General features: G+C 48.3%; 51 protein-coding genes and 2 pseudogenes (1 of these 53 running past the window's edge). 17 read left to right on the plus strand and 36 right to left on the minus strand.

All coding sequences use genetic code 11. From position 1 onward, the window contains the following. Both CVU71_16160 and CVU71_16165 read right to left on the minus strand, forming a co-directional pair. A partial coding sequence (locus CVU71_16160) for a hypothetical protein (protein PKN17420.1) occupies positions 1-1,732 on the minus strand: 1,732 nt, incomplete at its 3' end. 1,838 nt (positions 1,733-3,570) lie between these two features. After that, positions 3,571-4,080 (minus strand): hypothetical protein, encoded by a 510-nt coding sequence (locus CVU71_16165; GenBank protein PKN17317.1) that lies wholly within the window; start codon positions 4,078-4,080, stop codon positions 3,571-3,573. Positions 4,081-4,220: 140 nt separating this feature from the next. On the opposite strand from CVU71_16165, the pseudogene CVU71_16170 reads away from it, so the two are divergent. Beyond that, a pseudogene (locus CVU71_16170) lies at positions 4,221-4,424 on the plus strand (tellurium resistance protein TerA). A 330-nt stretch (positions 4,425-4,754) separates the two neighbouring features. On the opposite strand, the gene CVU71_16175 reads toward CVU71_16170, so the two are convergent. The 17 genes from CVU71_16175 to CVU71_16255 form a co-directional block, all read right to left on the minus strand. After that, the gene (locus tag CVU71_16175) at positions 4,755-7,952 is read right to left on the minus strand and encodes a hypothetical protein (GenBank protein PKN17318.1); all 3,198 of its coding nucleotides are present in this window, start codon (positions 7,950-7,952) and stop codon (positions 4,755-4,757) included. Next, positions 7,949-8,899: a hypothetical protein gene (locus CVU71_16180; protein PKN17319.1), complete on the minus strand. Its 951-nt coding sequence runs from the start codon at positions 8,897-8,899 to the stop codon at positions 7,949-7,951. Before CVU71_16180 ends, CVU71_16175 begins: the two co-directional genes overlap by 4 nt. A gap of 150 nt (positions 8,900-9,049) precedes the next feature. Next, complete coding sequence (locus CVU71_16185; GenBank protein ID PKN17320.1) at positions 9,050-11,074, minus strand: hypothetical protein; 2,025 nt, start codon at positions 11,072-11,074, stop codon at positions 9,050-9,052. Between the two features lie 113 nt (positions 11,075-11,187). Continuing rightward, complete coding sequence (locus CVU71_16190; protein PKN17321.1) at positions 11,188-11,817, minus strand: hypothetical protein; 630 nt, start codon at positions 11,815-11,817, stop codon at positions 11,188-11,190. An 18-nt stretch (positions 11,818-11,835) separates the two neighbouring features. Then, on the minus strand, positions 11,836-13,203 hold the full coding sequence (locus CVU71_16195; protein PKN17322.1) for a sugar transferase: 1,368 nt from the start codon (positions 13,201-13,203) through the stop codon (positions 11,836-11,838). Between the two features lie 90 nt (positions 13,204-13,293). Beyond that, positions 13,294-14,286, minus strand: coding sequence for a GDP-mannose 4,6-dehydratase (locus CVU71_16200; GenBank protein PKN17323.1), 993 nt, complete (start codon positions 14,284-14,286; stop codon positions 13,294-13,296). 112 nt (positions 14,287-14,398) lie between these two features. Further along, complete coding sequence (locus CVU71_16205) at positions 14,399-15,565, minus strand: hypothetical protein (GenBank protein ID PKN17324.1); 1,167 nt, start codon at positions 15,563-15,565, stop codon at positions 14,399-14,401. Beyond that, a complete protein-coding gene (locus CVU71_16210) occupies positions 15,566-16,714 on the minus strand; it encodes a hypothetical protein (GenBank protein ID PKN17325.1) in 1,149 nt (382 codons plus the stop codon). Beyond that, positions 16,711-17,541, minus strand: coding sequence for a hypothetical protein (locus CVU71_16215; protein ID PKN17326.1), 831 nt, complete (start codon positions 17,539-17,541; stop codon positions 16,711-16,713). Before CVU71_16215 ends, CVU71_16210 begins: the two co-directional genes overlap by 4 nt. Before the next feature lie 7 nt (positions 17,542-17,548). Further along, the gene (locus CVU71_16220; GenBank protein PKN17327.1) at positions 17,549-18,823 is read right to left on the minus strand and encodes a hypothetical protein; all 1,275 of its coding nucleotides are present in this window, start codon (positions 18,821-18,823) and stop codon (positions 17,549-17,551) included. A 148-nt stretch (positions 18,824-18,971) separates the two neighbouring features. Continuing rightward, the gene (locus tag CVU71_16225) at positions 18,972-19,847 is read right to left on the minus strand and encodes a class I SAM-dependent methyltransferase (GenBank protein ID PKN17328.1); all 876 of its coding nucleotides are present in this window, start codon (positions 19,845-19,847) and stop codon (positions 18,972-18,974) included. A 250-nt stretch (positions 19,848-20,097) separates the two neighbouring features. Next, complete coding sequence (locus CVU71_16230; GenBank protein PKN17329.1) at positions 20,098-21,021, minus strand: hypothetical protein; 924 nt, start codon at positions 21,019-21,021, stop codon at positions 20,098-20,100. Between the two features lie 41 nt (positions 21,022-21,062). Then, entirely contained in the window at positions 21,063-22,211 is a 1,149-nt protein-coding gene (locus tag CVU71_16235; protein ID PKN17330.1) for a hypothetical protein, read from the minus strand. 46 nt (positions 22,212-22,257) lie between these two features. Then, a complete protein-coding gene (locus CVU71_16240) occupies positions 22,258-22,983 on the minus strand; it encodes a hypothetical protein (protein ID PKN17331.1) in 726 nt (241 codons plus the stop codon). Positions 22,984-23,021: 38 nt separating this feature from the next. Next, a complete protein-coding gene (locus CVU71_16245) occupies positions 23,022-23,792 on the minus strand; it encodes a class I SAM-dependent methyltransferase (GenBank protein PKN17332.1) in 771 nt (256 codons plus the stop codon). Between the two features lie 18 nt (positions 23,793-23,810). After that, on the minus strand, positions 23,811-25,166 hold the full coding sequence (locus CVU71_16250) for a hypothetical protein (protein ID PKN17333.1): 1,356 nt from the start codon (positions 25,164-25,166) through the stop codon (positions 23,811-23,813). Between the two features lie 252 nt (positions 25,167-25,418). Further along, positions 25,419-26,285, minus strand: coding sequence for a hypothetical protein (locus tag CVU71_16255; protein ID PKN17334.1), 867 nt, complete (start codon positions 26,283-26,285; stop codon positions 25,419-25,421). Positions 26,286-26,975: 690 nt separating this feature from the next. On the opposite strand from CVU71_16255, the gene CVU71_16260 reads away from it, so the two are divergent. From CVU71_16260 to CVU71_16280, 5 genes are all read left to right on the plus strand, one after another. Beyond that, positions 26,976-27,344: a hypothetical protein gene (locus tag CVU71_16260; protein ID PKN17335.1), complete on the plus strand. Its 369-nt coding sequence runs from the start codon at positions 26,976-26,978 to the stop codon at positions 27,342-27,344. Between the two features lie 300 nt (positions 27,345-27,644). Beyond that, positions 27,645-29,168 carry a type II secretion system protein GspE gene (gspE, locus tag CVU71_16265; protein PKN17336.1) on the plus strand — a complete coding sequence of 508 codons (1,524 nt, stop codon included), beginning with the start codon at positions 27,645-27,647 and terminating at the stop codon, positions 29,166-29,168. Continuing rightward, positions 29,169-30,365, plus strand: a complete 1,197-nt coding sequence (locus CVU71_16270) for a type II secretion system protein GspF (protein ID PKN17337.1) — start codon at positions 29,169-29,171, stop codon at positions 30,363-30,365. It abuts the gene before it with no gap. After that, positions 30,365-30,853, plus strand: coding sequence for a hypothetical protein (locus CVU71_16275; protein ID PKN17338.1), 489 nt, complete (start codon positions 30,365-30,367; stop codon positions 30,851-30,853). Before CVU71_16270 ends, CVU71_16275 begins: the two co-directional genes overlap by 1 nt. A 275-nt stretch (positions 30,854-31,128) precedes the next feature. Beyond that, positions 31,129-31,779 carry a DNA-binding response regulator gene (locus tag CVU71_16280; GenBank protein ID PKN17421.1) on the plus strand — a complete coding sequence of 217 codons (651 nt, stop codon included), beginning with the start codon at positions 31,129-31,131 and terminating at the stop codon, positions 31,777-31,779. 63 nt (positions 31,780-31,842) lie between these two features. Here the strand turns inward: CVU71_16280 and CVU71_16285 are convergent, their stop codons facing one another. Genes CVU71_16285 through CVU71_16300 form a run of 4 tightly spaced genes read right to left on the minus strand, consistent with a single transcriptional unit; the run spans position 31,843 to position 37,900 of the window. Further along, the gene (locus tag CVU71_16285) at positions 31,843-35,013 is read right to left on the minus strand and encodes a CusA/CzcA family heavy metal efflux RND transporter (protein ID PKN17339.1); all 3,171 of its coding nucleotides are present in this window, start codon (positions 35,011-35,013) and stop codon (positions 31,843-31,845) included. A gap of 10 nt (positions 35,014-35,023) precedes the next feature. Next, positions 35,024-36,250: an efflux RND transporter periplasmic adaptor subunit gene (locus tag CVU71_16290; protein PKN17340.1), complete on the minus strand. Its 1,227-nt coding sequence runs from the start codon at positions 36,248-36,250 to the stop codon at positions 35,024-35,026. Next, positions 36,247-37,521: a hypothetical protein gene (locus tag CVU71_16295; GenBank protein ID PKN17341.1), complete on the minus strand. Its 1,275-nt coding sequence runs from the start codon at positions 37,519-37,521 to the stop codon at positions 36,247-36,249. The genes CVU71_16290 and CVU71_16295 overlap by 4 nt, the downstream gene beginning before the upstream one ends. Continuing rightward, on the minus strand, positions 37,505-37,900 hold the full coding sequence (locus tag CVU71_16300) for a hypothetical protein (protein ID PKN17342.1): 396 nt from the start codon (positions 37,898-37,900) through the stop codon (positions 37,505-37,507). The genes CVU71_16295 and CVU71_16300 overlap by 17 nt, the downstream gene beginning before the upstream one ends. Before the next feature lie 636 nt (positions 37,901-38,536). Here CVU71_16300 and CVU71_16305 point away from each other — a divergent pair. The 4 genes from CVU71_16305 (at position 38,537) to CVU71_16320 (ending at position 40,605) form a co-directional block, all read left to right on the plus strand. Further along, positions 38,537-38,821 carry a hypothetical protein gene (locus CVU71_16305; GenBank protein PKN17343.1) on the plus strand — a complete coding sequence of 95 codons (285 nt, stop codon included), beginning with the start codon at positions 38,537-38,539 and terminating at the stop codon, positions 38,819-38,821. Positions 38,822-38,848: 27 nt separating this feature from the next. Further along, positions 38,849-39,151, plus strand: coding sequence for a hypothetical protein (locus CVU71_16310; GenBank protein ID PKN17344.1), 303 nt, complete (start codon positions 38,849-38,851; stop codon positions 39,149-39,151). A gap of 131 nt (positions 39,152-39,282) precedes the next feature. Further along, entirely contained in the window at positions 39,283-39,645 is a 363-nt protein-coding gene (locus tag CVU71_16315) for a hypothetical protein (protein ID PKN17345.1), read from the plus strand. Between the two features lie 153 nt (positions 39,646-39,798). Further along, positions 39,799-40,605: a hypothetical protein gene (locus CVU71_16320; GenBank protein ID PKN17346.1), complete on the plus strand. Its 807-nt coding sequence runs from the start codon at positions 39,799-39,801 to the stop codon at positions 40,603-40,605. A 337-nt stretch (positions 40,606-40,942) separates the two neighbouring features. Here the strand turns inward: CVU71_16320 and CVU71_16325 are convergent, their stop codons facing one another. Then, the gene (locus tag CVU71_16325) at positions 40,943-41,416 is read right to left on the minus strand and encodes an Hsp20/alpha crystallin family protein (protein ID PKN17422.1); all 474 of its coding nucleotides are present in this window, start codon (positions 41,414-41,416) and stop codon (positions 40,943-40,945) included. A gap of 381 nt (positions 41,417-41,797) precedes the next feature. On the opposite strand from CVU71_16325, the gene CVU71_16330 reads away from it, so the two are divergent. Then, positions 41,798-42,130, plus strand: coding sequence for a hypothetical protein (locus tag CVU71_16330; GenBank protein ID PKN17347.1), 333 nt, complete (start codon positions 41,798-41,800; stop codon positions 42,128-42,130). Positions 42,131-42,164: 34 nt separating this feature from the next. After that, entirely contained in the window at positions 42,165-43,502 is a 1,338-nt protein-coding gene (locus CVU71_16335) for an acyl-CoA dehydrogenase (GenBank protein ID PKN17423.1), read from the plus strand. Between the two features lie 108 nt (positions 43,503-43,610). On the opposite strand, the gene CVU71_16340 is transcribed toward CVU71_16335, so the two are convergent. The 9 genes and pseudogenes from CVU71_16340 to CVU71_16380 all read right to left on the minus strand — a co-directional run bounded on the left by CVU71_16340 (position 43,611) and on the right by CVU71_16380 (position 49,914). Continuing rightward, complete coding sequence (locus CVU71_16340) at positions 43,611-44,306, minus strand: hydrolase (protein PKN17424.1); 696 nt, start codon at positions 44,304-44,306, stop codon at positions 43,611-43,613. A 17-nt stretch (positions 44,307-44,323) separates the two neighbouring features. After that, positions 44,324-44,992: pseudogene (locus CVU71_16345) on the minus strand (phosphoribosyl transferase). A gap of 33 nt (positions 44,993-45,025) precedes the next feature. Continuing rightward, positions 45,026-45,541 (minus strand): protease, encoded by a 516-nt coding sequence (locus tag CVU71_16350; GenBank protein ID PKN17348.1) that lies wholly within the window; start codon positions 45,539-45,541, stop codon positions 45,026-45,028. Positions 45,542-45,652: 111 nt separating this feature from the next. Beyond that, positions 45,653-46,663 carry an AmmeMemoRadiSam system radical SAM enzyme gene (gene amrS, locus CVU71_16355; protein PKN17349.1) on the minus strand — a complete coding sequence of 337 codons (1,011 nt, stop codon included), beginning with the start codon at positions 46,661-46,663 and terminating at the stop codon, positions 45,653-45,655. A 144-nt stretch (positions 46,664-46,807) separates the two neighbouring features. Continuing rightward, the gene (locus CVU71_16360) at positions 46,808-47,428 is read right to left on the minus strand and encodes a cation-binding protein (GenBank protein PKN17350.1); all 621 of its coding nucleotides are present in this window, start codon (positions 47,426-47,428) and stop codon (positions 46,808-46,810) included. Between the two features lie 152 nt (positions 47,429-47,580). After that, positions 47,581-48,081, minus strand: a complete 501-nt coding sequence (locus CVU71_16365) for a hypothetical protein (GenBank protein ID PKN17351.1) — start codon at positions 48,079-48,081, stop codon at positions 47,581-47,583. 54 nt (positions 48,082-48,135) lie between these two features. After that, complete coding sequence (locus CVU71_16370) at positions 48,136-48,621, minus strand: hypothetical protein (protein PKN17352.1); 486 nt, start codon at positions 48,619-48,621, stop codon at positions 48,136-48,138. A 99-nt stretch (positions 48,622-48,720) separates the two neighbouring features. Further along, positions 48,721-48,966 (minus strand): hypothetical protein, encoded by a 246-nt coding sequence (locus CVU71_16375; protein ID PKN17353.1) that lies wholly within the window; start codon positions 48,964-48,966, stop codon positions 48,721-48,723. Next, positions 48,967-49,914: an acyl-CoA desaturase gene (locus CVU71_16380; protein PKN17425.1), complete on the minus strand. Its 948-nt coding sequence runs from the start codon at positions 49,912-49,914 to the stop codon at positions 48,967-48,969. A 430-nt stretch (positions 49,915-50,344) separates the two neighbouring features. On the opposite strand from CVU71_16380, the gene CVU71_16385 reads away from it, so the two are divergent. From CVU71_16385 to CVU71_16405, 5 genes are all read left to right on the plus strand, one after another. Beyond that, a complete protein-coding gene (locus CVU71_16385; GenBank protein PKN17354.1) occupies positions 50,345-51,115 on the plus strand; it encodes a Ku protein in 771 nt (256 codons plus the stop codon). Between the two features lie 13 nt (positions 51,116-51,128). Next, positions 51,129-51,911 carry a Ku protein gene (locus tag CVU71_16390; protein ID PKN17355.1) on the plus strand — a complete coding sequence of 261 codons (783 nt, stop codon included), beginning with the start codon at positions 51,129-51,131 and terminating at the stop codon, positions 51,909-51,911. Next, positions 51,908-52,813, plus strand: coding sequence for an ATP-dependent DNA ligase (locus CVU71_16395; GenBank protein PKN17356.1), 906 nt, complete (start codon positions 51,908-51,910; stop codon positions 52,811-52,813). The genes CVU71_16390 and CVU71_16395 overlap by 4 nt, the downstream gene beginning before the upstream one ends. A gap of 95 nt (positions 52,814-52,908) precedes the next feature. Continuing rightward, positions 52,909-54,510, plus strand: a complete 1,602-nt coding sequence (locus CVU71_16400) for a hypothetical protein (protein PKN17357.1) — start codon at positions 52,909-52,911, stop codon at positions 54,508-54,510. Between the two features lie 27 nt (positions 54,511-54,537). Beyond that, positions 54,538-55,248, plus strand: coding sequence for a DUF72 domain-containing protein (locus tag CVU71_16405; GenBank protein PKN17358.1), 711 nt, complete (start codon positions 54,538-54,540; stop codon positions 55,246-55,248). Between the two features lie 135 nt (positions 55,249-55,383). Here the strand turns inward: CVU71_16405 and CVU71_16410 are convergent, their stop codons facing one another. The 3 genes from CVU71_16410 to CVU71_16420 all read right to left on the minus strand — a co-directional run. Then, on the minus strand, positions 55,384-55,983 hold the full coding sequence (locus CVU71_16410; GenBank protein ID PKN17359.1) for a hypothetical protein: 600 nt from the start codon (positions 55,981-55,983) through the stop codon (positions 55,384-55,386). Between the two features lie 118 nt (positions 55,984-56,101). Beyond that, positions 56,102-56,296, minus strand: coding sequence for a hypothetical protein (locus tag CVU71_16415; GenBank protein PKN17360.1), 195 nt, complete (start codon positions 56,294-56,296; stop codon positions 56,102-56,104). Between the two features lies 1 nt (position 56,297). Next, positions 56,298-57,671: the 3' portion of an NAD synthetase gene (locus CVU71_16420; GenBank protein PKN17361.1), read on the minus strand. It continues 15 nt past the right edge of the window; 1,374 of the gene's 1,389 nt are visible here — the last part of the coding sequence; its start codon lies beyond the right edge, outside the window; its stop codon occupies positions 56,298-56,300.

Below are 57,671 nucleotides of genomic sequence, written 5' to 3' on the forward strand. Positions count from 1 at the left end.
CATTAATCTGAGTCCAGCTGCCCATATCCCACTGCCAGAGGCTGGATCCCAAGACTGCATAAAGCAGCTGATCAACATTCAATACTATCGGACGCATCATGTCGTTTTCTTCATGGCTTAAAATATGACAGTGCCATGTATACTCATGACCGAAGTTGACCATCTGGTTGGTTTGAGGCGTGGCCCATTGATCTCCGGTTGCCGGATCCATTGACGAGAAGCCTTCCGTCGAACCCAGCGGCATCGCCGGATGCAGCGGCCTGATACTATTGGGAAGCGTAAAAGGAACCTGGGGTTGAACCGGTCTCAAAGCGACAATCGTATCTTCGAGAGGATTCATCCGGACCGTGTCTTTCCAGCCCAGTTCATTGTCATCAGGCAGGCGAATGAAGCCGTCCCAGCCGACACGGTTCAGCACCTGCACGTCGAAGAGATGGAAGTGAATGGGGTGCGTGTCCACGCCGTTATGCGTAATCCTCCAAATTTGAATCTCACCCGGTTTTACTTTTTCCGTTGCGGGATCGACAAAATTCTGGAGTATGAAGTTGGCGATCGCGGCATTGGTGAATGGCAATTCCAATCCCAGTTTGGCGCTCATGCGTCCGTAATCGTCAAAAGTGGCGCCCATTTCATCATGAATGGCTTTCGCTTTCATGACAAAGTTGCTCATAACCGTCCCATCCACCTTCTGGAAGCTTATCGAACCATCGGAAATCCGCGATAAACCCCAATTGGGCCACGTTGCCGGGAATGTTGTTGCATAGGTCGTGTTATAAGCCGTCTGACCCACGATGATTGGATCTTGAGACTTCTGGAAAATACCGGTCGATCCGGCAAATGCCGTTTCCAGAGCAGACAAGGTACCGGCGTTGTAACCGTCGGGAACCACCGTCGTCGGAGTTCCCGATACGACAATCTGCATCACCGTTCGGATATTGGGGCCAACACCGGGCGGAATGGGCTTGTAACCGCCGATATCTCTGCGGTCGGGCGCGCCGGTGTAGTAATCATAGTGAGGATCCAGCGCCGGAAATGCCGTCGGAGCATCATTGTAAAGAATGAGCGTCCGGCCGGCAAAACTGGTCAGGTCAACAATAACATCGGCTCTTTCCGCGGGACCCAGAATCAGCGTTCCACCGCCGTCTCTCTGCGGGAGGACGTTGCCGACATTAAACATTGTCGGATCGAGATTCCACTGTACAGGTTGATTATTCAGCACGGTGGGCTTTGGCAAAAACCCGCCTTCGGTGCCGATTTGCAGGAATGCAGGTCCGCGCATTGCCGGATCGGGAACGCCGCCTTCCCGGCCGTCTTTAGGCCAGGTATCCGGAAAGCCGGGAGACTGAGCAGCCGGAACCATGCCGACTTCTGTCGGGGCCGCGGTGTAAACAACTGCAGTTGCCGTCGCCTGTACGCCTGATGCGGGGGGAGCGATGGTTATGTTAGCCGTTGTATACCCGCTGCCGACTGTGGTTATCGTGATATCGTTTACCGCTCCACCCAAAATTGTGGCCACTGCCGTAGCGCCCGTACCGTCGCCGGTAATGGTCACTGCGGGAGCCGAAGTATAGCCGCTGCCGCCGGAAAGACCGGAAAATCCGGAAACGATCCCCGTCGTCGCTCGGTAAAGCTGCAGGTTCAGGAACCGGTCATGAGAGGCATTCAAAATACGGAAACGGTACTGACCCGGTGCCAGGGTAATGGTTGGATAAGCTGTCCCGTTAACCAGCATGGTATCCAGGAAAGCTTCCGCGCCCCAGGACGGGTTAGGTGTTCCGGGCATTTGCGGAGGCTGCGTGGTACCGTTGGCATACGGATTGGTTACCGGCCCATTGGTGATACACCAGGGCGGTGTGGCATCGGGCGTCGATCCGCAAGTCGGGGTTGACGGGAAAAACCACGGACCATAGTGCCAGCGTCCCATGTCATTAACACCGCTCAGGTTCGGATTGAAAGGGTTCTGGGCAGGCATGTAAACATGCGGCCACCAGAGGTCGCCTGTTGTGGCTGTTCCGGTCGGCTGCCCCGGTACGGAGCCCCATGCCCAGGTCGGATCGGTTGCCATCGTATAGACGGTTGCGTCGCCGCCCAGCGAGGCATTGACAAAGGTTTTATCCTGAATGACCAGAGGGATTCCATAACGATATGCACATTCAGCTGCACCGCCGCCGGGGCAGATATTGGGAAGGAGCCCCGCCGTGATGGCCGCTTCTTCCGTCGGATCCGTAATCAGATAACCGGCGGCTTCTCCGGCATAGACATTGAGGCGCGTAATGCCCCAGGCATGGTCATGATAAAACATCAGCCGCGAGCTTTGCTGGTTGGTATAATAATACGTCAGTTTTCCCGCGCCCGGATTGTTGGTGGCATTGGCTACCTGGCAAGTCGTCTGGAGTTTGCAGGCATCAATCGTCGCGCCTGTTGTTGCGTCAAACCACATATCGGGCACATAGCCCACGCTGACACCCTTGGGGTATGTTGTAGCCGCGCCTACCGGAGCCGTCCACTGGTGAGCGGTTCCGTCGCTGATCCAAGGCGTTCTACCGCCATGAAGATGGAGAGAACCGCGCTTCTGGGAAAAATTACCGGAAAGGGGCACTTCCAGAAGAGCCTTGGTGTCCGGGTTATAATTGACGTTGAATGCCCCTGACCCCATAATGGTGGTATCGACAGGGAGAAAGAGGTCACCGGCAGGCAGACTGTTGGTGAACTTGATACGCACCGGCCGGCCATTCGTTCCACCGCCGGGCAATGGCGCATCCGGCGCATAGTTGGGATCATACTTCTTGGCAATGATGATCGGACCGAGATAATGGGGTGTCAGCAAGCCTGCACCGCCATTTGTCTGCCGATAACCCTGCAGTTTCGTGCCACCGGCCGTGGCAAGCGTTTTGTCAAGGTTGTTCACGGCATCAAAGGCCGTATGCATCCGTTCACGGTACTGAACAAGTTCGATTTCATAGTAATCGGATCCGGCATAGGTATCCCTATCGGGGACGGCAATGGGAATGCATTGTCCGATTGTATTCGCTCCGGGGGTTGCCCCGCAAATTCCCGGCAGGCCGTCGACAAATTTTGCCAGCGGCGGACTATTCGCCCAGTTGGGGGTCGTAAAATAATCCGGAATATAATACCCGTTAGCCCCCGTATTGAGCGCCTGAGCATCACGTACGCCAATTCCCCATGGAATTACGGCCATGATCATCAGGATCATCAAAATGTTAAAATCTCTCTTACACATTGTTTTCTCCTTTCTTCCTGAACAATGAATGCTTTACCTGTTTGTTTTCACACACCCCCACCGGGGATTCCCCTCATAAAAAACTCTAATCCATCATGATGATAAAATACTTGATTCCAATATCTTCAACAATCAGGGATTCCCCTATTCACGGCATCGATATTTCTTAAAGACAAACTTCCAAAAGGCTTTCAGACGTTTTGTACTTTGCCGATATTAAAAAAAAAAGAGCTGCCCAAAGCAGCCCCACCATCATTGCATCAAACGTCGCTAAACGCGTCCGGAAGTCTTCGCCAATCTTTACCGGCTTCACGCCGCTTATCGTTTTCTTAAAACAGCAGAAGACTCCGGCCGCCGAACGTTTCGTGCAGTCCGACTTTCCATATTTCATTTTCCCTGAATAATTGAAGGACTGCCGGATGAGGGGACTTTTTAAAATGGATGTTGATTTCGGCTTTATCACGCCCGATCATTCCGATGGTCCATTTGCTGTGTTCCAGCACCAGCCGTGGATCGAAAAACGACAGATATCCATCCCAATAAGCTTTGGATATGGCTCCCCCCTGCCGGAAATCATCTTCGATTGTTTCCCTCGGGGTAGGGCTTCCGGATTTCTTCAGTTCCCGGTATGTGGAATCAATGGTCTTATCTTTGGTCTTTTCCGTAATCTTCGTCCAGACTTTTGGATATTGTTTCTCCTTCATTGCCTGAAACAGGGATTCCGATACGGACAACACGTTATTGATTTCCATGTCCGAAGGCTGGCCGGCATACAATACGGAGGGTGACAAACAGGCCAGAACGATAAATAAAGCTGCGATGACCCTGTAATGTATCAAGGTTCAATACTCATAGAATCAGCATCATCTTTTCAGAAGAAGTGAAAAGATTCTAATGTTGCACAGGTGTTCCTGACGTAGATGAAGAACCGGAACCCGCTGCCACCGCAACTGCTGCTGCCGCTGCTGCTGCAACGGCTGCACCAATTGCCAGCGTTCCTGCTCCGATTCCGGCAATACCCGCTGCTCCTGCTGCTGCCCCTGCCGCACCTGCCCCTGCCGCACCGGCTCCTGCTGCACCAGCGCCTGCTGCACCAGCGCCTGTGCCGGCTCCTGCACCTGCACCTGCTCCTGCACCTGCTCCTGCGCCCTGCGCTGCCCCGGCGCCTGCACCTGCTGCTGCGGGCTGACTATAACTCGCCTGCGGAATCCATGTCACAAAAAAAAGAAACACAATCAAGATAACCAAACGTTTCTTGCATTTTATTTTTTCCATCACTCCCTCCTTCTCGGACAATTAATCACCTGATTCATCTGTTTCCCGTTGAATCGGCCGGACTGGGTTTGCTGCCGATCTTCGGATACAAAATATAGATAACGGATGAGATGTTCAATCAGGGATGTCCTTATTTAGGGTTCCGAAATTTCTTACGATGTGTTCCGAAAAGGTTTAGTGCACAAGCTGTCAGGTTTTTTCAAATCAGGGAAAAACTGAGCATTGGATTTATTCTTGTCTAAAATAATTTTAGAACTACTGCGGTCACAACAGCCGTATTCATAAGAATCTGGGTGAAGTCGCGAAGCTCACGAAGCCAGGCTATCCGCTCGAACTGTTCCGGCACAATGATCACATCGCCGGGTTCAATATCTTTGACTTTCTCACCGAACGCGGTGAATTCCCAGCGGGACCGGGTGCCATTCCATTCCAGGAACCCTCTTCCCAGTTTTCGGGCACTGCCGTCCACTTTGATAACGAAGGTCGATGCTTCATCGGCATAGCGTGAATACCCGCCGGCCATTCCTATGTAATCCTGATAGTTCCATTGATCGCTGTAGATGTAACTGGCTTGGGAAAACACAGCGCCCATGACGGTAACGACATTGTTTCTCTGAGGAATGTGCAGTCTGTCGCCGTCCTCCAGTTCGATATCATACTCGCTTCCTTTCAGCAGGCGAACATTCGCCAGTTGAATGGTCATTCTTCCCTGGGCTTTCAGGGCTTTCAGGGCTTCGATAAACTTCTGTTTCTGCGCCATCTCTACTTCTTTGGCTTTAATTTCCTCCGCGGACAAAGCTTTGGACACCGCCTGTGATCCGGAAACCAGCAGTTCTCTTTCCATTCTCTTGGCGATATCTTCAAGGTTCTGCTGCTGAAGCTCTTTAACGCTTTGCCGGATAAACATTGATCCCCGCAGATACGCATTGGGGGTATAGCCTCCCGCCCGCTCAATCAGCGATGAAAGTTTTTCTCCTTTGTGCACGGCATAACGGCCCGGAAACCTGAATTCTCCGCTAATTGTAACGAATTTCATGGCGCCCCAATCGGGGATTCTCTTCACCAGCAAACGATCATAAGGTTGTAAAACCACGTTACTTACCGGATCGCCCTCCAGGGCTTTTCTTAAATTGATCACCCGCCTGTCCGTCCTGGCCGTTTTTTGTCCTTTTTCAATAACAATAGAAGAGATTTCCGCTTCATCTTCGTAGGCCGATTCCAGTATGTTTCCGCCCTTGAATACCAGATCGCGAACGGTCATCCCTTCCGTATACTGGTAACTTCCGGGCTTGGCAACTTCACCGTCAATCACCGCACTTTTCTTATAGACCTGCTCCCAGATGGAATGGATAACGATGCGGTCTTCGCCCTGCATGACCAGATTGTGCTCGGGATCTCCTTCCATGGCCCGCGCGATATTGAAATACAGCGTTTGATAAACCCTCCCGGGAGACGTTCGAATAATCTCACCTTTTTCCAGATACGAGTCGTTGGTCAGTCCGCCGGCGCTTAAGATGACATCCTTGACGCGCATATTACCCACCAGGCCGAAACTGCAGGTGATTCTCAGCCTGTTTTCCATGCTCTGCAGACGGTCAACCAGATCCGGCCGTCCCATTCGGGCCAGTTCGCCTTTTAAAATCCGTACGCTTTCGGCAGGCGTGCGGCCATTGTTCTGAGTCTCTTCACCGATAGCTTTTGCAGCATTGGCAAGATTATAAAGCCCTTGTTTTCGCAGATCATCCTCCATGCTTTTCAAGTCCTGAAGGACCAGCTCGGCATCGACCTTTTTCTGATCCATAATCATATCCTGTGCAACCTGACAATCGCCCCGGATTTCGCCTTCTATCAAAACAGCAGGTTTGTCTTTGAACTGCCATTGATTAAAAACATACACCTGATCCTGTGGCTGTAATTCGATATTGCTGGCCGGATCCTTCTGAAGCAGTTTTTTCAGATTGAAAGGGATCAGCTCGCTCGTCATTTGCGGTGGTTTGAGTCTTTTCACCAGCGCGTATTCCAGATTGGTTTCCGGCAGTAGTTCACCGGCATCCTTAATGAGATCCGAAAGCCTCATCCCCGCTTTGATTTCATATTTACCCGGCCGCTTCACATTGCCATGAAGCGTGACCACATTGACGTTCGTATCCACAATGGAAAAAATTTTAATCAGATCGGCATCCTGAAGTTTCACGGCAGCCGCCTTCTCCAGATTTTTATCATTGATATCTAAAATAACCTGCCGTTCGCTTTTGATAATCCGTTCCACCTGGATCTGCTGGGTATAGGCGGCAGGCACAATACCTCCGGCCAGTTCGATGATGCTTTCCAGATCATGGCGGCCGCGGAGTTCATAAATGGCCGGACGTCTGACGTTTCCGGCTATGCCCACCATCAGTTCCGTTACCGGAACAAAGACCACATCGCCCGCCATCAGCGTCACGTCTTTCGATTTATCCCCTTTTAATAAAAGGTCATACAGATCGAAGGTCGTGATAAGCTGGCCCTTGCGTTTCAGCTGAACATGCCGCATGGAACCGATTTCCGTAGGTCCCCCGGCCAGCAGCAAAGCGTCGGTGATAGTTGCAAACGAGCCAATGGTATAAGAGCCGGGGCGGCGAACATCGCCCAGTACAAAAACCGGAATCGTCTTTAAGGAGCCCATGGAAATATCGACATTGGTCCCCACCACCTGTTCCGACTGTTTGATGATTTGTTTGGACATCTCTTCAAAAGTCATTCCGGCCACAAAAAGCGGCCCGATCTGCGGGATGGTTATTTTACCGTCGCGGTCCACGGTAAGATCATGCTGGGCATTGATTCGCCCCCAAAGCAGCAGTTTAACTTCATCCCCCGGTCCAATCCTGTATTTCAGAGGAACAGGCCCGTCTTTTCGGTCGCTCACCACCCGGACGGCCGCCTCGGAAAAAAAATCAAATCCGAACGGCTTGAGATCGATTGCAATATCCTGATATTTGCCCGCGCTGCGGGAACGTTCGAAAAATGTTTTTTCCCTGGACATCTCTCCACTGATCTTCAGATCAACGCCCGGCGATGTTCTTTTATTCAGGTCCTTCCGGCTGTCATTCTTTTCTTTCTGTTCTAAAAGCTGCTTCCCTTTGGCCACCTCTTCCGGGGTCAGTTTTTTGAAAGCAGGGTTGGATTTTAAGGCTTCCGCGTTCAACCGTCCGCCTGATTTGACAAGCTCGGTCTGGATCGCTTCTTTCTGCGCCGGCGAAAGCCTCTGATAGGCTTCGGCTTGTTGCGAGCTCATCTGCTGCATATTCTGGCCCTGAGCCAACCCGGGTATGGGCTGTATCGTAATATTGGTCATCGGCGTACTACCCTGCGCAAATATTTCCGGTGCAATGACCGTGAACGTCATGACTGAAATAAATAGTGTGGTAAGACCGAGACTAATGAGTCCTTTTCTCATTTTACAACCTCCCCATTATTCTTTTTTAATTTTTCGTAATATTCCAGAAATAGCGCGATACCGATGCCGCTGAGCAGAGAAATAACAAGCGAAAGTAATGCAATTACGCTTCGTCGCGGTTTGATCTTTTTATCCGGCATCATAGGCGGATCAATGATTTTGAAAGCAAAGTTTTCCTTAACCTCCGCCATCATCCCGTTCTCGATCTGCTGGGCGATCAAGTTATACGTTTTCTGCTTGATAAACGGATCCGTCGTGCTTCCCAACTGCTCTTCGAGGTATTGGCGATTGGTTGCCGCAACACGTTTGACCTCACTACTCATATAATTGGTCAGCGTTACAAGGTAGTAATCCGCAATCAGAGCCGCAAGCTTCGGGTCATGGAAATCGACGGTAACCGTAATGGTATTGTCTTTAATATTCCGGTTGATTTTAACGTTCTCTTCCAGCAGCCGTAAGGCATCCCAGATATCGGGAATCTTGATGAATTTAAAAGGTTTCATTCCCAGAACGCTGTATTCCTGCTTCCAGATCCGCCGTTCTTGATCCCATTGCCCGTAAAACAATAGTGGCATGAGATTGTACTGCTCGATGATCTTCCGTCTGAGAATATTGGAATTAAGCAGGCTTACAATCTCCGAGGCATTCGCTTGTGAGGATGACGGCACACCCGGAAAGCCTCCCAGTTGCTGGGCCAGTGCCGACAACCCTGCAGTATTAGTTCCGCTATCCCTGCCCGTTACGGGACTAATGACCGCTTTGGCCTGGTAGATGTCCGTCATCAAAAAAGACAGGATGATCATCGTAACGACGGCTGCGACCATCATAGAGCCGATCATTTTACGACGCTTCCAGATGACCTGCCCACAGTGGTAAAAGTCTATCCCATCATGATCCGGCTCGTAATCACAGGAACAGTCCCGCATCTGTTTTGTTTTTTCTGACATGATTTATTCTCCAAGATTGATGATTGTTAATACCGATAATAACCGGGCAAACGGATAATCTAATAACCTGATAACCTGAAGGTACTTAAGGTCACTGTAATTACTCCGGTCGCAAAGGTTACGCCAAGTCATTCAAACAGTGCAAAGGATCTATTGAATCATTCCCTTGTCTTTGTCGGTATAGACCCTGGCGTTTCTTCCGATGAAATCGAAAAGATTGCTGAAGTGCCCGATGTCCTGGGCCACATCCCGCGTCCAGGGAGCAACCGACGTTTTATACGATGTTTTGGAATCCTTGCCCAGGAAGGCCCGGAGAGGGATGCTGAGTGCGATTCCTTTATCATGATAACCCATATTAACCGGATCATTGAAAACAGACGTGTCCGTAATACTGTACCAGGCTGAAAGGATGATCCCGTTGAAATTCTTGGAAACCGTTATGACGGTTCCCCGATCACCCGCCAGAAACTGACCGTTTTTCAGATCGACGTTAATTTCCGCTTCAGGGATGTTCAGCCGGATATTGAAAAACCCCGTGGCATAATGATCTTTCCAATCGTCTTTTTTTAATCCGGAAATATTGTTCGGCTCCCGCTTTTTTACGACGCTTCCGGAAAGCCCGATGAAGAATCTCCCGTCAAATAAGGGTTTTGCCACTTCCCAGTCGACGCCCGCATATTGCTCTTCCAGATAGCCGAACGAAGCTCTGCCGTAAATATCACGCGGGAATTTATGAATCTGGTTGAACAGCAATGAGCCCATTTCCAGTGTCTGCTGCTGATAGAGAACAATATCCGTTCTCACCGGCGTTGATGTCGGTGTATTGGACGACGAGATGGTGTTGACAGGATACCATAACAATCCTGCCACCAGAGTCCCCCCCTTCCAGGGTGTAAACAAAACCTCGCCGGACAAGCCCAGCCGATAACTGAAGAAACCCGAAGGGTCATTGACAAACAATTTGAAATCAGGCTTCAACATATAATCAATATACCGCTGGTGCAGCTTTTCAACACCAAGACTTTTTAAATCTTCGGTTTTGATCTCCGACAGATAAAGAAATTCATGGGTGTTCATATTTTCACTGTAATAGGCCCGCACGTCGGCAACATCCGCTTCAAACGCCAGAACCGGGATCCTGTTGTCGGTCAGAACGAGGCGAATTCTTCGGAAGTCAGCCGCGGGGGTTTTCGAAATGATCTGATTGACGGCCGCCAGTGCCACTCCGACGGCCTTCATGTTGTAATAATACTTGTTGTTGCCGGCTTCAATCCGCAATTCGTCGTCATGCTTCTGAATCGCAATATTGCTGAATCCGGATTCATAAAGTGCATTGGCGATGCGATACTCCAATGGACTCTTTACGATTTCTGTTCGCTCACGGTATGGATGATCGTAGATGGGAATAAAAGGATGGCTGAAATCAACCGACATGGAAACATTGATTGCAAACTGTTCACCGCGCTGCCAGCTTAGATCGGCTTCCAGCCAACTCCATGGTTTCAGCCGGATGCCGAAATTGAAAGGGGAAGGCACACCTGCCGGGAAATATTTCTTCTGGGCGGGATCCGTCGTCTGCCGCTCATAGCGTATCGGACTGTATTCCGCCATAAGCATCAACCAGTCCGTGGCGGCAAACTGAATCCCTGCAAAAAATTGTCCGTCTTTCCGCCATGAAGAATTGTCCGTCAGCATCTCCATTTTAAAACTTTCTCCCGATGAGGGCAGCGGTTCTTTCCCATAGCGTCCATTGCCGAAACCAACGGAAACATCAAACGGATAAAACTGCTTACTTGCCGCGATATACTGTGAAGGATAAACCCTGGTTCCAAACGGGTCCATAATGCCCAGAGCGAGTGCCGGCCACCATTTACCTTCGGGAAGAAACTGCCATTTCATGCCCAGACTCTTATCCTTGTAATTTCCATATGCCGGCGTTAGAGACGGTAAATCCATAACTTCTGTAATTTTTCCGTCAAACTCCAACCCTTGAACAGGACTGATAGCGCCGTAATAGTAATTATAGGGTTTGACTGTTGTAAAACCGGCTCTGAACCTGGCTTCCGGCATGACCCGTGCCGACGGAGTCTCCATAAGTCCCGTTCCTCCCCAGTTAGAAGGTCCGGTAAATGGATCGTCACCGGCATAAACAAGACTTACCTGTGTCATCGTCATAAAAAGAAAGAACAGACAGACAGCAGGAGCGATTCTGCGCTTATCTATGGATGTCAGAAGCCGTTCCCCTTTTTGTTTTTAAAACAAGTAGAAAGCAAAGAGTGTTTCGGCCCTTACTTACGTCTGTTGACCGACCGGTGCGCCTGGATGAACCGCTCCAGCAGCACATCCGCGTCTTTCTTGATAAGATGCAGATTACCGATATTGGTCATTCCTGTAATATTGACGGACCAGGTGTTCGCCAGCGTTTTAACTTTCGGATTGACCTCGAGCGATACGATTTGCCGAAACTCACACTTGATATCATAGGCATACCAGTATTTTTCCGTTTCATGCGTATTGATGTTGACATAAAGGACAGGCCTTCCCGCCAATTTTAGCCATTCATCGCGTGAAAGTGTTCTGATCCCCGCCGCAAAGAGTTTTTTTTCGATATTTTTCTTTATCTGTTCCGTGCTCAGTCCCGCTTTTTGAGCATATTTCTGGATATTAGGTTGAATATTCTCTACCAGAACATAAACGCCTTTTAACCCAGTCAATGTGGATCTGCTGATTTCCGAATCGTCAGCCGGAGCATAAGTTGACCAGAATAAGGCTGACAGCAATATAGCGATGACAGTTTTATACGGAGACATTTTTTCACCTTTCATCATTTGCTTTTTATACTCAATCCTTTTCGCAGGTTGATTTTTGCCACCATTTAGTCCGGCATATATCCCGTTTAACACCCACCCATCCGGCATCCCGCTCCGGAAGAAAGTTCATCTTGCACCTTTGCCGAATAACACGGTTCTTACTGTCCTTGCAATGATAATCAAATCCAGGGGCAATATGACGTTCTTGATATAATAGAGATCATATTCCAGCTTGGCCAGCGCGTCTTTGACCGTAGCGCCGTAAGGATAATTGACCTGAGCCCATCCGGTAATGCCCGGCCTGATGGAATGGCGTAAACTGTAAAAAGGAATTTCTTTCTTCAGGCTTTCCACAAACTCCGGTCTTTCGGGCCGGGGGCCGACGAAACTCATGTCGCCTTTTAACACATTCCAAAGCTGAGGAAGTTCATCAATGCGCAACAACCGAATAATCTTCCCTACCCGAGTGACACGAGGGTCATTTTCCTGTGCCCACACGGCGCCGTTTGCTTCCGCATTAATCTTCATGGAGCGAAATTTGATTACCTTGAATATTTTTTCATCCCAACCGACGCGGTTCTGGTAATAAAAGACAGGTCCATCGGATTCCAATTTCACTAACAGTACCGTCAAGAGCATAACAGGGAAGGCGATAACCAGGAGGATAATCGCCATCGCTTTATCAAATAATTTTTTTAGTTTCGTATTATAGATATTTCGTTCGACGCCGGAAATATCGGCAAACCCCAGCCACATATTAGTCGTATGCAGGACAGGAATAACTTCAAAATATTCCTCATAAAAAGTGGGCATTTCATATACATTTACGCCGCTGAATTTCACTTCGACCAGTTTTTGAAAAAATTCAATTGATCTTTTCTTCGTCGCGGCAACTATGACTAAATCAATTTTATGTCTTATGACTAGCTCTTTCAAATCACACGTATTGCCGAGGACGGCGTAATCCCCTATTTGCAAATCACGCTTCTCAGGATCATCATCCACAAAACCTGCCATCTTAAAATCAGACCGCGATTGCAGCACATGACATAGCGATTTTCCGGATTTGCCGGCGCCCAGAATTAATACCTTCAGGGGTTTTCTCGTATCCAGAAAATACATAAAAGCAAAGCGCCAAGTGAGCAGGAAAAGAAAAGCGAAGGAACCGCTGATCGCAAGAATACCACTGCCGTATGGCCGGATATGAAGAATGTAAAAAAGAGAAACATTGATCATATTAATCGTGATGACAGCTAAAGCAAACCGTAAGGTGAAACTGCTTTTGCCCGTTCTCTTTTCCAGGTTATAAAAGTCAAATATATAAAGAATGAGAATATACAATACAATGGTAATAATATCGGAAATATCGATGATTGCCGCTGGGTCAAGCAGTATTCCAAAACGCAGGATGGGCCCCAGATAAACTGAGGCCGCGATCAGGACGATATCGCCTGCCAGCAAAATAAGTCGATTTTGTGAAGCAGTTTTTATCATTTAAGAATCAGAAATCCGGTTAGGGACGATGATATTTTGATTACGCATGAAAGGGTTCATGAAACAGTTTCGTCAAACATATCAGAATACTCAGAGCTTCATGACGAGCGCTTCACCATTGGTATTTTGATGTTCCAATTCTTCCTCAACAAGGCGGCGAACCAGTTCATCAAAAGTCAGATCATACATCCAGCCAAGTTTTGTCTTGGCCTTGGCTGGATTTCCATAAATCGCAGCGATATCGGATGGGCGGAAAAGTTCTTGATCGATTATCGTGTGCTCCTCCCAGTTCAAGCCGAAATATCCGAATGACGCCGCAGCAAATTCTCTGAGACTATGGACCTCGTTGGTTGCGATAACGTATTCGTCGGGTCTATCCTGTTGCAGCATCAGCCACATGGACTTGACATATTCCGGCGCATAACCCCAGTCCCGCTTGACATCAACATTGCCCAGGGATAGTTTCTCCCTGGCCCCTTGTGCAATCCGCACCGCCGTTGAAACAATTTTCTTTGTTACAAAATTCGATGGTCTGAGAAAAGACTCGTGATTGAACAGAATACCGCAGCAGCAAAACAAACCATAGGCCTCGCGGTAATTTATGGCCAGCCAATGACTTGCCGCCTTGGAGATTGCGTATGGGCTGACAGGATACAACACGCAGTCTTCAACGACCGGCAGGGTTTTAACACGTCCGAACATCTCACTGGAAGATGCCTGGTAGAATCGTGCGGACAGTTTTAAAGTCCTCATCGCTTCCAGCAGATGTTGGGTACTCTGGATATTGAATGTAACGGTGTCCAGCGGATCTTGAAAAGAGCGGGAAACGGAACTCTGTGCCGCCAGATGATAGATCTCATCGGGGTCAAGCCAGTCAAGCAATTCACTTACTTTGGGCAAATTCAACAGATTACCCGGCAGGAGATTAACCTGGTCTTCGATTCCGAGCGTCTTCAGATTCTCCAGATGAGATCGATCAAAGTCCGTTACCAGACCGTAGATCTGATATCCTTTGTCAAGCAGGAACCTGGATAGATAAGTTCCATCTTGCCCTGTAATACCCGTGATGAGTGCCTTTTTCATGGGTTATTCCTTTATGCGGCAATGATGTTTCGGAAGGGATACGTTTTTTATGTGTGTTTTGCGGAAAAGCGGCAGATCTTGCGGAATGTCTGATCTGAGATTGCAGTGCATCCTAAGTAATTATTGAATAGATTTCATTTACGCTAGCAATATTGCGCTCCCAGCTATATTTCTCCACTACCAACTGCCTGGCATTGCGTCCCACCTCTTCGGCAACCGGATAGTTCTTAAGCAGGGTTATACATGCTTCGGCAAATTGTTCAGGAGAGTCCGCTACCACAATACTCTCCCCATTTACGGCAGCGATAGTCCCCAACCCGAGGGTCGTCGCAACAACCGGTAAACCACAGGCCATTGTTTCCAGAATCTTAAATTGCATTCCGGAACCAGCCTGCATCGGGGCAATCGCAATCTGCGCTTCACTTAACGCACCTGCTATGGAATCAACGTATCCGGTAACGATCACCGAATTTCCATTATTTAATGCTTTCAGCCTGGGTCCGGGGTTGTTTCCGACAATCAGCAGGCGCACATCAGGCACTGACTTTCTGATCTTGTCCAGGCATTGTTCATGGAACCAGAGAATGGCATTCTCATTGGGAAAGTAACCCATATTGCCAGAGAAAACGATTGCCCTGTTTTGCGGCAGGCTTCCATAAGGCCTGAATTCTTCTGTATCGACACCCAGCGGAATGCTGACAACATTATTCGAATGAATACATTCTTTGTCTTTATCGGAAACGACGATGGAGAAACCATATTTGCTTGCGATCTCATTTTCACACCGCCTGAGCCTTTTTAATTCCATATTGAAAATCCATTTCAATGGATATCTTTCCTGAGCGACCCTTCTTTCAAAATTCAGCTGCATGGAATCAATCAGGTCCAGTATCTTCGGCACATTGATGTTTTCCGTATATTGGGCCATTCTCAGCATATAAGTATGGACAACATCGAAGCCTCCGCCTGTATCTAACAGGCGCCGAACTTCCTTTTCAAATCGTTCAGAGTGAAAATACGATACCTGAAAAGGAGCAGATGAAAATATTCCTCCGAACATATTAATGACCGATCTATGTCGGGAAAGCTTCACCGGTATGATTTCCGCGCAAAATGGTTTCAGCTTATTCGCATATACCAGTTCTTTATCCGACTGATAGAATGTAAGCAGGGTTATCCGATGATCCCGGCTGATGAGCCTTAGCCGGTGATAGGCAACAGCCTGATCACCTTTCAACGGGGGATAGGGGAAACGGGGCGTAATGAAAAGGATGTTCATTTAATGAACCCGATAAACTTCTTCATAGGTTTTAAGGGTCTCTTCGGCCATCTTTCGCCAGGAAAACTTATGCGCCTGTCTGACGCCGCGGTCTGCCAGTTCCTCACGCAGCGCTTTATCACCCAGCAGCTTGACTAACGTGCATCTCAAGGCCTGGCCATCCGTTGGATCTATCAGTAAAGCGGCATCGCCGACTACTTCAGGTATTGATGTTGTGTTGGATGTAATAACAGGCACGCCGCAGGCCATGGCTTCCAGGGGAGGAATCCCAAAACCCTCATAGAGAGAAGGATACAGAAAGACCTTTGCGGCGTTGTACAAAAGAACCAATTCTTCCATTGAAACAAAATCCAGAAAGGCAATATCATCTGAATAATTAGAGTCCCGGGCGATCCTGAACAAACGGGTTTGTCTCCAGTCAGGCACCCCGGCAATCAGAAGTTTTTCTTTAATGCTAAGCTCCTTCTTCAGATTAATAAATTCTCTTATCACCAGCTCGGTGTTCTTGCGTGGATCAACCGCCCCTAATGTCATGATGTAATCACCCGTCATCTTAAATCGATTTTTTATCTTTTGAGCGGCTTCAGCCTTGCTCACGGTCCGGAAACAGGCGTCGGCCGCTTCGTATGTTATTCTTATATCTTCATTTCGCAATCCGGTGATGTGCTTCCGGATATCATTTTTAGAATACTTTGAAACCGTTATCGCCATGGCCAGACGTTTGGCAGACCTTGTAACTATCGCTTTTCTGTAAACTCTGCCTGCCCTTTGATACAGGGACGGAGACTCCGCCATCTCAGTGCTGTCTTTCAAATACATGACATCGTGAATCGTTGAAATTAATTTAGTGCGTTTATTTAACAGGACCGGCGCTGTATTTCCGCTGCAATGTAAAATATCAACGCAATCTTTCTTTACCTGCATGGGTAATATGATTTGCTCCCACATCGGGTAATTGGAGGGTAACAGTTTACTTACACGGAAATTCGCTTGCATGGGCAGCACCCTATCGCTGTCGTCACGGTCAGTGTAAAGGATGTATTGGTTGGCGGAGTCTATCTCGGCGAGGTTCCTGATGAGGTTAAGAGTATAATTACCGATACCCCTCCTTTTCATGACGGCAAACCTGGAATCGATGCCTATTCTCATCCCATGCGTCCTTTTCTGTTCAGATTCAGCAATGGTTTCAGAAGCGGATGTGCTTTAAGATACATCGAGAATAGAAAAACTCTTGTCAAGAAGATGATATCCAAAAAAACATTGTTAGGGCACTTATACTCATGAAGCATCTTCCGCAACCTGTACAAGTGCTGAAGCAACTCCGTAATATTTGATGACCTGCCTCCCTCAAGAAAATACGTCGCATCAAAGGGCAGCACGGTATACTTTTCGTTACCCTTAAAAGCGATCCGCAACCAGAACTCATAATCCATGGCCTGAGCATAGTCTGTGCGAAACAGACCGTGTTTCTCAAAAATATCTTTAACAAGGAATGTTGATTGGTGCGGGATAGAATTCTTTTTCAGAAGATTACATAATGCAGGGTCAGGCAAATAATGATGTTTTTGATTTCCTAGTGCGTCAACTACCCTTGCCCCTGCAACGGCCCACCGCCATTTTTTTTTCAAAAAGGAATTAACAACTTTATCTATAGTACAATCATCGACATACCTGTCACCGGCATGAAGATGTGAAACTAATCCTCCTTTAGACAATAAAACACCTTTGTTCATTGCGTCGGATATGCCGCAATCATAGTCAGAAATAATGAGCGTCCGTTTATCACCGCCATGAATGGTCGCGAGGTTTTTTGCGATTGATACAGTTCTGTCATCTGATTTTCCATCGATGATAATATATTCTATGAATGGATAGGTTTGATTGAAAACACTCATCATTGTTTTCTCAATCATCTTCTCCGCATTCTTGCAGATAGTAATAATCGATACAAGTGGATAACCGGCGGTTGCAACCATGGAATAATTACCTTGGATCTTCTGAACCTACAGGATGACAGATGGTCATGATCACTCTCATTGGTTCCGTAACAACGATGTAGCAAGCAATCAGCAGAAAGCAGACTATCATGATTTTTATCGCCAAAAGCGAGTCGATGGGAATAATATACAGCGGCGGAAGCAACAATGCAGTCAGTGCAATATTCTTGCCGACGGCTTTTGACGGTTTGAGCAGTCTGCGCCTTACAAGTCCCAGCAATGTCCCCAGGAACAGAGCATAGAATACGGACATTATTTTTCCAAACACGATATACCCTTCAATGATAAATGTGGGGTTGACGCCATGTCCTGACAGCATTCCAGTGTAATCCTCATGCAGGGATGGCCCTATCGAAGCTGAAAACGCCGGATAACCTATGACAGATGACAGCGTGTGAAAAAAATACAAAAAGGGATTGAATTGATAGTTGACGGCAAAATCATAGATTTCACCGCTCGCATACATTGAATATGGATGCATAAATTGATACCAGACAAAGTTCAAAGCACTGTTCATACTTTCAAAATCAACTGCTCCCAATGTAGAGACATAGATAAAATAGGCCCAACCAAGGCCGATTAAAATTCCGATGCTCATCAATGCGGGCCGGGTAAATACTCTGGTTTTTGTGTTGAAAAAATAAATTCTTAAATATTCGCCCAGGGCAATCGAGAATATTACAATCAGGAGTGTTCCCTTTTTGGGGGCTGCAATGGATAAAACAATAGAAATGATCAACGCAACCCATCCCCAGTTTTTCTCTTTATTTGATTTCAAGAGCGGCGTACAGCAGGCGAGGAGCACGATATCGAATGATCCAATACCTAACAGAAGAGAAGATGCGACTTTATTATTGAGATCAAATTCTATATATGAATCACTTCCTGTTTCGCCAATAATCAGCGGCAGTTGGTTGAATACGGACAACATAATAAGCAGTTTGCAGGCCAACACGGCTAAGCCAATGCCAAGAAGATAGTGCGCCTGAGCAGACCCATCTGATTCACTAATTTTCTGAGGTTTTATTTTGGGAGAACAGACCCAAAGCGAAATTGTAAATACAAATAAACATAACGTCATATGGAGGACGCCAGGTGCCGTCAAATCAGGCCTGAACAGATACTGGCCTGATACCGTTATGGCAGTGGCTATCCTTATTGCAAGAAAGAGAAAAAGTGGATCAAGCCAGCCCCAGACTCTTTTCCTGAAAAACAGATATAAAAGTAAAACTGCAATGCTTACTATTTGCCAATCTTCCATATTACTATTTCTCTTTTTCACGTGTCATTATTCAAATAATCCAACATGAGCGTATTCGGCCATTATCCCCCGACAGGCCTGCTTCGTCTTTAATAAGCATGAAATGGTAATTGCATCGGCGGTATTGCCCAATCACTGCGATATGTTTTCATTTACTTTGAGTAGCATCGCAAAATTGGAAATTAACATGCGGTTGTTTGATCTTACGAAACAGATGGACCTGATGGAAGCCCAGAGAGGGCATTACCCTATATATGACTTTTTTTGCTGCGTTCCTTAGGCTCGAATTTATAAGAAAATCGGTGTCAGACGTAATATAGGATTCCAAAGTCAGAAATCCCAATTTTTCAAACATATATTTTATCTCATTTGCAGTGTATTCGCGCCAATGCAGCCCAACAACCATATTGTCTTTTCCGTTGAGCTGAGCAAAAAAATCGTCGATGGGATTATGAATTGAATGGCCTAATAACAACTTCAGTCTATTCGTCAATCTCGCTATATTAGGTAATGACAGATAGAGAAGACCGCCACTTTTTAGTGTTCTATTTATTTCAACTATAATCGGCAACGGATTGAAATTTAAATGTTCAAGAACTTCGCACAGCATTACGACATCATATTTGTCATCTTCACAAGGGATCCTGTTTGTCTTCAGGTTTTGCGATAACATTTTTATATGGTGCCGTTTATATCTGAGTTGAAGTCTCTCGTTGGTCATGAATTCGGGAATATCCATTGCAGTAACTGAAAATCCAGCTTTAGCCAACGATATCGATGTAACACCTAAAAAAGCCCCCATTTCAAGAATATTAATTTCTGAAGGTTCATTCCGAAGGCACAAGTTTTTCTCTATATATTTTGCTACATCTTGCAACGTTCTGATGTAGGATGGTTTGGATCGAATGATATATTCAGATTCCCCCTTCGCCCCACTTCCGTTATTCAGCAAATCGATCGGTTTCTCGAAATATTCTTGAATAGTTTCGTCAAGAACATTAATGACATCATTCTGTGATAACATATGCTCTCCTGGATGAATGATCTAACCTATTTAATAAAAACATCGAGCTGAATCCGAATCAATAGAATACCAATGCATTGCATTGCCTTGTAATAAACAGTGAGCGTATTATGATTCTTTTTCTCCCAGGTAAAATCGTTTGCCCTCTTTAAACCCCTGTCCGTCCGGCAGTATTGACAATGCATCATCATTCCGCAGATTCCATACCGCGACAGCCACATCTTCCATTTACCCGCTCATCGAAAGATAATTACACAGCTCCTAAAATATTCTCGATCCCATATATCGTACACTGCCTGGCAACAACGTTCCAACCTTCGGTTTCAATTGCCGGCACGGCCTTACGCGCCCTTATGAAAATGTGACTTCGCAGATGGGGAACTATTGATGTAAAGGTACGCAACGTGGAAATAAGGGCCCCCTTCGTCCCGCGAAATACATTACCGTTATCCACATAATAAGCATATTCAATTTGAAAACCTGCCATTGCCAGCAACCGAATCAACTCTCGCTTCGTATAAAGGCGGATATGAGGACGCCATAGGTCGTCATGAACAACGTGGCTGACTTCCAATGGCTCTAAATTCTGAAGGCCGACAGCCAGTTTACATATATCTCCAATGAATGAAACGCTGTTTGTCGTCAGGTACAAAACCCCGCCCATTTTTAAGAGCCGGTTAATCCCGCATAATAATGACAATGGATACATCTGGTGCTCGATAACATCGGTGCAAATAGCGACGTCCTGTGAGTCTTGCTCAAAAGGACCGGAAAGGATATGCGGCGGCCCGGCCTTTCCGCACTTGCGCAGATCGAACTCCATCTCGAGAACCCTGATGTCTCGCGCAATCATGGCGTTTACGAAATCGGAGGAAAAATTAAAACCAGCCGCAAGCAGTTTGTAATCCTTTGAAGGGAATAGTTTATCACGCAAAATCCGGGGCGTTGTCCCGGGGAATGCACCGTAATCACATATCGTGCATGACGGATCATGTATGTCATCAGCCAGATGACGAAACAATTCATATAACCTGCCCCGGCCTTGTCCGAGGTTGGTTCGGGGCGAAGCAACCCGACGGGAAACGGCTGACTCCACACTCACTATTTCCGTTGGCAGAGCATCTGTTTCATCTTGCCGCAGCCAATCTGAGTATATTTTTCGGTTGAGTTTCATCGGTATTGTTTAAACTGTTTTTCGAAAAGGCACGTGAATAATTAATCCATTGCCTTGTGATAAACCAACAGTGTGTTGCGAGCTGTTTCTTCCCACTTGAATGCATTTGCTCGTTCCAATCCCCTGGCCCGCATCATTGATAGCGCCTCGTCGTCATTCCATATCCCCCATATTGATGCGGCAATGTCCTCCGCCGACGTGGGAACAAATAACTTTCCCGCGTTGCCTGTAACTTCAGGAATCGTCGTGCAATCAGAAGCTACTACAGGGCAGCCGCAGGCCATAGCCTCAACAAGAGGTATTCCGAAGCCTTCAAACAACGATGGAAACACAAGGAGACGCGCCCCGTTATAGAGATACGGAAGGTCTGAAAATGGCACATAACCAATGGTCTTTACAAGATTTGCCAGACCCAACTCCTGTATTTTCCGGGCAACGCTTCCATGATATTTTTTCGAGATGCCTGACAGAACCAGCAGACCATCAAAGTTCCATTTATCCGCGAGCAGTTTCAGCGCGTCTAGCAAAACAGCATGGTTTTTGTGCGGCCATGTTGCCGCAGGATAGAACATGAAAGGTCGATCTATTCCATATGCCGTAAGCAGACGTTCCGCAGCATCGTTATTTTTCATAACCCGAAAAATCGGTGAAAATCCTGTATGCACGACATCAATCTTCTCTGGTTCAATGGAATACATCTCAATAAGGCAGTTCTTCGTAAACTGAGCGCTCACGATGACACGCGTTGCCAGTTGTGCGGACTTCTTGCACATTTTTTTTCTAAGGCGTAATTCTTTTCTGGAAAAAAACTCAGGATAAAACTCATGCTGCATATCCCAGAATGTGAGCACTGTCGGTCTGTCGATCACCAGGGGATCAATAATCGTAAACGGATAGTGAATGACATCGCTCTGCTGGTCAGCCAATTTACTGACATAGAGATCAAAGTTCAGTAAGGTTCGCATAACTCGATGAAATAACTTTCTCGATACCGGTTGTTCATAGCCGCGGATCGCAGCTACGGAAACTCCTCCACCGTCAAACTCACCACGGTTGACCGCAGTTGTGAAGACAGTGAATGAATTATTGTTATGAACAACAGGAAGATGACGAACCAGCTCCCTGAAATATGTCTCCGTCCCGCCCATTTGACCGGGGTTGAAGTATAATGCATTAAGACATACCTTCAAAACCTGCCCCCTTTGACGAGAAGAACTACTCCATTCACTTTGAGGCTCATGATTGATCTCCTTGCACGGGCTTGTGAACAACCGCAAAAAAGACGGGGTTCAGAATTGCAGGGTTCAGATTTGCATTAATTTTGCGCAGAAACCTGCTATACGCCCAATACATATTTCTTAAATGATACCTCACTCTCGTTCTGAAATTTCTTTTATACGCATCTTCAAAGCCACCGAATTTGAAGTCCACTATCCCTGCGCTGATCATAACCTGCCTTAAGCTGTGTTCAATAAATCCAACCTCATGGGTGAAATCATTATACCTGTGCAGTTGCGCATCCGGAGCTTGCATATTCGGCACTTGAATGATGATCGTTCCGCCAGGGGACAGAGCTTTATAAAGACATTTCAAGAATGGCACGATCTCTTCTTTTTTTATGTGTTCCAAAACGTCCAGAAGCGTAATGACATCATAAGAAGACTCCCTGTCTGATAGCCATTGAGCCGTATCTTCAACCAACAGGCAATTCAACCCCAATGAAGCACAAAATGCGACCGTGCTCGGGGATATATCGATCCCAAGATAATCCACATAACCCCATTTCTTCATGCAGGAAAGCATTTCACCGCGCCCTATTCCGATGTCCAACAGTTTAGCCGTCGTATTCGAAGGAAAGAATTTCCTGTAATTATACTCAAAACTATCAAATTTGAAAGTAGCCTGTTTATAATCGTCAAAAGCATTATCAATATAAGAATCGAAAATCTCCTTCATATTCATTCCACCTCGGCACTAAATTTATTTGAAGAAATGTTTTGCTATAAATCCGTTCGACGAATGCCCTGATCGTTCAAAGAGTTGCTTCGAATGAAAACATTGAATATATCCGCGATCGCAGCATGACAAATCAATCGAAAGAGAATTCCCGGCAACTGACTTCTCGTAAAAATGTGTATATACCGTCCATCAGTTATCAGGTTCAGGCCATGTCGCTTAGCGATCTCTTGCAAAGATTTAACGGTGTAGAAGCTGATATGTTGTCCATGTTCAAGCCCGAGATATCTCCAGCCGTCCGGTCCCGACAGCAATGCAGGTACCAGTTCCGTTGAAAGGAGAATATTCGATGAGAATTTCAATATGTTCTCAATGTCATCGGAAGGATTTTCAAAATGTTCAAAGACTTCAAACGCCGTCACCAGTTCATATGGAATCGATGAATCCAGTTCAACATCGAACTGCCGGGCAAAGAGGTTCTCGCAGTACTTGTCATACCTGTAGAAATCGAAACCCTTATCACGCATCAGTCGCACAAAAATGCCGTAACCACCGCCATAATCCAGGAATCTTGCTTTCTTGTCAAAAAACAGACCTATAACCGCTCTCGTTACCCTGGAGAGATAAATGTTGCGGCTGAACAGTCCCACATCGAGATTGCTGATTGCTGATGAATAGGCCTCTGCAAGCCAGTATGGTTTTTCCGTCTGAATGAAGCCGCAGCTATTACAACGAAAATAATTGACGTTGAATTTACTAAGCAGAAATGCCTTGCCAAAATATTTGCACGCATGGTCACACACCTTGCATCTCATATTCTTGAGTCGCCATTTCTATTCATGGGAAAGAATCCTGTTGTTAAGGAATGTATATGGCACAACAACCAGCAGAACATAAGACCCTATCATCGCCATGAGCAGTCCGTTTACCCCGAATTTGCCGACAAAGAATATTTTTGCAGCTATTGAAACAATGGTAAAGCCGGTTGCAATAATCAACTGCAGTCGTATGGCATTCACACCGTTCAAAAACATGGAGTAGGTAACCCCCAATCCTTTGAGAACCATCCAGCCTGCACATAACGCTACAAGCATAAAGGGCAATACGAAATCAGAGCCCACCCATAGCGCAAAAATCGGCTTATAAAACAGAACCAGCATTCCTGCTGCACATACTGTAAAAATCAGTGTAAGAATCATGGACCTGTTTAAGGTCTGTCTTACCCACAGATGGTCTCCACGTGCATTTGCTTCGCCATAAGCAGGCCACAAAGGGGTGAAAGCTATAGCGATAATTATCAAAACACCCTCAAAGAGCCTGGAAACAATGGAGTATTGCGTTACTGATTCGGCGCCGAGCATTCTGGCAAGAATAATGTTATCGGAAGCAAAAGCAATAGACACCGCCAACTGCAATACGAAAAAAATCAACCCTCCATGAAGAATACGTTTCATCCCCTTTGCAGAAATATCAGAGAAGCGGGGCAGAAGATCACGACGCCGCACAAAGAAAAAAATTATTCCATTAGCCAAAAGTGAAACGATGGGGGAACCTGCCATTGCCATAACAAGCCACATCAAATCAGCTTTCACATAAATGACAAACAGGATAGACAGGACACTCAAAATACTCCCGATGGTTTGCCATAGACTGCTCCAAAATCCTTGTTGCATGCCCATTTGAACTCGTTGTACTATACCGGCAGGCACACCTACGGCAAAGCAGACCATAAACGAAGCCACGGCTGGCCCGGTCTCCCGGATTGCTGCTGCGGACTTGACATTAAAGATATTATTCCACGGAATCAACGGATATATAGCAAAAAATACTAATAAAATAAGTATCATTAATAAAGTAAGGATTAATAATGCATTTGTTATATGCGATCGAATCGCGCCAATGTCATCTTTGCCATAAGCCTCCGTTATTGCATTCATCAGCCCATTACCTACTCCAAAGTCGGCAAATACCATCATTGCAATAACGGAGCTAATGGTCATCCAAAGGCCATAGCGTTCAGCACCGAGGTAGTTGAGGGTTAGGGGAACGGTTATCACAGCAGCGACAAACGATATGACCTTAGCTGCACCGGAAGAAAGTGCCGTGAGAGTTATTCTTCTGTGGCGTTCCCTTGCTCTATCTTCGGAAGTCCCGGTATCGATCCCTGTTAATGTTAGCCGCGTCTTCAAATGATATACTTATCCTGAAAAGGGAATGCCGCCACTGGTATATTTTCTGTATGGCTTTTTAGCATGCAACAATCAATCTGCCTGCTATGCGTTAATTTGATTTATTATTGAGAAATATATACATTTTATTCTATATTAAAGAAAATATAACCGATGCCGGAGCTCCGGCATATCCACCTTTTGAAAATTATTTACGAAATGAGTGATGATTCGGATTTTTTATTCATACCATCTTAGTTTTGCTCCCATCTTTTACCGGCGTTGAGCCGAACGAGCCAGGAAGGAATCAATCCAGTCTCTGAGATTAATAAGGGCGTCCTTAAAACCGGAATCGTCTTCCGCTTCGCAGTGTGTTGCATCAATGCTGTTCAGTTTGTCCATGATCTTGCCGGCCATAAGGACTATGGCTTCGAGGGCTTTGGTGTCAAACGTACTCCTTTTCTTCGATGTTTTTCTGCCCCTGTTCATTTTTTCTTTATACAATCCATAGGCAGTGAACATTGCTCTTTCCTGCTTCTTCCGGGCAATGTCGATTAAGACATTTTTGGATACCGTACGGTTACCACGACAATCATCGCGAATCTGCTGAGGTAAACGGTTGATCAGAAGGATATCGGAAATGGTGGTTCGCGCCTTGCCGATAACGGCACTGAGCTGCTCATGGGTGTATTTCTGCTGATTCATGAGTCTCTGCAAGGCCTCCGCTTCCTCCACCGCCGTCAAGTCCTGACGCAGCAGATTCTCAATCAGAGATATTTCCGAGGCATTGCCGTCGATGAAAAGAGCCGGTACCGAACTCAGCCCCGCCTTGCGTGCAGCAATGATTCGTCGTTCTCCAGCAACAATAACCAGATTACCGTCTTCATGAAGGCGAAAAAGAACAGGTTCCAGAATACCATGCTTCCTGATGGAGGCGGTCAGTTCTTCCAGCGCGTGAGCATCCAATACCTTGCGCGGCTGATCAGGATCAGCCAGGAGATCATTGAGTGAAAGATTATAAAGTATGCCCCGCTCATATACGATATCGGTGATGCCCGTCTTTTCCGGTGAGTCCACAGAACATTCCTCCATATTACTTTTCTTTTTGGTTGGAGATGCCATTGTTATTGTTTTTTTCATATAATTTATTGCTGAATATCGGCTGATACAGCTCCGCCCTCTGAGTTACATATTAGAGATTTTAGGGATGGTATGTTGCGCGAATGCAGACAATTATTGAACCATGTTTCAGAAAGGAGCTTACCCGTATTAAAAAATGCTCCTTGCTATCCCGGCAAAAAAACAGCGGGGATAACGTCCTATGATCAATCTTTGGAGGTATTTTAAAGATGTGAAGAATGTTTTTCTATCGGGTGATCCCTTATTTGCCATAAGGGATTCCCTTATTTACTATCGGGTATTATCTGATTAAATCTAACTTTATGACCGCATGATTTGATCCAAACCGTATCAACAACAAGAGCTCACAACACAGGTAAAATATTCATCAGACCATCTATGCCTCAAAATAATCGTTTACAAATTATCAATAAATAGATTAAAAATGGCAGTAACTAATGAATTTAATGATATTATGCGTTTTATTATAATATTTAAGCCGCTGGATAGTCGCCGAAAACATTGATTAATGTATTTTGTTTGATATAAAGAAATAAAGTAGATCCTTTTTATAAAGTTCCCGTGGCGTCTACCGATTTAATTACTGAATGGGAATGCCCTCGCAGAAAGGCAGGTAAATTTCGCCTTGTATCAAAGTCAAATTTCAGCGACTGATGGATATCCGGAATTTCCTGGATCAGCTTATTCCACATGCTAAAAATTAACCGCTTTCATTCAGGCCTTCCTTACATTTCTATTTTGCTGACCATTCTTCTCATATCCGGATGCGCGGACAAACTGGTGTGCCGTCATCAGGTACTGGAGACGGCCTCGATGGGCGTGGAAAAACATCTGGAGACGCGTATTTCAATTTATAAGGTAAGCCATCCGCTTTGGGATGCGCACGCGCAGGCACAGGTTAAAGTCGACGGCGAATGGAAATGGATGGATGACTGGTTCGGTTACGTCATTCTGGGCGATGAACCGGCGCTCACCCCGACCGGATATATGTTGTTCTATTCCATCCCCGAATATTTGGAAGTCTTGCGCCAGGGCTCTTACCGGACAGGTGAAAAATAGGATTGTCTTTCTTCAGTCAATCCAACGTCTTTGCATGCCTTTCAGCATCTGATTCAGGTCCACTCCGTTTCAGGGAGTCGCTTCGTTCCTTCAAGACCATTCATCTTAATCCATGCGGCATGAATAAAGCAACCATTCAATAACCCGCGGCTCCCGCCCGCCGGCAATCTTTCCGCTTCTCTGATCCATTTCCTGATTCTTATTTAAGAGATTTATCCCGGCGGATGAGGCTTACCCCCTATAGATAATTAGCCGGCAAGATGAAATAATTTAAGGCGTAAAGAACCGTCACTAAAAACAATGGAAGGCCCGAAGATGAACCAGACGATAACCGCCGTTAAAATCGAAAATCTCCCCAAGGTTCCTATTGTTCTGGATGGATTATCCAACCGGTTCATCCGGGACAGCCGGATCATCCCGCTGGAAATGAAGAGCAATGTTCTCAAGGTCATCATGGCAGACCCGACCAGCCGCGAGGTTATTGACGCCTTAAGGGTCGCCCTGCGCGCGGAGGTTCAGGTCTTTTCCGGCGATGAAAAAGCGATCGATGATTATATCGCGCGATATTACGGCCAGGAGAGCCAGGAAATCAACAAGGTCATTGAAAATATCGAAGACAAGGGATTTGAATATTCCGCGGATGACGGCGAGGACGTCGGCCATCTTAAGGATCTGGCCTCCGAAGCGCCGATCATCAAGCTGGTGAACCTGATCATCGCCCGCGCTCTGGAAAGCAGGGCGAGCGATATTCATGTCGAACCTTACGAAGATGAATTAATCATCCGCTTTCGTATTGACGGCGTGCTCCACAACGTCGAGACAGCGCCTAAGAAATTGCAGGCGGCTATTGTTTCCAGAATAAAGATCATGGCCAAACTCAATATCGCCGAGCGGCGCCTCCCTCAGGACGGCCGCATCAGAATCAAGGTCAGCAACAAGGAAATCGACCTCCGCGTCTCCAGCATTCCCGTTCTTTACGGCGAAAGCATCGTCATGAGAATTCTCGATAAGGAAGGCATCGTTATCGATCTGGAACGTCTGGGATTTGCCGATGATATGCTTTTGCAGTTTAACAAGCTGATTCAAAAACCCAATGGCATCATCCTCGTTACCGGACCGACGGGCAGCGGCAAGACCACGACCCTTTACGGCGCCCTCGACAAAATCAATTCTCCCGAGAAGAAGATCATTACCGTCGAGGACCCGATCGAGTATCAGTTGAAAGGCGTCAACCAGATCCAGCTCAAGCCTCAGATCGGCCTCAATTTTGCCAATACCCTTCGCCACATTGTCCGGCAGGACCCCGATGTCATCATGATCGGAGAAATCCGGGATCTGGAAACAGCCGAAATTGCCGTGCAGTCCGCCCTGACCGGGCATCTGGTTCTCTCCACACTGCATACAAACGATGCGCCCAGCGCCATCACGAGGCTTCTGGATCTTGGTCTGGAAAGCTTCCTTTTATCATCAACGATCAGGGGAATACTGGCCCAGCGCCTCGTCCGCATCATTTGCCCCCATTGCAGGGAAATAAATCTGCCGGGGGACGATCCGTATAATCCGGCTTTACCCGGCGACACCTATCACGGCAAAGGATGTGAGAAATGCGCCTTCACGGGATACCTTGGCCGGTTGGGCATCTTCGAACTGCTGGTGATCGATGACCAGATCCGAAGGCTCATCCTCAAAACCACCGACGCCGCCGAATTAAGGCAAATGGCCGTCAAACTCGGGATGAAAACGATTCTCGAAGACGGCAACGACAAGGTCAGAAAAGGGCTTACGACTTTGAGTGAAGTATACCGGGTAACACAGGAGGTATAAATGCCCATCTTTTCTTATCGCTCAACAACCCGGGAGGGAATCGTTGCCGAGGGAGTCATCGAGGCGGCAGATCAACAGGCGGCCCTGGACCGGATCATCAACACGGGCGTTATTCCCCTGGAGGTAAAAGCTGCGGCGGCAAGCAGCTTCATGTCAAAATTCCAGCACAAAACCAGCACGGGAGATCTGGTATCCTTCACCGCTGAACTGCAGTCCCTCCTAGAGGCGGGGCTCCCTCTGGACAAGGGCCTGAATATTCTTTCGGAAATCTCCGAACATAAAAAAATGAAAGAGACGATCCAGAGCCTGCTCAAATCCGTACGGGGCGGCGTTTCTTTTTCGGATGCGCTCTCCAAACATCCGCAGATCTTTCCCAGGTTTTACGTCAATATGGTTCGGGCCGGCGAACAAGGCGGGATTCTCGGGGTGACGCTGGAGAGGTTGAACGAGTTTCTCGAATCATCAAAAGAATTGAAAGATCACCTCATTTCTTCCATGATTTACCCGGCCATTCTTTTTGTAACGGGCGGAATTTCCATCATCGTCCTGCTCACTTTCGTCCTGCCCCGATTTTCTGTTATTTTTGCCGAGCTGGGAAGCGCGCTGCCCGTTTCGACACAAATCCTTCTGATGTTGAGCGAGGGCCTCAAATCGTATGGATGGATACTGCTCGTCGCGATGATTGCGTCATGGTTTGCCCTGAAAAATTATATTGCATCGGATGCGGGACGGTATCAATGGGACGGCTTCAAACTCAAGTTCATGAAAGATACGATCCAGAAACTGGAAACGGCCAGATTCTGCAGAACGCTGGGAACACTTTTATCCAGCGGGGTGCCTCTGCTTCAAGCTTTGAACAATTCCCGGGAAGTCATCGGCAATCGTGTCATCGCCCTGGCCATTGAAGACGTGTCCAAAGGCGCCAAGGAAGGACGAGGCATCTCCGAGCCCCTTGCCCAGACCGGCATTTTCCCACCCCTGGCTCTCTCCATGATCAGGGTCGGCGAAGAAACGGGCACCATCGATCAAATGCTGATACGGATTGCCGTCATTTATGAAAAAAGTCTGAAGCAGGCCGTGAAAAGACTCATGTCCCTCCTTGAACCGCTGATGATCCTTTTTATGGGACTGGTGATCGGTTTTATCGTTGTTTCCATGCTGCTCGCTGTTTTCAGCATATCGGATATCCCATTGTGATGATAACCGGCCCGACAATATTAATGCAGGTATGTCCATCCATGAAAAAAAATTCCAAAGGCTTTACCCTGATGGAGCTGATGATTGTTGTCTTTCTGATTACCATCATCCTGGGTTTGTCCGCTTTCTTTTTTACCGGTTTTCTGCCCGGCTCGGAATTTAATGCGACGGGGCGGGAAATTTCGGCCATGATCCATCGGACGAGGTCCCTGGCCCGCATGAATATGGAAAGTCATACTTTTACGATCGATCTGGACAACAGATCCTACGGCATGGAAGGCGCTCCTCCCCGGACTATCCCGCCGGGAATTTCAATTAAAATAATGGACCCGTTTTCCGGTGAGGTCATCCACGGACAATATTCCATTGTTTTCAGTCCCGGCGGCACCATGGCGGGAGGAACCATCATCCTCTTTCAGAGGGGAAAAACATTGCGGATTGAACTGGATCCGATTACCGGTGCGATATCAACCCGGGATAAATCGTGATCATATTTCTTGAATCATCCGCCGTTATTTGGTACCTGTTTTATGCATAAAAATGAAACACATCGTCATGATCCAGGCGGAATCTGAAAAGGGATATGCGCGCAACGAGCAGCATCTCATACAATGGATGAGGGTTTTTAAGCCAAAGACTGAGCTACAATAAGAGGCAAACCGATTTCCATTAAAGGTAAATGCTTATAAAATAGCTCTCAAAGATTCTTTTGAATCAGATAATGGAAACCTGGAATAAAAAACAGGAAGGGGCGGCGCAAAAAATGAAAACGACAGTTCTTCTTGTTGATGATCACAAAATATTCAGGGATGGCCTGCGGACTCTCATTGAGAAGGAAGGCATGGAGGTCGTGGGCGAGGCGGAAAACGGCAGAAAAACCATCAAGCTCGCCGAAAAGCTGCTGCCCAATGTGATTATCATGGATGTCAGCATGCCGGATATGAACGGGATAGAAGCAACCCGGAAAATCATCTCGGAAATGCCGGCGGTAAAAGTCATTGCGCTTTCCATGCATTCGGATCGACGGTTTGTATTAGGCATGCTGGAAGCCGGCGCTTCGGGTTACCTTCTCAAAGATTGCGCCTTCGGAGAACTTTCCAGCGCGATTAAACAGGTCCTCACGGGAAATAAATATCTCAGTCCAAAAATTGCGGATGTTGTTGTCAAGGGATACCTCAATAAATCCAATGATGCTTTTGTCGGCGGCGCTTCCGTCCTGACATCGAGAGAAAGAGAAATTCTGCAGCTGATTGCGGAGGGACTGACGGCAAAGGAGATCGCCGATCATGTATTCCTGAGTGTCAAGACTGTAGAAACCCACCGTCGGAACATCATGCAGAAACTGAATATGAGAAGTACAGTGGACCTGACCAAATATGCCATCCGTGAAGGATTGACATCCCTGGATACCTGATCAGCCATTACAGTTATTGTGTTGATGGGCGCAGGCAAGGGAATTCAATCTTTATCTTTTACCTTAATCTTTCGTAAGCCCCCGGCTCCGCCAGAGCATGTAGATGGCGGGATAAATGATCAATTCAAGAATCGTGGAGGTTATCACACCACCCACCATGGGAGCGGCGATCCGCTTCATCACGTCGGCGCCGGTGCCGGAACTGAACATGATCGGAATCAAGCCGGCCAGTATGACGCTCACCGTCATTATTTTCGGGCGAATGCGTTTGACGGCGCCGAACATGACGGCATCCCGCAAATCGCTTTTCGACCTGAGCAATCCTTCTTTTTTCCACTTCTCATAAGCCAGATCCAGATACAAAAGCATGACCACGCCGGTTTCGGCATCGAGACCGGCGAGCGCGATGATACCTACCCAGACCGCAATACTCATGTTGTAGTTGAGCAGGTATAAGAACCAGAAGGAACCGACCAGCGAAAAAGGCACGGCCAGAAGAACAATGGCCGTTTTAATGACCGAACGGGTATTGAGAAAAAGAATTACAAAGATGATCAGCAGCGTAAAAGGAATAATCAGCTTTAAACGTTCGTGGGTTTTCAGAATGTATTCATATTCGCCGCTCCAGACCAGCCGGTACCCCTCCGGCAATTTGACGGTGGCGGCTTTTTTGCGGGCATCTTCCACATAGCTTCCGACATCGCGTCCCGTCATATCAATATAGACATAAGAGGTCATCAGCCCCTCTTCACTCTTGATGGACGTTGCCCCCCGGATCACACGGAAGTCGGCAAGCTCTCCCAGCGGCACTTGCCTGATGCCCCCGCTCCCGGTCATCGGGGATGCAACAGCGGGGAGAGCGCCTCCCTGCGCCATCACGGGCACCAGAATCCGTTTAAGTTTATCCACGTCACTGCGCAGTTCCCGCGGGTAACGGATATTCACGGGATAACGCGCCCGGCCTTCCACGGTTGTGGTCAGGTTCATGCCGCCGATGGCGGCTTGAATCACCTCATTCACATCATCCACCGCGAGGCCATACCGGGCGATGGCTTCCCGGTTGACGACAATATCCAGGAAGTAACCGGTCGCCACGCGTTCCGCATAAACGCTGCGCGTTCCCGGAACGTCCCGCAGATGATGCTCCAGATTCATCCCGATCTTTTCGATTTCTTCCAGATTCGGACCCAGAATTTTAATCCCCACCGGCGTGCGGATACCGGTAGCCAGCATATCAATGCGCGCCTTGATCGGCATGGTAAATGAATTGGCCACGCCGGGAATATTGAGCGCGTCATTCATTTCATCTTTGATCTTTTCGCTCGTCATGCCCTTGCGCCACTGGGCTTCCGGTTTCAGATTGATGACGGTTTCAAACATTTCCAGCGGAGCCGGATCCGTCGCCGTTTCGGCGCGGCCGGCCTTGCCGAAGACTTGAGCAACTTCCGGAATTTTCATCAGGATTTCGTCCTGCATTTTTAACAGCCGTGCCGCTTCCGGAGCGGAGACGCCCGGCATGGTCACGGGCATATAGAAGAGTGATCCCTCATAAAGCGGCGGCATGAACTCCGATCCCAGTTTCAGAAAGGGATAAACCGTCAGAGCCATAATAATGACGGCAATAACAATGACCGTTTTGCTGAAGCGGATCGCCAGATGAGCGACGGGTTCGTAAATTTTGTGCAGGAAACGGCTCACCGGATTTTTTTCTTCCGGCCGGATTTTACCCCGGATAAACAGGGTCATTAAAACCGGGGTCAGTGTAATCGCCAGAAATGACGAAAAAAGCATGGCAAACGTTTTGGTATAAGCCAGCGGCTTGAACAGCCGTCCCGCCTGCGCTTCCAGGGTGAAAACTGGCAGAAATCCTACCGTGATTACCAAGAGGGCGAAGAAAAGCGAAGGCCCGACTTCGCGGGCGGCGGCAATGATGACCTCCGTTCTCGCGCCCGGGCTCCCTTCCCGCTCCCATTCCTCGAGTTTTTTATGGGCGTTCTCCACCATGATGATGGAGGCGTCCACCATCGCGCCAATGGCTATGGCGATGCCGGAGAGGCTCATGATATTGGAAGTGACGCCCAGATAATACATGCAGATAAAGGATATGATAATGGCAATGGGCAGCGTGACAATCACGACCAGCGCGGACGGCAGATGAAACAGAAAGATCAGACAGACAATACTGACCGCAATGGCCAGCTTGATAATTTCATCTTTGAGCGTGTCAATCGATCGGCGGATCAAATCGGAACGGTCATACGTCGTAACAATCTTTACGCCCTTGGGCAGGCTTGGCGTAATGTCATTTTTGATTTTATCTTTAACCCGCTCAATAACATTGAGAACGTTTTCACCGAAACGGACAATGACAATTCCTCCGGTGACTTCGCCCTTCCCGTCCAGATCGGCCAGTCCCCGGCGAATTTCCGGCCCGAGTTGAACACGGGCAACATCTTTCAAATAGACGGGAGTACCCGCCGCGCTTGCACCCACGGCGATATTTTCCAGATCCTTCACCGCTTTAAGATAACCCCGGCCCCGGATCATATACTCGGTGCCTGAAAATTCCAGCACGCGCCCCTCTACATCCCGGTTGCTTTTGCGAACCGCCTCCATGACTTTGGGCAGGGGCAGATTATAGGCGGACAGCCGATGGGGGTCGACGGTAATCTGGTATTGATTGACGAAACCTCCGATGCTCGCCACCTGCGAAACACCGGCCACACTTTCCAGCGCCAGCTTGACGTTATAATCCTGAAGAGAACGAAGTTCCGCCAGATTGAGTCCGCCTGATTCATCCACCACGGCATATGAAAATCCCCAGCCGAGGCTCGTGGCATCGGGGCCCAGAACCGGATTAACATCAGCCGGTATTTTATTTTTGACGGCCTGAAGGTATTCCAGGATACGGCTTCTGGCCCAGTAGATATCCGTCCCTTCCTCGAAGATGACATAGATAAAGGAACTGCCCAGGAAGGAAAATCCGCGCACCGCCTGGACTTTCGGCGCGGCAAGCAGCGTAGAGGTAATGGGATAGGTAATCTGATCTTCCACCAGGTCGGGGCTGCGCCCCGGCCATTCGGTGTAAATGATAACCTGTGTATCGCTTAAGTCGGGAAGAGCATCCAGCGGCGTATTTTTCAGCGTCCACAATCCCCAGGCCACGGCAAAAAAAACCATGAGGAAAATGATAAATTTGTTGCGGGCGGAAGCTTCAATGATTTTCCCGATCATGCAAAGTCCTCTATCTGGAAGGCAGGGGTTTTATCCCCTTTAACTGCGCTTCTGAATCCACCAGGAAATTAGCCGATGCCACGACCCTTTCACCGCTTTTCAAGCCGCGCAGTACTTCAACATAGCCATCCGTCTTAATCCCGGTTTTGATTTCCCGCGGCTCAAACGCATCGTTGCCCAGATCCACATAAACGACCATGGCCCTGCCCGTATCCACCACGGCGGATTCCGGAATCACCAATTTACGGCCCAGGTTAATTTGAATTTCCACATTGCCGAACATCTGCGGCTTGAGTTGATTGTTGCGATTCGCAATCTTCAGACGCACTTTGATGGTTCGCGTCTCCGCCGAGAGGTTGGGATAAATGTAATCAATTTGTGAGGTCATTTCCACGCCGGGAAGATAGGCCAGTGTCATGACCGCCCGGTTTCCGACTTTAATGAAGGGCAGTTCATACTCATAGATATCGGCAATCACCCAGAGGCTGGACAGATCAGCTATATCAAACATTTTTTCACCCGGCATGATCCTCATTCCCGCAACGACCATTTTTTGCGTGACATAACCCGAAACAGGCGCGTACAGAGTCAAGGTCCTCACGGGCTGGCCGGTTTCCTCAATACGCTTGATCTGGCTTGCGGAAATGTCCCATAAGAGCAGTCGCTGGCGCGCCGCTTCCAATGTTGCCGCCGCGTCCCCGGCCATCAGCTTGTTCACTGCGGATGAGGCCGTCCTGCTCCCGTCCGAAGAACCGGCGGCCGTCTGCTTCGTCCACTTCAAAGCCGTCAGAAACTCCTGCTGGGTCGCGATCAGCTCCGGACTGTAAATTTCAGCGAGCTTCGCGCCTTTTGTGATGTAACTGCCTGTCGTATTCACATAGAGTTTTTCAATCCATCCCTCAATCTTGGCATTGATCGTAGCCTGCCTGCTTTCATCGGCTTCCACTCTCCCGACGGTCCGGATAATTCTTTTCATCGGCGCAAGTGCGGCTTTCACCGTTTTCACGCCGATAAGCTTTTGCTGCCCGGCGGAAATTTCCACCTGCGGCACTTCCCGATCCGGTTCAACTGCCTGCTGTTTCTGCCGGGAAGCGGGTTTGGCTTGAGCGGTTTTGGCTGCCGCCTGCCCGTGCTGCGAATGATCCTGGGCTGCGACCGCCGATGCCATGACCATGGCCAGACATCCCGCCGTCAAAAGGCACCCTGACCTGATCAGACGGCTGTTTATTTTTTTCATCTTTTCTCCCCTCCAACGGAACGTCCGGCCGTAATAGCATGCAGGCGGGCAATGGCTTTTTCCCGCTCCACACGCTGGCCCCAGTATGAGAATTCATAGTCGAGCAGTGTTTTTAAGCGGGAAATAATGCTGACCGCCTCTATCCTTCCCGTGGAATACCCGGTCAGCGCCTGCTCGATATCCTGCCTGCTTCTGGGAAGAAGCCCCTTTTGATACAAATCGATGAGCTTCTCCGATGTCCGAAGCATGGAATAGTTATCACGCAGGGCTGCTCCAATCATCACCCGGGTGGCTTCCATTTCACGATCGGCCTGATGGATATTGGCCCTGGCTTCATTGACAGCCGGTTTTTGTTTTGATTGAAAATAAAGAGGGATGTTAATGGTCGTGGTAGCGCTCCACATGTCGGGAAACTCACCGCTCCGGTTGAAGTAGCTGCCACTCAGGGCAAAATCGGGATAATACTCTTTTTGCGCCATCGCCAGTCTGGAATTGGCGGCCTCGATCATTTTACCGCGCGATTTCAACTCCGGAGAATGCTGCATGGCCAGGTCGAGAGCGGCATCGATCTCCAGGTCGAAAGGCTGATAAACCGGTTCGGAAGGTCTGGGCAGCGCGGGGCCTTTATACCGGCCGACGACGGAAGCCAGCATAGCCTCCAGAGACAGGATTTTTTGTTTCGCCATTTCTTCTTTTTCCAGCAGCATGTACTTTTCGGATTGCGTCATCAGGACATCCAGCTGCATGGCACGCCCTGCGGCATACCGCGCCAGAGTCAGGCTTTCAATGCGGTTGATCAATTCCCGTTTATCCTTCAAGAGATCAATGTTCTTATAGGCCAGAAAAAGGTCCAGGTAGATCTCCCGGACCCGCGCCGTTGTTTTGAGCTTCAATAGTTCATGCATGGCCTCCAGGCTCTCCGCGTCCCGCGTCGTCATTTCTTCTTTGAGCCTGCGCTTGCCCGGAAACAGAAATTGCTGCGTCGCTGAAAACATCCACTGGGCGCCCTGCATCTCGCCGTAAGTATAGCGGTTAAAGCCTTCATTTTGATAGCCGAACATAAACATCGGATCGGGCAGGCTGCCGGATTGAGGAATCCGCAGACGGGCAGATTCAATTCTGGCCTGCGACGCCTGAATTTCAGGATTATTCTTCAGCGCCTCATCGATCAGGCCTTCCAGCACCGGATCGCCATGGACGGGACCGGCAGCCAGAAGAAAAACAGCTGAAAATAGCAGCCAGAGCCTGGCGAACCTACTTGATATCGACATTTAATTTCACCGTTTGTGTTTTACCACCGCGGCTGATTTTGACATTCACAAACCAGGGACCGGACATGGAAAAATTGATGGTCGCCAGATAGCTTTCCCCTTTTAATTTAGCCGCCGTTTTGTAATTCATCGCTCCCATTCCGGGCATCGCCGGCATGCCGTAATCAATAGCCACCGCGGCATCCGTTACGGTTTTGCCCGCCGCATCCGTGATCCCTACCGTCAGTTTGTTGATACCGGTCACCGGCGGATTCTTGTCAATCGTTACCAAAACGCTCAGATCGCCCGCTTTCTTAGAAATTTCATAATTTTTGGCATAAGCTGAGATACAGCCAGCCAGCAATGCCATGACCACCAACATTAATGTAACACGCCTCATATAACTCCTCCTGTTTTTTTGTTTTATTCCTGAATCCCATTAATTTTTGCTGCGATGATAAAATGTAGCATAAAAAAGCCACAAGTGAAATATGCGGCGTAGTATATACTGCTGTTTTCTACATCTGAAACACGATAAGCAACCCATCGGTTCAGCCATCAACATGACCATAGCGGTTATACCCGGCAAAGTCAAAACAGACATTAATTCTTTTAAAAAGGCTTCCTTGCAATGAAGTCGGCATACCGCATCCCGCATCAAATATATTGCTGCGCCATCGTTATTATCCGTGATCTTTGCGGCTTCCTGCTGCAGTTTTTCTTTTGTTTTTATGCCGTCTCCTCCTGTGTTTTTTTATACGTTATCCGATCAGGATATATTTGCAATCATGGTTGTTCCATAGGTTAACGGTAGGCGAATCCTGCTATTTCTCAAAAATGTCATTCATTTCATATATAGGACCTTGAATAGCCTTTTAATATTGAAGAAATCCATTGCTGGTGGTTTTCGCCTACCATTCACCTCTTTATCTTCCCGTATTGCCGGCCATTTCCGAATCCTGTAAATTTCAGCACAAATAATAGTGTGCCGCCGGTGCATGGGGTGCAAAGTGAGAGACTGATTGGAAAGGAGATGATGCTTGTGAAAAATGAAATAATTTTCTTTCTGATGGTTTTACCGATCATCGCCGCCTTCACATTTATCGGGCTGCACCTTAGCGAGCGCACATTGCATCGAGGAGAGGTTGCCATGATATCTTCCGACATCGATTATGTTGTGGCGATCTTAAAGAAGAGAAACGCCGGTGATTGCGTCATTGAACCGACAACCTATGGCTGGAAGTGCACGGATTTTAATGGCAGAGTTTACAAGATTAAAAAATATGCGGACCCATGGCAGGGGGCTTCCCTGTCCAATTGATTTCATAATTCAGACGGGTATGAACGGATGCGTAACATCATTATTTGTAAATCCTGCGGCGGCAGGGGAATGGCAATGGATTCATTGCTGACGACGGATTCTCAATTTCCGTCTTTTTGCCATTTGGGACATGATCCTTACACGGGATATATGCATTACCAATGCCCGTACTGTCATGTTCTGCTTTTGGTCGATCCCATGAAAATGCTGGGCACGCAATGCGTTCAGGGCATGCCTCATCATGATAAGGCTGCTTTTGACGGCAATGATAAAGGTCAATATGGCCAGGTCGGATCATCCTGGCCCGGCAAGCATACAGGGATGGGATGATGATTTGAAATCCATGCGGTCAATGAGATGTGCCGACGGGACGCCAACTTTCATGACAACTTCGAAGTGACCGCACACTGCAGCATACACGGTTTTAAGACAAGACCACACGCCTTACCGGGGAAGACGTTATGAAAAATAATTATTCCGGATGTTTTTCTATTCTTCTTTTTATCTTTTTCCTGCTCGTTCTTAATGTTCAACCTGCTCATGCAACAAAGCCGAAATCCGTAGATTTGTCATACGACGAACGCACGCAGATTTTATCCGTCAAAATTGATCACTACACCGCAGCGGCCAACCTGCATCATATTGAATATGTCGAGATCAGAAAAAACAGAGCGCTTCTCAGTAACAATGAATATAAAAATCAACCGGCTGATTCTACATTCACATACACTTACCCGTTACCGGCTGCAAAAGGAGATACCGTCGAGGTCACGGCATCCTGCAACCTCTGGGGCCGTAAAACATCGACATTAACGATTCCGTGAACGTCCATCCCTGTTTGCCGGGTTTATCAGGAGATGGTTATGAATAATCGTTTACGGCGCTGACCGCGGCGAATTGGTTTTGGCATGCCTGCCCGGATCATAAGGGCGTCCAGACCATGACCGGAGAAAATTTCACAAAGAGAGGGGACTGAAATGAATGACGAAAAAGGAATTGTTATCGAAAGAGTTTTTGACGCGCCGTCCAGGGCCGTATGGCGCGCCTGGACAGAACCGGAAATCATTCAACAATGGTGGGGGCCCGGGGATTTTACCGCGCCTAGCATCAAAGTGGATTTGAAAGTCGGCGGCCAATACATCTTTGCCATGCACGGACCGAAAGGTTCCGAGTGGGACAAGGATATGTACAGCGCGGGTATCTATCAGGAAATTGTACCCGGTAAAAAACTCGTTCTGACGGACTATTTTTCCAATGAGAAAGGCGAGATGCAAGAGCCTGCTGATTATGGAATGGATTCGGATTTTCCAAAAGAATCAACGGTTACCGTTCTTTTTGAAGAACCGGAAACCGGTAGAACAAAACTTTCCGTCATCTATCCGGAACCGGCAAAAAAAGAACAAATGGAAGCCATGCTCAAAAGCGGAATGAAGGAAGGCTGGAACTCAAGCCTTGAAAAGCTGGGGGCAGTTTTATCGGGGGAAACAATAACAGCTGGGAAAACTTTATCAAAGGAGATGATTATGGACGACGAATGTGAAGAAAAAAAGTTGATGGACAAAGTCATGGAAGACCCCAATAACGAATTTAAAGGAAAAGAAAGGGTCTGCGACAAAGACGTTGAGCAAGTGCTATGGAAACTCGACGGAGAAGGAAAGATGGAAAACAATGAATCCGGAAAGATGACCTCCGGCGGCAAAGACAAAGCCATGGAAGGCAATCTGGTCAAAGAAGACATCCTGCCCGGCATTGGCGACGCATCAGCACATTCCGCGAGTCTGTAGGCACAAAAAAGGGAGAAGTGCAGAATACTGCGGCAAGGCATGTCATGAGGGACACCCCCGTTTATTATTCAATCACAGTGGGGGTGTCCTTTAACAGGAAAAGTTCATATCCGGCAATCCTGTCATTCTCTTCCATCCATGCGTTCATGAACAGAGAGGCCGGTTGGCCGGCATTCATTCCTCATTGATCGAATACTGTTTGGAGCCGCATGATAAGGGTTTTTCATGCGTAAGAAAGATTCATAAATCAACCAGCCTTCCGTTTTTCCGCCGCCGGAATTAATAATGCTTTCCGAAAACCCTCATGCTCCCTCGAGTAAACCAGCCTGAGCGTGCTTTAATCAATTTTTACTTTCACTTCTTTGCTCTTGGCTTCGTCACTTTTGGGCATGGTAACTTCGAGAACGCCGTCCTTAAATGTTGATTTAACTTTATCCCCCTTGACTTCCGTGGGGAGACTGAAGGTACGGCAGAATGAGCCATAGGAGCGTTCCAATTTGTAATAATCTTTCCTCTTGATTTCATCTTCCTTCTTTTTCTCTCCGGATATGGTAATGCTGCCGTCCGTCAACGTCACTTCGATGTCTTCTTTCTTCATGCCGGGAAGTTCCGCTTTCAAAACCACATTTCCGTCCCTTTCAAAGATGTCCACTTCGGGCATCAACTCTTCTTCAATGCCGCTTCTCATTCTGGAAAAGAACGGCGTGAAGGGACGGGGCAGAACCTCGTCAAACCATTTGTCGAATTCCCTGAGAGACATTAAAGGCCGTGCTTCTGATCGGACCAATTCTTTTTTTTCTTCCGCCATAATACACCTCCATGAAAAATACTTCAGTCGGCAAAAAACTGAAGGCTGGTTTCTTTCACAGCATCGAAAATAAATGCACGTTTCGTAGCGTGCAAAATTACGAACGCATTCCCCGATGTGAAATATACGGACCGGCGGGCTCAAAACAACGATAATTAAATAAGGACAAATTGACAGGCAAAACCTATCAGATTCGCCGGCACGCGGTTGTCTGGTCATTCCCCAATGGTTATTTTTACCCACCATTATGCTTACAATTATCCATCATTGATTTTAGCGGCGGATTCCCCCATTTTAGATCCAAATATGCGCGCTTACCCGCGGCAAGTTGCAGAGGTATGCAATCGCCGCCGAATTTGAAAAGTCATCATAAAGGAGGACGATATGGAATGCGAAAATGTTGACAAAATAAAGCCCCTGGACAGGCTTCTTGACGACCAGATTAAAGAATTTGAAAGCGGAAAAGACAGGGTGTGCGACAAAGACCTGGACGAGATGATGTGGAAGCTCGGCGATTATGAAAATGAAGAGCCCAAAATGGAGGCGGAAGAATTCGAGGATGAGCACCCCCTCGAAGAAGACCTCGTGGAGAAGAAAGTGGTCTTCGGCAGTAATGAAAAGCCCTATTATATGAAAGATGAGCAGGCGACAGGCGGCATTCCGGAAGGTGATCAGGTCGCAACAGCGCACTCCATGAACCCTGATTCGGGAAGGTAATCGTATGATAACCTTTCTTTGACAGGAGGAAATGATTATGCAGTTTGAATTAAGTTCCGGACAAAAGGAGCTGCAGTCAAAAATCCGCGAATTTGCCGTCACAGAAATCCTGCCGGCCGTCTGGCATTATGACGAGAAGGATGAAATTCCTCTTTTCTTGCTGCAAAAAGCGTTTACCGCCGGTTTTATGAATACGGATATACCCGTAAAATACGGCGGCAAAGGATTTGGCCTGATCGAGAACGTTATTCTTACCGAGGAGATGGCCGCCGTTTGTTCGGGTGTGGCAACATCTATTTTTGATAATTCTCTCGGCATGGCGCCGATCTTTCTTTCCGAAAACGAAAAGGTTAAAGAAAAATATCTTCCGCTCATCCTTCGTGAATTTAAGCGCATTTGTTTTGCGACATCGGAACCGCTGCTGGGCTCGGACGTCGCCTCTATACGCTGCAGAGCGGAAAGAGACGGAAACGATTATATTTTAAACGGCACAAAGTACTGGATAACCAACGCCTCGGTGGCTGACTACATGACGATTTTTGCCACCGTTGATCCTACTAAACAGCATGAGGGTATTTGCGCCTTTCTCGTGGAAAGAGACTGGAACGGGGTTTCCGTAGGCAAACCGATTCCGAAATTAGGCCAGCGCTCTTCGAATACGGCGGGGATTAACTTTAAGAACGTCAGAGTCCCCCGGGAAAATGTTATTGCGGAACCGGGCAAAGGCTTTGTCCTGGCCATGAAAACTTTCGCCCGTACCCGGCCCGCCATCGGTGCTTTTGCCGTAGGCGCCGCCCGTTCGGCAATGGAATACGCCATCGATTACGCCAGGCATAGAAGTGCTTTCGGCGCCAGGCTTTCCAATTTTGAGGCCATTCAGTTCAAACTGGCCGAAATGTACCAAAAAGTGGAAACCTCCAGGCTTTTGGTATGGAAGGCGGCGTGGGAAGCGGATAACGGCATGGACCCGACTATCAGCGCCTCCATCGCCAAATTTTATGCGACGGAAACGGCCATGGAAGTCGTCAATGATGCCATGCAGATTTTCGGCGGCTACGGCTATACGAAAATGTTTCCCATTGAGAAATTATTCCGGGATATACGCCTGCTTAGCATATACGAAGGCACCAGTGAGATTCAGCGTCTGATTGTTTCCGGTTATGTCCTGAATCAATACAAACCGTCCCTGCCGTCGCTTTCAGACCTTCCGATGATCCGCGCGCTCGATTTGAATGATCCGGGCGCAAAAAACACGACAGCCTGGCGCTGCGGCATCTGCGGACACATTCACTATGGCGGAGAACCTCCGGATGAATGCCCCTACTGCTTTTTCCCGAAAACAGTATTCAAAAAAATCTGGCCCGCGGGTTGATGGGCAACATTACTTCCTGTTGCCTCCTGAGAAAGGAGGACAAGGAATTATAAGCCAAGATTCAGTGACATGAAAAGGTGCATGCGGAGCTGACCCGCCTGATTGAATTTAATCCGGATGGTTAATGATGGATGCCCCGAACGCCCCGCGGCTCAAATATTTTTTAAACCAGAAGGAGGCCAGATCGGCGACCGCCTCCAGTGCTCCGGGTTCCCCGAACAGATGGGTCGCTCCCGGAACAATAGTCATTTTTTTAATCGCTTTTACTTGTGTCATGGCCTGTTCATTGAGGGTGATGACTTCATAATCTTCGCCGCCCACAATAAACAGAGTCGGCGCCGACACAACGGAAAGTCCACGCCCGGCCAGGTCCGGCCGGCCTCCGCGGGAAACGATGGCCTTCACCACATCCTGATGATCATTTTCCGCAATCAGCGCCGCCGCCGCGCCCGTGCTGGCTCCAAAATACCCTATCGTCATTTTCGCCATTGCGTTCTGCGCTTTCACCCAGGCCGTCGCCCCGGACAACCGGGAAGCCAGGAGGCTGATATCGAAACGAAGCCGCGCATTGTATCGGTCGACCTGCTCCTCCTCAGATGTCAACAGATCGAACAGCAATGTCGCCAGTCCTTCGCGCTGCAAGTATCGGGCGACGTACTTATTGCGCGAACTGAGGCGGCTGCTGCCGCTGCCGTGCGCAAACAAAATGATGCTTTTTGCCCGCGGAGGAATCGCCAGATCGCCTTCCAGTATGGCATGACCAACCGGGACGCGGACGGTCATCTCTCCCGTGGAATCCGGCATTGTCCTTTGAATGGCTTTCATCGCATGGCTCCCGCAGTTTGCCCCGAAGTTTCCGCCGCCCGGAGCAGTTGAATGACTTCTTTATCGGTCGTCTGTGAAAAATCATCGTACCAGGCGCCCACCGCGTTAAAGTGCAGGGGCGTGACGCCGCAGACGATTTCATCAACTTTAGTACGGAATTCATTGCAGGCTTCAACCGACGCCACAGGCACGGCAATCACAATTTTTCGCGGACCGAGTTTGCCGAGCGCTTCCACCGCGGCGCGCATGGTCGCGCCTGTGGCCAGACCGTCATCAACCAGAATAACCGTCCGGCCTTGAACATCGAGCTGCGGGCGGTTTTGCCGGTACACCTGCTCGCGCCGTTTGAGTTCTGCAAGTTCCGTGGCGGCAATGCGCGAGATTTCGGCAGGCGAAATCCGGATGCTGTTCAATACATCCTCATTGATGACCTAAACGCCGCCGGACGCTATAGCCCCAAAGGCCAGTTCTTCATAGCCGGGAACGCCCAGTTTCCGGACCAGAAAAATATCCAGCGGCAAACCAAGTCCCTGTGCCACCTCAAAAGCCACTACGACGCCGCCGCGCGGAAGCCCCAGAACAATCGTATCAGGCTTATTCACATACTTTTGCATATGATCCGCCAGATACATACCGGCAGCTGTTCTATCCTGAAAACGTTCCATAAAGCATTCTCCTTATCGGGTAAAGATTGGCCGTCAGCTTTCCGGGAGTTTTCTGAGCGATGCGGTTATAAAGGCCGGAAGGTCCGCCGGACTGCGGCTGGAAATAATATTGCCGTCCTCAACGACCTCCTGATCGACAAAGTCCGCGCCGGCATTAATGAGATCATCTTTGATCGATTTCCAGCCGGTTATTTTTCGGCCCTTCACCACACGGGCCGAGATGAGCAGCTGGGGACCATGGCAAATGACAAAGACGGGTTTACCGCTTTCCACAAACTCCCGGGCAAAACGAAGTGCGTCCGCATGGATTCTCAGCTGATCGGGAGAATAGCCGCCGGGGATCAACAGGGCATCGAAACCGGTAATGCTCAAATCTTTGAGCGTCTGATCGATGACAACCGGCGTGCCTTTTTTGATCCCTTTGACGGTTTCCCCCGCTTGAATTCCGATATGAACAATTTTGTGCCCCGCTGCCATAAAAGCAAAAACCGGTTCCGAGTATTCGGAATCTTCAAACATATTCGTAATGATGACGGCTATGGTAGCCATTTTTCACCTCCGGTTGTTTTACGGGCTGCCGATATATTCTACCCGTTCTTCAGTTACGTTAGCGCAAAAGTTACCGGTCAGGCCCGGATTCATTATCCTGACCGCCTTTTTCTACGACCAGATACCGGCTATTTGAGCCCGGCAATACGGGCAACGGCCGTCCCGGAGATGAAAGCTTTGTAATCCCATATAATGCCTTTCGATGACGGGTTTTTTACACTGATGGCAATAGGTGTTGACGCCCTCCATGACATTGCCCATGTAAATGTGATGCAGGCCGGCCTGCTCACCGATTTGTTTGGCGCGATGCAATGTGGCAAGCGGGGTTGCAGGATGATCGGAAAATTCATAATCCGGATGAAAACGGCTGATGTGCCAGGGGATCATGCGATCCACACCCGCAAGAAATTCGGCAATTTGCTTTAATTCATTATCCGAATCATTTTCGCCGGGAATCACCAGCGTCGTTACTTCAACCCAGACACCCAGAGCCTTCATCCCGGAAATCGTGTCCAGCACCGGCTGCAGACGGGCTTTGCAGTTTTTTTTGTAGGATGCCTCGCTGAAACTTTTCAAATCCACATTGGCCGCGGCAAGATACGGTTTGATGGTTGCCAGCGCCTGATTCGTCATATATCCGTTGGTGACGAACACGTTAGACAACCCCGCCTCCATTGCCAACTGTGCCGTATCAAATGCATACTCGAAGAAAATGGTCGGTTCCGTGTAGGTGTAGGATATGCTCCGGCAGCTATTTTTTACGGCATCGTCGACCACCTGCCGGGGCAAAACTTCGCGGCCGGATTGAACATGGCCATTCTTTGCGGATACCTGGGAAATTTGCCAGTTCTGGCAGAAACCGCATTTAAAATTGCAGCCGATTGTGGCAATGGAATAAGACCGGGTGCCGGGCAGAAAATGATACAGCGGCTTTTTTTCGATGGGGTCGACATGGGCCGCGATCACATCCGCATATACCATGGTGTTTAAAACGCCCTGCACGTTTTGCCGGACGCCGCACACACCAAACTTCGATTCTGATATTTTGCATTCATGCGCGCACAGATAACAATGCACCTTTTGATTATCCAGCTTTTCCCACAAACGGGCTTCTCTGATCATGACAGCCTCCCGCAATATTCTTAAATGCTTCCGGACATTCGATTGTATCATTGCCGGTCAGGTCACCCCCCCCCCGTTTACAGAAAGCAGCAACGGCAACAGGATAAGGTTCTGCGGCCGGGGTGATCGGACATTCGGGAAAATCTATTCAGCAGATCGCTGTCCATAATCCAACCGCGATGAATAACCCGGAATATCCGCATCGGAGCACATAAAAATCCGCGTACCGGCGAGGCTTTCTTCAAGGGTCGACTCAACTTTACGATATTTCCAGTGCAATATTTTTTCATCATACGCTTCGAATTCCTGAATTATTTTTTTATGCTCTTCCTGTAAAAAATATTGCGCAGCAGGGGTGAAAAAATGTTTATCTTCTTTGAGAATATGTCCGGGATAAAAGGTAATCAATTCCTGAAGGCAACCGATGATTTCCTGTATCGTATCAACCCCTGCAAAATATCTTTCGGTTGCAAGTATCCATCTGCCCACAATCGAACGGGAATACTGGTGTTCCTCGACAAGTTCATTCATCATCTCCAAATGTTCTTTGGAAATACTTTTTTTTCTGAGTTCCCGGAAAACAATATTCTCTTCTTTCCCATGGTGAGCGAGATCCGCGTAGGTGCGGATAAAATCGATGGACATCTCTATCGCTACGGGATCGATCCGGCGCATCCCTTTAATTTTTTCGACCTCGGATTGAAATACGGTCAGCGTGTTATTGATAACCCGGTGTTCTTCCCGTAAAAGCTTCATGGCATTCATTGTTGCCTCCTGTTTATCCGCAATGGATCTCCGACATTTTTCGGCGCTTCAGGTAGTTTATGCCGGCCATCTTTCGCCCTGAAAATAACCGGTCCTTTTAACAACCGCGGAACATCGTTATTTCCGTATTTCAAGCAGTTGCGTTTAAAAAGTCATTTCTCTTTTTGTTCATCCATCTCCAGGGCGGAGGAAAGCAGTTTAAGCGTGATACCCAGAATCAGGATAACGGTAACGTTCACGATAAGTTCGATCATGGCATTAATGAAGTTCTGCCCCTGAAGTGTTTCCACGGATAGTTTTGCGCTGATGGACAGAATACCCCGTGTGGCCGATACAATGCCGATATTGAGAAATGGACGAAGGGATGTTCTGTGTTCTTCAAGATAGTGGATCACGGTTCCCATGACTTCCATGACGATGATCACTAGCAGCAGATCGGAAACAAATCGGATGATTGCCTCCGCTGCTTTTCTCGGTTCATGCACATTCAGGATGATGGTGCTGAAGTCCCAGTAGCTGTAGAATAAAGAAACAAGAGCTGCCAGCAAAAAGCTGATTCCGACAAAAGCATAAAGGATGGAATCGCCGGTGCGCAGCATTTCTTTCGAATATCTGATGATAAAGTTTTTGAGCTTTTGATCCGTCCCGCTCATGAATGTTCGCCCTCATTTGCCGTGCATTGAATTGTACCGGTCGGGAAGAGACTGTTATGGCTGCCGCGGGTGTGACGACGGCGATGTTTTCATTCTCTGGTGGGGTGATTCCACCAGGTTTAAGCCGTTTGGAACCTCCGCATTAAAATATTGGCAGACCATTGCCAGAACTTGATGATCGGTCATCCTGTCGGTGGTCCGTACGTCCGTTATCAGCCCGCCGAGATTATTCTTTTCCAGCTGTTTCCTGAGCTCATTTTTGGCCTCTCCCGGGCCAAAAATATAGACGGCGTCGGCATGGCGGATCATCTCAATAATTTTATTGTAAAAAATGCCGATATGCTCATTAAATTCATTTTCATGCCGGTCATCCGCCGGAATCTCCCTTGCTTTAAAAGGCCCTTTGAGCGTGGTGCTGCCTGCGGCCCGCGGATGTTTTTCAACTTCTGATTTGACGATCTTTAAAGTTGCGATTTCCTTTTCAAGCGTAATAATCACAGCCTTGCGATGATCAATCCACAATCCGGTTTTTGCTGGCATCAGTTCCTCCTTTATCAAAATTTCTTCTTTTTCAGCTCCTGCCGCCGGGTGTAAACGAGACGACCCGCACTCTTCCTTTTTAATTTTTGACGGATATACCTAAACAATTCTGAACACCCATCTGTTTGACTTGATCGATCTGGGCTTCAATTGCGTTGATGTGCTCCTCTTCATCATCAAGCGCATATATTTATTGATAATTATAAACATCCGACGGTCAATAACAATCCCAATAAAATCATAGTAGACTGAGAGGTATAATCTGCCACTGTGAAATCCGGGATGGAGATTAATGGCAAAATAGTCACCCGGAAAAAAACGGCATGGAAACATAAAGGTTCCCATTCAAACATTAATGATCTTACCGGATTCTCTTTTTTCTTTCGGAAGGGGCCGGATGCTGCTGACAATTCCCAGCACCGACAAAAGGAGGATGAGATAATAAGTGATATCGACCTCATACCAGTAGAAACCATTACGGTTGGAAATTGCATAATGATGATGGTTATTGTGCCACCCTTCTCCCAGCGTCAGAATCGCGAGAACGACATTGTTCCTGCTGGTGTCATCCGTATTATATCTGCGAAAGCCGAACATATGATCAAAAGAGTTTATGGTGAATGTGGCATGCATCACCGCAATGCTGGAAATAAAAAATCCCCAGACCAGCATCTGTGTTCCGTTTGTTTTGAGCCCGGGAGCAAATACCGCAAGCCAATGACCGGCCCCAAAAAGCAGGATGGCAAATATAACGGGGACAACGATATCGAATCGGTTCAGCCATACAAGCTCGGGAAATTTCACCCAGTCTTTCACATATTCATATCGTGTTTTGAAATTCTCACGGTCAAGAACCCATCCGATATGAGCCCGGAAAAAGCCAAGTTGTGAAGGCGAATGAAGATCTTCAGGTTTATCGGAATAGGCATGATGATGCCTGTGATTGGCAGCCCACCATAATGGACCGCGTTGAAGGGCGGAATTTCCGAGAACCGCAAATAGAAATTGCATAATCCTGCTTGTTTGGAAAGTTCTGTGGGAAAAATAGCGGTGATAAAATCCCGTAATCGCGAACATGCGGACGACATAGAGCCCAATGGCTGTATTAACCGCAGTCCAACTCCAGCCGACGATGAATGGGGCCAAACATGTCAGGTGCAGCAGGGCCAGCGGTATACCGCGAACCAAGTCGTATCTTCCTTTTCTGCCGATTTTGACCAATTCCGGCGTGTCGGAATCGATCCACCTGGCCAGCGACCGTGCAGTTTGTGATCGTTTCAGGAATGCAAACATTTCTCTCATGGCAGAAACCCCTTAGTCATAAACCTGGTCTTGTTCTAATCCGCAATGAAGCCCCACAGAGCCGATTGAATTCTATTGTATTATCTGTAAAATTTAAAATGAATCCTTTTAAAGTCAATATACGGATGACCTCTTGTAGGGGCACAAGGCAAAGCAGCGGAGCGTGCATCATCTCATTGATATAATTTATTTTATAATGATTTCCGATGTGCGACCACCCTCCTTTTCCATTTTTTTTTGATCGGCGGGCCCTTTTTTTACAAGCAGGCAAAATGGCCATAATGTAAAAATTTTTGTAATGTGAAAAAGTGGCGCAGGGATTGATTGCATTGTTTGTTTACCGGTTTTTTGCTGTTTGACAGCAGGTCTTTCGTGCATACTTTTATTAAAATAATTTAGAAAAACGTCTGGGGATTTTGCAATGACAGGCAGAGCAATCTGGAAAGGAAATATCCATCTTGGACTCATTGACATCCCTGTAAAGCTGCATACCGCGGTCAAAGAAGAGCACATTCAATTCCACCTTCTTCACAAAAAAGATCATATCAAATTAAAGCAGCAAATGATCTGCGCGCATGAAAAAGTGCCGGTGCCGCCCGAAGAGCAGATCCGGGGATTTAAACTGGACGACGGAAGATATATACTGGTCACGCCCTCGGAGCTTGCGGAAACGCTGCCCGAAGACAGCCGGGTCATTACCGTTCTGGAATTTGTCAAAGCCTCGCAAATCGATCCTCTCTTCATTTCACGCGGCTATTATCTGGAACCGGAGAACCGGGACAAAGCCTATCTGACGCTTGCCGCGGCGCTTGCCGATCTGGATGTGGAAGGCATCTGCACCTGGACCATGAGAAAGCGGTCCTATATCGGAGCCCTGCAGGTGAGCGGCAGGCTTCTCCGGCTCAACACGCTCCGGTACGCCGATGAAGTAATCCCTGCATCGTCACTTGACCTCCCACATACGTCAATATCGGAAAAAGAACTGCAGATCGCAAGCGACCTGATCGGCCACCTGACCGCTTCTTTTGAACCTCGGAAATTCGAAAATGAACACGAAAAGAAATTGCGGCAGTTGATTGATAAAAAAGCACGGGGTGAAAAGATTGTGATCCTGCGGCCGCAGCGCCGGAAACCGACATCGCCTGACAAACTGCTGCAGGCGTTGGAAGCCAGTTTGAAAAAAGTCGCCTGAGGGAGAAACGTAAATGGCCATGCAAAGTATATGGAGCGGAACGATCAGCTTCAGCCTGGTGGCAATTCCGGTGCAACTGGTCCGGGCGGTCAAGCCGGACCGGGTTTCTTTCCGCCTGCTGCACACCAAAGATTATTCTCCCCTCGCAAGAAGAATGTTTTGTCCCCGGGAGGAAAAGATCGTTTCGCCCGAGGACATCATCCGGGGATATGAAATCGGTCCCGATGCCTATATTACAGTCACGGATGAAGAGCTGGAATCCGTTTCCCCCGAGCGCAGCCGCACGATCGAAATTGTCGAATTCGTGAATCTTCCCGATATCGATTCCATTTATTATGATCACCCCTACTACCTGGTGCCTTCCAAAGGCGGCGAAAAAGCGTATCAGTTGCTGGCGGAGGTGATGCGCCGGACAAATAAAGCGGGGCTGGCTAAATTTGTTATGGGGGAACGGGAATATTTTGTCGCGATTAAAAATATCGAAGGGGCGCTGTCGCTGATCACCCTGCATTACAGTGAAGAAATTCTTCCCGATGACGGTATCCTGCCCCAAGCAAGCCCGGCCGATGCTTTAGAGACGGCCCGCATGAAAAAAATCATCAAGGAAATGATCGTCGGCTTCCATCCGGACCGCTACACCAATGAGCGCCGGAAAAGCATGCTGACGATTCTCAAAAAGAAGGCCAAAAAACAGCCTCCGGTTATGCCGCCCGAAGTCGCAGAGGAAGATGAAGGCCCCGTCGATCTGGTGGCGGCGCTGGAAGCCAGCATGCGGAAGGTGAAAAAGAAACGTTGAATAGAAAAGCGGCTCAGATTGCAGGAAGAAACCTGTCTTTATCCAACCTGGAAAAGGTCCTCTATCCTTCCACCGGGTTCACGAAGGCCCACGTTCTGGAATACTACCGGCTTGCCGCCCCGTTTATTCTTCCGCATCTCGCGGACCGGGCGCTGACCTTAAAACGTTATCCCGACGGCGTGGCAAACGACTATTTTTTTGAAAAGCGCTGTCCCGTCCACCGACCGTCCTGGGTGGCCACGGCGGAAATCGCACGCGACAGCGGCGGGCCCATGACGGTCTGTCTGGTAAATGATCTGGATACGCTGATGTGGGTGGAAAATCTGGCCGCACTGGAGCTGCATGTGCCGCTTTCGCGCGCGGCCGCGCCGGAAAATCCGGATGCCGTCGTTTTTGATCTCGACCCCGGTCCCGGCGCCGGCCTTCCGGATTGTCTGCGTGTGGCGCTGATCCTGCGGGATCTGCTTGCCGGGTTAAAGCTTGCTTGTATTCCCAAAACATCGGGGATGAAGGGGCTTCATGTGCTGGTTCCCCTGAATCACAAAGAAACAACATTCGACAACACCAAGAAATTTTCCAAATCCGTGGCCCAGGTGCTGGAGCGCAACTATCCGGACCTGGTCACATCCAAAATGGCCAAGGAGCAGCGGATCAAAAAAGTTTTCATTAACTGGTCTCAAAATGATTCGTCCAAGACCATAGTTTGCGTTTACTCCCTGCGGGCAGGCGATCATCCGACCGTCTCGTTTCCTCTGGCCTGGAAGGAACTGGAACATTTGGAAAGCAAAGGCGACCCGGATAAAATTCAGGTCGAACACGCCGAAGCCATCAGCCGCCTTAAGAAATCAGGCGATTTGTTTGCCGGGATGCTGACGGTGAAGCAGCGCCTCCCTTATTTATAATACCCCTTAACGGGACGAGCGTTAATTCTCCGCAGTGGCTGCGATACCATAACGTTCATTTCATGCCCCGAGAGCTTGCTGCGAGGTGGTAGATTATGGCCCTGAAAGATTACCTGTCCAAACGCAAATTCGGGAAGACGCCCGAACCTCCCGCCGCCCTTCATCCTGCGGGAGGCCGCCTTGTTTTTGTCGTGCAAAAGCACGCCGCCCGCGCACTGCACTATGATCTGCGGCTGGAGATGGAAGGCGTTTTGAAAAGCTGGGCCGTCCCGAAAGGCCCCTCGCTTGACCCCAGCCAGAAACGCCTGGCGGTCATGGTGGAAGATCATCCTTTCGATTACAAGGATTTTGAAGGCGTGATTCCGGAGGGAAACTACGGAGCGGGCAGCGTCATTATCTGGGACCGCGGCTTTTATTCCCATCCCGCCGAACCGGATGAAAACCACAGCGAAAAGCTTTTTCTGGAAGGGCTGAAAAAAGGGCATCTGACATTTATTCTGCACGGGCAAAAGTTGCAGGGGGAATTCGCGCTGGTTAAAACACGTCAGAATGAAAAGTCCTGGCTGCTTTTGAAAAAGCATGACCGCTATGCGACAACCGAAGACATTCTGAAAGACAACCGGTCCGTCGTCTCCCATGAGAATCTCGAAGACGTGACGCACCGCAATCCCGGGCGGCATCCAAAGCGGGAGAAGATTGATCAGATTCATTTACGCGAAACCCTGGAAAGTGAAGACCTGAAAGAGGCGCCTGTTGCGCCCATACCGCATCATATCCGGCCGATGCTCGCAACCCTGGCGAAAAAGTCTTTTGACCATCCGGACTGGATATTTGAAATGAAGTGGGACGGGTACCGGGCCATTGCCGAAATCGAAAACGGAACGGTTCGGCTGTATTCCCGAAACGGAATTTCGTTTGATAAAAAGTTTTCTCCCGTTTTTGCAGCGCTCACGACTTTCCCTATGGAGGCCGTGCTGGACGGTGAAATTGTTGTAGTGGATCGTGAGGGACGTCCGGATTTTCAGATGCTTCAGGATTATCAAAAATCGGGGAAAGGCCATCTGGTCTATTACGTTTTTGATCTCCTTTATCTTCAGGGACATGATCTGACCGCCCTGCCCCTCTCAACGCGGAAAACGCTCCTGAAAAAAATCCTTCCGGCGTCTCCGAACGTAAAAATAAGCGATCACATCGCCGCCGACGGCGCCGCGTTTTTCAAGGTTGTCAAGGATGCCGGGCTGGAGGGGATCATCGCCAAACACGCATCCAGTCTTTACTCCGCGGGCAAAAGAAGCGCAAAATGGCTTAAAATCAAGACGCACCTCACGCAGGAGGCCGTCATTGCCGGATTTACCGAACCCCGGGGCAGCCGGAACGATTTCGGCGCTCTTGTGCTGGGAGTATTTGAAGGGAAAGATCTGGTTTTTATCGGGCATACCGGCGGCGGATTCAGCGCCGGAATGCTCAAAGAAATCCGCGGAAAACTCAATCCCCTGATCCGCAGAAAATGTCCTTTTAAGACAGAACCCAAAACCAATACAGAGGTGACCTGGGTAAAGCCGTTGCTGGTTTGCGAAGTGGAGTTCCGCGGCTGGACTTCCGAGGGCCTGATGAGACAGCCGGTTTTTTCCAGGATGCGTGAGGATAAAGATGCTAAAGACGTGGTTCGGGAAACCGTCTCCGTCACCGCCCCGTAAAAAAAGGCGCCACGGTAGAATAATCTTATGAAATTTTATATTGGAACCAGTGGATATGGCTACAAGGAATGGAAGGGTAGGTTTTACCCGGAAAAAATCTCTCCCCATGACATGCTGGGCTTCTATGCCGGCCATCTCGGCGCAGTGGAGATGAACAACACCTTTTATCATATGCCTACGGACGCCGTCCTGACCTCCTGGACCCGGCAGGTGCCTGCCGATTTTATCTTTGCCTTCAAAGCGCCCCGGATCATCACACATTACAAGCGTCTCAAAGACGTGGGCGCGGAGATTTCATATTTTTTCCGGACGCTGACCGTCCTGCACAGCAAACTGGGGCCGGTGCTTTTTCAGTTTCCTGATCGTTTTCAGGCGGACCACAAACAATTGGAAGATTTTCTCATACTGCTTCCCGCCTGGGCTTCTTGTGCCTTTGAGTTTCGCAGTCCGTCCTGGTTCACGGATATGACTTTGCAACTGCTGCGGGCAAAAAATTGCAGCCTCTGCATAACGGACACCGACGAGCATCCGGCGGGAGCTATCGCAAGCACCGCGCCATGGGGATATCTGCGGCTGCGCCGGTCGGATTACACGGATGCCGATCTCTCATTGTGGCTCAAAAAAATCCGACTTCAAAAATGGAAAGCCGTCTTTGTCTTTTTCAAGCACGAAGCTCAGGCGAAAGGGCCTGAGTTGGCGATGCGTTTCAGAAAGCTTGCGGAAACCAGCGACACATAATATTTCATTTGAAGCTCCCTTGCAATGCTTCAGTAAAGCTTTACACTAATGTCATTTCGAATCCCGATATGTCGGGATGAGAAATCCTTGTCCCGAAACAATGGCCGTTCTTATAAAAACCTGATCGGGCAACCATCAACCCGGGGGCAAATTTTTTCCGAATTGTTCAATTTCTTTGCCCGCTTCCTTCAGGCCTTTTCCAACATCATCAGCGACGGCGCGGCCCTTCGCTTTCAATTTCACGGACAGCTCCCTGGATTTTTTCAGGGCATTTTTCGTGCCGGCTTCAATTTTCCGACCGGTCCAGGCAAAGCCTCTTTCCAGATAAGTTGCCGCCTTATCAAGAGACTCACCTGCCTTGACCGACTCTTTCTTCGCCCATGATTCGGCGGACCGGGCATGAGCATCCAAAGCCAGAGCATGATAAGCGCGCCCGAAGGCATCCTCCATCTTTTTGACGGATGTCACGGACCCTTTTTTCACGTCACCGGCCAGCTTTTCCAGTTCTTGGGCGGAATCGGCAAGCGCCGCCTTACTCTTTTCGGATGCCTTCATCGATTCCTTTTTCATAAACGCAGCGCTTTTTTTTATCTGCGCCGCCGCAGCATCCATTTTTTTATCCAGATAGTTCTGTTTCGCCTTCTGAAAATTCTGTTCAATGGATAACGGTGATTCCGGGGCCGCAACAGCTGTCCACGGCAGGATTAACATCATAAAAGCAATGACGATAGTCATATGGAAAAATGCACCATGGCAATCGTGCCGTCGATGAGATACGCAGACGGGTGGTTGATCGAAAGATAAATAAAACCGGCGTAATAAATACACTGAATAATCCAGCCACTGCAGGTATTCAGTTTTCCGCATCTTTGCTGATGGGATGAATCCGCAGATGAAGGAGCCAGCCTCCCAAGGCAATGCCAAAAATGGCCGGAAGCAATATCGAATATAATCTTTTTTCTTCATTATTTTCCTCCTGCATTTTATATTTCAGATGGACTTTCTGATGTTTTTCATCATGCAATAATAACCGGACCCTGAAAATCATTTTACAACGCTTCAATAGCGGTAATGAGTTCCTGAACTATTTTTTTCCCATCGCCGAAGAGCATCATCGTATTATCGGCTGCGAAAAGTGGATTGGGTATTCCGGCAAAGCCCGGGCTTAAGCTCCGCTTGATCACAATCACCGTGCGGGCATGATCGACATTGAGAATGGGCATGCCGGCAATAGGACTTTTCGGATCGGTTCGGGCCAGCGGATTAACCACGTCGTTGGCCCCGATCACCAAAACCACATCCGTCCGGTCAAATGTCGGATTGATTTCATCCATGGTTTTTAATTTGTCATAGGGAATGTTCGCTTCTGCAAGAAGCACATTCATATGGCCCGGCATTCGGCCAGCAACCGGATGGATGCCGAATTCAACATCGATTCCCCGAGATTCCAAGAGAGTTACCAGAGCGCTGACGGCATGCTGTGCCTGCGAAACTGCCAGACCGTAGCCCGGCGTAATGACAACACGCTGTGCCGTATCGAGGAGCATGGCCGCATCGTCCGGACTTACGGATTTCACGCGTCCTTCGTAGATATCCGCTGCCCGGCCGGTCTGAGTGGATGATCCTGTTCTTCCAAAAACACAGTTTCCAAATGAACGGTTCATCGCTTTACACATAATTTTTGTCAGGATCACACCGGATGCCCCGACGAGCGCTCCGGAAATAATCAGAAGATTGTTGGACAGGACAAATCCGGTTGCCGCCGCCGCCAGGCCTGAGTATGAATTGAGCAGCGCAATAATCACCGGCATATCCGCGCCGCCGACCGGAATAATTAGCAGCACGCCCAGAATCGAGGAAACCGCAACCAATGCCCAATAGGCCCAGTATGCCGATGGATCGATGACAAGAATTCCGCCAAACGCAGCTATGATGATCATAAGAACAACATTCAGTCCATCCTGCCCCTGAAAACGCAAGGCTTTTTCCGTCGTAATGCCCTGAAGTTTGCCGAAGGCCAAAAGGCTCCCACAAAAGGTCACGGCGCCGATGAAACCGGCTGCTGCTGTGGATAGTGTGAATTGGATGGAAGGGTTTTGCGTAAGCAGAATGATTTCTGCAAATGCGGCTGCGGCAACCAATACCGAAGCACCGCCGCCCAGACCGTTGAGCACAGCGACAATCTGCGGGACGGCCGTCATTTTTGCCTTTTGCGCAAGGATGATCCCGGCTGCGGAACCCGCCAGCATTCCGGCAAAAATGATTTCATAACTCACGATCCGGCGATCGAAAAGTGTTATCAGAACCGCGATCAGCATCCCCAGCGCGCCCAGCCTGTTGCCACGCGTTGCCGTCCGCGGATGCGCCAGATCCTTCAATCCGAACACAAAAAAGGATGAAGCAACCAGATAGGCGATATTGAC

Source organism: Deltaproteobacteria bacterium HGW-Deltaproteobacteria-6 (assembly GCA_002840435.1).
GTDB lineage: Bacteria > Desulfobacterota > Syntrophia > Syntrophales > Smithellaceae > UBA8904.

What these genes read in the sequence shown, in the direction of transcription:
- CVU71_16390 (PKN17355.1), top strand. Translation starts at nt 51,129, where the DNA reads ATGGCCATGCAAAGTATATGGAGCGGAACGATCAGCTTCAGCCTGGTG.
- CVU71_16185 (PKN17320.1), bottom strand. Translation starts at nt 11,074, where the DNA reads ATGACGATGACACAGGTAAGTCTTGTTTATGCCGGTGACGATCCATTT.
- CVU71_16370 (PKN17352.1), bottom strand. Translation starts at nt 48,621, where the DNA reads ATGCCAGCAAAAACCGGATTGTGGATTGATCATCGCAAGGCTGTGATT.
- CVU71_16405 (PKN17358.1), top strand. Translation starts at nt 54,538, where the DNA reads ATGAAATTTTATATTGGAACCAGTGGATATGGCTACAAGGAATGGAAG.
- amrS (PKN17349.1), bottom strand. Translation starts at nt 46,663, where the DNA reads ATGATCAGAGAAGCCCGTTTGTGGGAAAAGCTGGATAATCAAAAGGTG.
- CVU71_16230 (PKN17329.1), bottom strand. Translation starts at nt 21,021, where the DNA reads ATGAAACTCAACCGAAAAATATACTCAGATTGGCTGCGGCAAGATGAA.
- CVU71_16245 (PKN17332.1), bottom strand. Translation starts at nt 23,792, where the DNA reads ATGAGATGCAAGGTGTGTGACCATGCGTGCAAATATTTTGGCAAGGCA.
- CVU71_16380 (PKN17425.1), bottom strand. Translation starts at nt 49,914, where the DNA reads ATGTTTGCATTCCTGAAACGATCACAAACTGCACGGTCGCTGGCCAGG.
- CVU71_16195 (PKN17322.1), bottom strand. Translation starts at nt 13,203, where the DNA reads ATGATAAAAACTGCTTCACAAAATCGACTTATTTTGCTGGCAGGCGAT.
- CVU71_16225 (PKN17328.1), bottom strand. Translation starts at nt 19,847, where the DNA reads ATGTTATCACAGAATGATGTCATTAATGTTCTTGACGAAACTATTCAA.
- CVU71_16315 (PKN17345.1), top strand. Translation starts at nt 39,283, where the DNA reads ATGAAAAATAATTATTCCGGATGTTTTTCTATTCTTCTTTTTATCTTT.
- CVU71_16285 (PKN17339.1), bottom strand. Translation starts at nt 35,013, where the DNA reads ATGATCGGGAAAATCATTGAAGCTTCCGCCCGCAACAAATTTATCATT.
- CVU71_16240 (PKN17331.1), bottom strand. Translation starts at nt 22,983, where the DNA reads ATGAATATGAAGGAGATTTTCGATTCTTATATTGATAATGCTTTTGAC.
- CVU71_16310 (PKN17344.1), top strand. Translation starts at nt 38,849, where the DNA reads ATGCGTAACATCATTATTTGTAAATCCTGCGGCGGCAGGGGAATGGCA.
- CVU71_16270 (PKN17337.1), top strand. Translation starts at nt 29,169, where the DNA reads ATGCCCATCTTTTCTTATCGCTCAACAACCCGGGAGGGAATCGTTGCC.
- CVU71_16210 (PKN17325.1), bottom strand. Translation starts at nt 16,714, where the DNA reads ATGAGAATAGGCATCGATTCCAGGTTTGCCGTCATGAAAAGGAGGGGT.
- CVU71_16260 (PKN17335.1), top strand. Translation starts at nt 26,976, where the DNA reads ATGCTAAAAATTAACCGCTTTCATTCAGGCCTTCCTTACATTTCTATT.
- CVU71_16320 (PKN17346.1), top strand. Translation starts at nt 39,799, where the DNA reads ATGAATGACGAAAAAGGAATTGTTATCGAAAGAGTTTTTGACGCGCCG.
- CVU71_16375 (PKN17353.1), bottom strand. Translation starts at nt 48,966, where the DNA reads ATGGGAACCTTTATGTTTCCATGCCGTTTTTTTCCGGGTGACTATTTT.
- CVU71_16415 (PKN17360.1), bottom strand. Translation starts at nt 56,296, where the DNA reads ATGATTTTCAGGGTCCGGTTATTATTGCATGATGAAAAACATCAGAAA.
- gspE (PKN17336.1), top strand. Translation starts at nt 27,645, where the DNA reads ATGGAAGGCCCGAAGATGAACCAGACGATAACCGCCGTTAAAATCGAA.
- CVU71_16300 (PKN17342.1), bottom strand. Translation starts at nt 37,900, where the DNA reads ATGAGGCGTGTTACATTAATGTTGGTGGTCATGGCATTGCTGGCTGGC.
- CVU71_16220 (PKN17327.1), bottom strand. Translation starts at nt 18,823, where the DNA reads ATGGAAGATTGGCAAATAGTAAGCATTGCAGTTTTACTTTTATATCTG.
- CVU71_16200 (PKN17323.1), bottom strand. Translation starts at nt 14,286, where the DNA reads ATGAAAAAGGCACTCATCACGGGTATTACAGGGCAAGATGGAACTTAT.
- CVU71_16290 (PKN17340.1), bottom strand. Translation starts at nt 36,250, where the DNA reads ATGAAAAAAATAAACAGCCGTCTGATCAGGTCAGGGTGCCTTTTGACG.
- CVU71_16295 (PKN17341.1), bottom strand. Translation starts at nt 37,521, where the DNA reads ATGTCGATATCAAGTAGGTTCGCCAGGCTCTGGCTGCTATTTTCAGCT.
- CVU71_16350 (PKN17348.1), bottom strand. Translation starts at nt 45,541, where the DNA reads ATGGCTACCATAGCCGTCATCATTACGAATATGTTTGAAGATTCCGAA.
- CVU71_16205 (PKN17324.1), bottom strand. Translation starts at nt 15,565, where the DNA reads ATGAACATCCTTTTCATTACGCCCCGTTTCCCCTATCCCCCGTTGAAA.
- CVU71_16280 (PKN17421.1), top strand. Translation starts at nt 31,129, where the DNA reads ATGAAAACGACAGTTCTTCTTGTTGATGATCACAAAATATTCAGGGAT.
- CVU71_16305 (PKN17343.1), top strand. Translation starts at nt 38,537, where the DNA reads ATGCTTGTGAAAAATGAAATAATTTTCTTTCTGATGGTTTTACCGATC.
- CVU71_16190 (PKN17321.1), bottom strand. Translation starts at nt 11,817, where the DNA reads ATGCCGGATGGGTGGGTGTTAAACGGGATATATGCCGGACTAAATGGT.
- CVU71_16365 (PKN17351.1), bottom strand. Translation starts at nt 48,081, where the DNA reads ATGAGCGGGACGGATCAAAAGCTCAAAAACTTTATCATCAGATATTCG.
- CVU71_16215 (PKN17326.1), bottom strand. Translation starts at nt 17,541, where the DNA reads ATGGTTGCAACCGCCGGTTATCCACTTGTATCGATTATTACTATCTGC.
- CVU71_16385 (PKN17354.1), top strand. Translation starts at nt 50,345, where the DNA reads ATGACAGGCAGAGCAATCTGGAAAGGAAATATCCATCTTGGACTCATT.
- CVU71_16275 (PKN17338.1), top strand. Translation starts at nt 30,365, where the DNA reads ATGATAACCGGCCCGACAATATTAATGCAGGTATGTCCATCCATGAAA.
- CVU71_16180 (PKN17319.1), bottom strand. Translation starts at nt 8,899, where the DNA reads ATGTCAGAAAAAACAAAACAGATGCGGGACTGTTCCTGTGATTACGAG.
- CVU71_16255 (PKN17334.1), bottom strand. Translation starts at nt 26,285, where the DNA reads ATGAAAAAAACAATAACAATGGCATCTCCAACCAAAAAGAAAAGTAAT.
- CVU71_16360 (PKN17350.1), bottom strand. Translation starts at nt 47,428, where the DNA reads ATGAATGCCATGAAGCTTTTACGGGAAGAACACCGGGTTATCAATAAC.
- CVU71_16330 (PKN17347.1), top strand. Translation starts at nt 41,798, where the DNA reads ATGGAATGCGAAAATGTTGACAAAATAAAGCCCCTGGACAGGCTTCTT.
- CVU71_16340 (PKN17424.1), bottom strand. Translation starts at nt 44,306, where the DNA reads ATGCCGGATTCCACGGGAGAGATGACCGTCCGCGTCCCGGTTGGTCAT.
- CVU71_16400 (PKN17357.1), top strand. Translation starts at nt 52,909, where the DNA reads ATGGCCCTGAAAGATTACCTGTCCAAACGCAAATTCGGGAAGACGCCC.
- CVU71_16175 (PKN17318.1), bottom strand. Translation starts at nt 7,952, where the DNA reads ATGAGAAAAGGACTCATTAGTCTCGGTCTTACCACACTATTTATTTCA.
- CVU71_16410 (PKN17359.1), bottom strand. Translation starts at nt 55,983, where the DNA reads ATGACTATCGTCATTGCTTTTATGATGTTAATCCTGCCGTGGACAGCT.